Source organism: Microvirga sp. 3-52 (assembly GCF_018383585.1).
GTDB lineage: Bacteria > Pseudomonadota > Alphaproteobacteria > Rhizobiales > Beijerinckiaceae > Microvirga.
Genome location: NZ_JAHAMK010000018.1, coordinates 56,369 through 100,104, shown reverse-complemented (window position 1 = coordinate 100,104; position 43,736 = coordinate 56,369). Strand labels below are relative to the sequence as shown.

40 protein-coding genes (1 of these 40 cut by a window edge) are annotated in these 43,736 nt (G+C 64.1%); 17 read left to right on the top strand and 23 right to left on the bottom strand.

Annotated features, from left to right (window positions below; translation table 11 throughout):
- Window positions 1-358 precede the first annotated feature (358 nt).
- Both KHP60_RS15155 and KHP60_RS15150 read right to left on the bottom strand, forming a co-directional pair.
- The gene (locus tag KHP60_RS15155) at window positions 359-1,240 is read right to left on the bottom strand and encodes an alpha/beta fold hydrolase (RefSeq protein WP_213565160.1); all 882 of its coding nucleotides are present in this window, start codon (window positions 1,238-1,240) and stop codon (window positions 359-361) included.
- 46 nt (window positions 1,241-1,286) lie between these two features.
- On the bottom strand, window positions 1,287-3,329 hold the full coding sequence (locus KHP60_RS15150; RefSeq protein WP_213565159.1) for a lytic transglycosylase domain-containing protein: 2,043 nt from the start codon (window positions 3,327-3,329) through the stop codon (window positions 1,287-1,289).
- A gap of 192 nt (window positions 3,330-3,521) precedes the next feature.
- Here KHP60_RS15150 and dapA point away from each other — a divergent pair, with 192 nt between their 5' ends.
- The 3 genes from dapA to KHP60_RS15135 are packed head-to-tail and all read left to right on the top strand — an operon-like array spanning window position 3,522 to window position 5,467.
- A complete protein-coding gene (gene dapA, locus KHP60_RS15145; RefSeq protein ID WP_213565158.1) occupies window positions 3,522-4,406 on the top strand; it encodes a 4-hydroxy-tetrahydrodipicolinate synthase in 885 nt (294 codons plus the stop codon).
- 6 nt (window positions 4,407-4,412) lie between these two features.
- Complete coding sequence (gene smpB, locus KHP60_RS15140) at window positions 4,413-4,886, top strand: SsrA-binding protein SmpB (protein ID WP_213565157.1); 474 nt, start codon at window positions 4,413-4,415, stop codon at window positions 4,884-4,886.
- A 50-nt stretch (window positions 4,887-4,936) separates the two neighbouring features.
- Window positions 4,937-5,467, top strand: a complete 531-nt coding sequence (locus tag KHP60_RS15135) for a glycine cleavage system protein R (RefSeq protein ID WP_213565156.1) — start codon at window positions 4,937-4,939, stop codon at window positions 5,465-5,467.
- 54 nt (window positions 5,468-5,521) lie between these two features.
- Here KHP60_RS15135 and KHP60_RS15130 read toward each other — a convergent pair whose 3' ends face one another.
- From KHP60_RS15130 to rpoZ, 6 genes are all read right to left on the bottom strand, one after another.
- Window positions 5,522-6,166 (bottom strand): NYN domain-containing protein, encoded by a 645-nt coding sequence (locus KHP60_RS15130; protein WP_213565155.1) that lies wholly within the window; start codon window positions 6,164-6,166, stop codon window positions 5,522-5,524.
- Window positions 6,167-6,408: 242 nt separating this feature from the next.
- Complete coding sequence (pyrE, locus tag KHP60_RS15125; RefSeq protein WP_213565154.1) at window positions 6,409-6,993, bottom strand: orotate phosphoribosyltransferase; 585 nt, start codon at window positions 6,991-6,993, stop codon at window positions 6,409-6,411.
- Window positions 6,994-7,063: 70 nt separating this feature from the next.
- Window positions 7,064-7,771 (bottom strand): HAD family hydrolase, encoded by a 708-nt coding sequence (locus KHP60_RS15120; protein WP_213565153.1) that lies wholly within the window; start codon window positions 7,769-7,771, stop codon window positions 7,064-7,066.
- Window positions 7,772-7,795: 24 nt separating this feature from the next.
- Window positions 7,796-8,497: a gamma-glutamyl-gamma-aminobutyrate hydrolase family protein gene (locus tag KHP60_RS15115; protein ID WP_213565152.1), complete on the bottom strand. Its 702-nt coding sequence runs from the start codon at window positions 8,495-8,497 to the stop codon at window positions 7,796-7,798.
- Window positions 8,498-8,505: 8 nt separating this feature from the next.
- The gene (locus tag KHP60_RS15110; RefSeq protein ID WP_213565151.1) at window positions 8,506-10,677 is read right to left on the bottom strand and encodes a bifunctional (p)ppGpp synthetase/guanosine-3',5'-bis(diphosphate) 3'-pyrophosphohydrolase; all 2,172 of its coding nucleotides are present in this window, start codon (window positions 10,675-10,677) and stop codon (window positions 8,506-8,508) included.
- A 182-nt stretch (window positions 10,678-10,859) separates the two neighbouring features.
- Window positions 10,860-11,267 carry a DNA-directed RNA polymerase subunit omega gene (gene rpoZ, locus KHP60_RS15105; RefSeq protein ID WP_213565150.1) on the bottom strand — a complete coding sequence of 136 codons (408 nt, stop codon included), beginning with the start codon at window positions 11,265-11,267 and terminating at the stop codon, window positions 10,860-10,862.
- 410 nt (window positions 11,268-11,677) lie between these two features.
- Here rpoZ and fabD point away from each other — a divergent pair, with 410 nt between their 5' ends.
- The 7 genes from fabD (at window position 11,678) to gmk (ending at window position 18,400) form a co-directional block, all read left to right on the top strand.
- On the top strand, window positions 11,678-12,625 hold the full coding sequence (fabD, locus tag KHP60_RS15100) for an ACP S-malonyltransferase (RefSeq protein WP_213565149.1): 948 nt from the start codon (window positions 11,678-11,680) through the stop codon (window positions 12,623-12,625).
- Between the two features lie 10 nt (window positions 12,626-12,635).
- Window positions 12,636-13,373, top strand: coding sequence for a 3-oxoacyl-[acyl-carrier-protein] reductase (gene fabG / locus KHP60_RS15095; protein WP_213565148.1), 738 nt, complete (start codon window positions 12,636-12,638; stop codon window positions 13,371-13,373).
- A gap of 234 nt (window positions 13,374-13,607) precedes the next feature.
- Window positions 13,608-13,844: an acyl carrier protein gene (locus KHP60_RS15090; RefSeq protein ID WP_009764365.1), complete on the top strand. Its 237-nt coding sequence runs from the start codon at window positions 13,608-13,610 to the stop codon at window positions 13,842-13,844.
- Window positions 13,845-13,912: 68 nt separating this feature from the next.
- A complete protein-coding gene (gene fabF / locus KHP60_RS15085; protein WP_213565147.1) occupies window positions 13,913-15,175 on the top strand; it encodes a beta-ketoacyl-ACP synthase II in 1,263 nt (420 codons plus the stop codon).
- A gap of 225 nt (window positions 15,176-15,400) precedes the next feature.
- Entirely contained in the window at window positions 15,401-16,765 is a 1,365-nt protein-coding gene (gene mltG, locus KHP60_RS15080; protein WP_213565146.1) for an endolytic transglycosylase MltG, read from the top strand.
- Window positions 16,766-16,857: 92 nt separating this feature from the next.
- Window positions 16,858-17,745 (top strand): YicC/YloC family endoribonuclease, encoded by an 888-nt coding sequence (locus KHP60_RS15075; protein ID WP_213565145.1) that lies wholly within the window; start codon window positions 16,858-16,860, stop codon window positions 17,743-17,745.
- Between the two features lie 4 nt (window positions 17,746-17,749).
- Complete coding sequence (gene gmk, locus KHP60_RS15070) at window positions 17,750-18,400, top strand: guanylate kinase (protein ID WP_213565144.1); 651 nt, start codon at window positions 17,750-17,752, stop codon at window positions 18,398-18,400.
- 12 nt (window positions 18,401-18,412) lie between these two features.
- Here gmk and KHP60_RS15065 read toward each other — a convergent pair whose 3' ends face one another.
- From KHP60_RS15065 to lptF, 6 genes are all read right to left on the bottom strand, one after another.
- Window positions 18,413-19,525, bottom strand: a complete 1,113-nt coding sequence (locus KHP60_RS15065) for a D-alanine--D-alanine ligase family protein (protein WP_213565143.1) — start codon at window positions 19,523-19,525, stop codon at window positions 18,413-18,415.
- 319 nt (window positions 19,526-19,844) lie between these two features.
- On the bottom strand, window positions 19,845-20,699 hold the full coding sequence (rsmA, locus tag KHP60_RS15060) for a 16S rRNA (adenine(1518)-N(6)/adenine(1519)-N(6))-dimethyltransferase RsmA (RefSeq protein ID WP_213565142.1): 855 nt from the start codon (window positions 20,697-20,699) through the stop codon (window positions 19,845-19,847).
- Window positions 20,696-21,706 (bottom strand): 4-hydroxythreonine-4-phosphate dehydrogenase PdxA, encoded by a 1,011-nt coding sequence (pdxA, locus tag KHP60_RS15055; protein ID WP_213565141.1) that lies wholly within the window; start codon window positions 21,704-21,706, stop codon window positions 20,696-20,698. The genes rsmA and pdxA overlap by 4 nt, the downstream gene beginning before the upstream one ends.
- A 15-nt stretch (window positions 21,707-21,721) precedes the next feature.
- Window positions 21,722-24,217 (bottom strand): LPS-assembly protein LptD, encoded by a 2,496-nt coding sequence (locus KHP60_RS15050; protein ID WP_249688806.1) that lies wholly within the window; start codon window positions 24,215-24,217, stop codon window positions 21,722-21,724.
- A 62-nt stretch (window positions 24,218-24,279) separates the two neighbouring features.
- Window positions 24,280-25,365, bottom strand: coding sequence for an LPS export ABC transporter permease LptG (lptG, locus tag KHP60_RS15045; RefSeq protein ID WP_213565139.1), 1,086 nt, complete (start codon window positions 25,363-25,365; stop codon window positions 24,280-24,282).
- A 2-nt stretch (window positions 25,366-25,367) separates the two neighbouring features.
- The gene (lptF, locus tag KHP60_RS15040) at window positions 25,368-26,528 is read right to left on the bottom strand and encodes an LPS export ABC transporter permease LptF (RefSeq protein ID WP_213565138.1); all 1,161 of its coding nucleotides are present in this window, start codon (window positions 26,526-26,528) and stop codon (window positions 25,368-25,370) included.
- Window positions 26,529-26,844: 316 nt separating this feature from the next.
- On the opposite strand from lptF, the gene KHP60_RS15035 reads away from it, so the two are divergent.
- The 4 genes from KHP60_RS15035 (at window position 26,845) to KHP60_RS15020 (ending at window position 31,037) form a co-directional block, all read left to right on the top strand.
- On the top strand, window positions 26,845-28,335 hold the full coding sequence (locus tag KHP60_RS15035) for a leucyl aminopeptidase (protein ID WP_213565137.1): 1,491 nt from the start codon (window positions 26,845-26,847) through the stop codon (window positions 28,333-28,335).
- Window positions 28,336-28,402: 67 nt separating this feature from the next.
- Complete coding sequence (locus KHP60_RS15030) at window positions 28,403-28,855, top strand: DNA polymerase III subunit chi (RefSeq protein WP_213565136.1); 453 nt, start codon at window positions 28,403-28,405, stop codon at window positions 28,853-28,855.
- A 228-nt stretch (window positions 28,856-29,083) separates the two neighbouring features.
- On the top strand, window positions 29,084-30,655 hold the full coding sequence (locus KHP60_RS15025; RefSeq protein WP_213565135.1) for a S10 family peptidase: 1,572 nt from the start codon (window positions 29,084-29,086) through the stop codon (window positions 30,653-30,655).
- Between the two features lie 4 nt (window positions 30,656-30,659).
- Window positions 30,660-31,037 carry a hypothetical protein gene (locus KHP60_RS15020; RefSeq protein ID WP_213565134.1) on the top strand — a complete coding sequence of 126 codons (378 nt, stop codon included), beginning with the start codon at window positions 30,660-30,662 and terminating at the stop codon, window positions 31,035-31,037.
- Between the two features lie 61 nt (window positions 31,038-31,098).
- Here KHP60_RS15020 and KHP60_RS15015 read toward each other — a convergent pair whose 3' ends face one another.
- The 5 genes from KHP60_RS15015 to KHP60_RS14995 form a co-directional block, all read right to left on the bottom strand.
- Window positions 31,099-31,311, bottom strand: coding sequence for a hypothetical protein (locus KHP60_RS15015; RefSeq protein ID WP_213565133.1), 213 nt, complete (start codon window positions 31,309-31,311; stop codon window positions 31,099-31,101).
- A 473-nt stretch (window positions 31,312-31,784) separates the two neighbouring features.
- Window positions 31,785-32,060: a hypothetical protein gene (locus KHP60_RS15010; protein ID WP_249688805.1), complete on the bottom strand. Its 276-nt coding sequence runs from the start codon at window positions 32,058-32,060 to the stop codon at window positions 31,785-31,787.
- A 359-nt stretch (window positions 32,061-32,419) separates the two neighbouring features.
- The gene (locus KHP60_RS15005; RefSeq protein ID WP_213565131.1) at window positions 32,420-32,602 is read right to left on the bottom strand and encodes a hypothetical protein; all 183 of its coding nucleotides are present in this window, start codon (window positions 32,600-32,602) and stop codon (window positions 32,420-32,422) included.
- 175 nt (window positions 32,603-32,777) lie between these two features.
- Window positions 32,778-33,167 (bottom strand): hypothetical protein, encoded by a 390-nt coding sequence (locus KHP60_RS15000; RefSeq protein WP_213565130.1) that lies wholly within the window; start codon window positions 33,165-33,167, stop codon window positions 32,778-32,780.
- 139 nt (window positions 33,168-33,306) lie between these two features.
- The gene (locus KHP60_RS14995; RefSeq protein ID WP_213565129.1) at window positions 33,307-35,184 is read right to left on the bottom strand and encodes an ABC-F family ATP-binding cassette domain-containing protein; all 1,878 of its coding nucleotides are present in this window, start codon (window positions 35,182-35,184) and stop codon (window positions 33,307-33,309) included.
- A gap of 625 nt (window positions 35,185-35,809) precedes the next feature.
- Between KHP60_RS14995 and KHP60_RS14990 the strand changes: the two genes are divergently transcribed.
- A complete protein-coding gene (locus tag KHP60_RS14990) occupies window positions 35,810-36,496 on the top strand; it encodes a Crp/Fnr family transcriptional regulator (protein WP_213565128.1) in 687 nt (228 codons plus the stop codon).
- Here the strand turns inward: KHP60_RS14990 and KHP60_RS14985 are convergent.
- Entirely contained in the window at window positions 36,456-37,157 is a 702-nt protein-coding gene (locus tag KHP60_RS14985; RefSeq protein WP_213565127.1) for a TetR/AcrR family transcriptional regulator, read from the bottom strand. The two genes, KHP60_RS14990 and KHP60_RS14985, sit on opposite strands and share 41 nt — an antisense overlap.
- A 149-nt stretch (window positions 37,158-37,306) precedes the next feature.
- Between KHP60_RS14985 and KHP60_RS14980 the strand changes: the two genes are divergently transcribed.
- The gene (locus tag KHP60_RS14980) at window positions 37,307-38,491 is read left to right on the top strand and encodes an HlyD family secretion protein (RefSeq protein WP_213565126.1); all 1,185 of its coding nucleotides are present in this window, start codon (window positions 37,307-37,309) and stop codon (window positions 38,489-38,491) included.
- Window positions 38,492-38,497: 6 nt separating this feature from the next.
- Complete coding sequence (locus KHP60_RS14975; RefSeq protein ID WP_213565125.1) at window positions 38,498-40,090, top strand: DHA2 family efflux MFS transporter permease subunit; 1,593 nt, start codon at window positions 38,498-38,500, stop codon at window positions 40,088-40,090.
- A 527-nt stretch (window positions 40,091-40,617) separates the two neighbouring features.
- Here KHP60_RS14975 and KHP60_RS14970 read toward each other — a convergent pair.
- The 3 genes from KHP60_RS14970 to KHP60_RS14960 all read right to left on the bottom strand — a co-directional run.
- Entirely contained in the window at window positions 40,618-41,664 is a 1,047-nt protein-coding gene (locus tag KHP60_RS14970) for an HlyD family secretion protein (RefSeq protein ID WP_213565124.1), read from the bottom strand.
- A 7-nt stretch (window positions 41,665-41,671) separates the two neighbouring features.
- The gene (locus KHP60_RS14965; protein WP_249688804.1) at window positions 41,672-43,213 is read right to left on the bottom strand and encodes an MFS transporter; all 1,542 of its coding nucleotides are present in this window, start codon (window positions 43,211-43,213) and stop codon (window positions 41,672-41,674) included.
- Between the two features lie 163 nt (window positions 43,214-43,376).
- Window positions 43,377-43,736: the 3' portion of a MarR family winged helix-turn-helix transcriptional regulator gene (locus KHP60_RS14960; protein WP_249688803.1), read on the bottom strand. It continues 75 nt past the right edge of the window; only the last 360 of its 435 coding nucleotides appear in the window; its start codon lies beyond the right edge, outside the window; it ends in the stop codon at window positions 43,377-43,379.

Sequence of the window (43,736 nt, the reverse complement as noted above, 5' to 3'; positions counted from 1 at the left end):
GCCTGGACCTCGGTGTTGAGGTTCTCTACGCCAACATTGACCCGCGTGGTCCGGATCCGGTCAACCTGAAGAACGACGTTTGGGAAGGCCGCCTGCGCGTTCAGCGCGACTTCTAATCGGCTCATCCTGATTGGATCGGAAAACCCCGGTGGCAACACCGGGGTTTTTCATTTTGGCGTGTCGGACAACCGTCGAACAGGTCCGCTCAGGCATTTGAAAAGCTTGGATTTTGAAAGGCTCGGATGAAGTCGACGTCGTGAGCCGTCAGAGAGGCGCAGATCAAAGAGCGGGATCGGATCCCGCCGGTAGAATAGAGCTGCAAGCCACTCCACTAAACCGAGGGAGAGGGCGCTGCCTTTCAACCCCGAGGATCGACTCCAGCGATGAAATCTCTGACGATGTGAATGAGATCGCCATCGAGGGAGGGGGCGTGGCCCTGGTCCGCCACCGTGATGGCCGTGAGGCGCGGATGCCGTTCCTGCATCATCCGCAAGGTCTCAGCCGTCAGCAGATCGGAATAGCCGCCCCGGATGGCGAGAACGGGGAACGGCTTCATGGCCGCGAAGAGGGGCCACAGATCCGGCAGGGGCGCTTCGAGATCGAGACCTTCGAGGGTTTTTGCCAGATCGGGATCGTAATCCAGAACGAGCCCATCTTCGGCCTCACGCCAGGTCCCTCGTGCCATCTTCTCCCATTGCTCGTCGGTGTAGCCGGGAAACTGGGTCTCCGACCTCTGACGCAGGATGTCAGCGGCCTCGCTCATGGTCCGAGGTTTGGGGAGTTTGCCGACATAGCCCCGGATCCGCATCAGCCCCTGGGCTTCAAGGACCGGGCCGACATCGTTCAGAACCGCGCCGGCGACGAGTTCGGGTCGCGCCGCGCTCAAGGCCATCGTGATCAGGCCTCCGCGAGAGGTGCCGATGAAGATCGCCTTCCCGATTCCGGCGGTTGTTAGAACCTGCAGGGTATCGCCCAGTTCGACCTTGAGGTCGTAGTTGCGCCAGTCGCGGTCCCATTCGGAGCGCCCACGCCCGCGATAGTCCAGAGACAGCACCCGGCGAGGGCGCGCGGGATCGTGGCTCAGGGCTTCCGCGAGATCGTGGAAATCCTCGGACGTTCTGGCAAGCCCGGGAAGGCATATGACCGGCAGCCCGTCGCCCGTCTGCGGGCGATAATCACGGGCGTAGAGCCGCAGCCCGTCAGCGGCCGATACGAAAAGATCGCGGTAGGAGCGGCTCATCTCTGTCCGCTTTCGACCGATCTTTGACGAGCCGCATCCTGCATCATCAGTTGGTACTCGTCGCATCCGCCGTCGCCGGGATGAGCGGCGCGGGCTTGTCGTTCAGGCGCTGCCGGTAGACTCTCAGGTTCTCGAGCACGCGCTGGACGTAGTTGCGCGTTTCATAGAACGGAATCCGCTCGACCCAGTCGACCTCGTCAACGTCCGGCTTGCGAGGGTCGCCATAGCTTCTGATCCACTTGATCACGTTGCCGCCGCCCGCGTTGTAGGACGCGAAGGCGAGAATGTAGGAGCCCTTCCAGTCCTCCATCAGCTCGCCGAGATGCGCCGAGCCGATCTTCGCATTGTAGGACGGGTCCTCGATCAGCCGCTTCAGATCGAATCCGACGCCGAAACGCTGCGCCGTTCTCTTCGCTGTGGCGGGCATGAGCTGCATGAGTCCGCGGGCTCCGGCGCTCGAGATGGCGCGCGGGTTGAAAGCACTCTCCTGCCGGGCGATGGCATAGACCATGGCTGACTCCACCTCGTCGCCGACGGGCACGAAATTGGGAATGGCCGCAAGCGGATAGGCATGCTGATCGAGCGGGAAGCCGCGCTGCAGGGCCATCTTGCCGATGGAGAGCACCGCGCGAGGATTCTGCTGCGACGTGGCCAGACTGGCCAGAGCGTCGAGCTGCCCCGGATCGCTCAGGGACTGGGCGAGGTCGGTGTAGAGGCCGAGGGCGAGATCCTGCTCGCCGCTCTGCTGCAGCAGTTTCACCGCCTGAACGGGAACGAGAGCATCGAACGCCTTGCGCTCCTCCTCCGATAAGGGATCGACTTTTCGCAACGAGATGGACTGCCCCAGCTTCGCCTGGGCCAACTGCCCGTAATAGGTCGTCGGCTGCTCGGCGGCTCGTTCGTAGAAGAGTCTGGCGTTCTGTGCTTCGCCGGCGGCCTCCGCCGCGCGCCCCTGCCAATAGGCGACGCGGGAAACGGAGATCGGCGTGGAGGCCGTTTTGGCGACTGTCGCGAAGTGTCTCGAGGCCGTTGCCGGATCGCTCAGGAAGCGGAGTGCGATCCACCCTGCATGAAACTCCGCCTCGATCTGCTGGGCAGGCGATTCGGCCGCATGATGGCTTGCCACCTCATAGGCCGTCTTGGAATTGTCCTTGTCGAGCAGGGCACGGGTGATCAGGCGCTGTTCGGCCCACCATTCGTCGCCGTCGACCCGCAGCTCGGGGTCTCGCGGCGCCTGCATGATGATTGCGGCCGCTTCCACCAGGTTGTTGCTCCGGCGCTGGAGGAGCGCCTTGGAGAACAGGTAGGAGGGGTCGCTCCGCAGGGAGGCCGGAACGGCGGCAAAGGCTTTCTCGGCCTTCTTCTTGCCCTGGAAGACAGCCATCCGGGCCTTCACGAGCAGCTCGTATTCCTTGCCCGCATGGCCGGCGGCGCGCTGGGCTCCGCCCCAGTTCTCCTTCAGAAGAAGCCGCTCCATGCGGAAGCGATGGTCGGCCTTCGTCAGAACATCCGGAAAGCGGTCGAGGATGCGGCGCTCCGCGTCCGCGCCGAAGGTATCCTCCCGCCAGATATGGCGGATCTTCTCGTTCGCATCCTGCGCGAGGCCTTCCGCCTGCAGAGCGAAGGCGAGAGCGATCCGCCCGGCGGGGGTTCCAGGAGGCTGCTTTGCGAAAAAGGCGCGAATCTGGGACGGAGGCCTGCGCTCGGCCAGCAGCGCATCCTCACTCCGTCTCCGAAGCTGGCTGGTCACCGGCCAGTCCGGGTACTCCCTCTGAAAGGAGAGGATGCGATCGAGACCCGCGGTGAGCCCGCTGCGGATGGCAAACCATTCGACGGCGGCGTGGGCGGCGGGCTGGGTGAGCTTGGTCTTGAGGATCTGAGCCTCGGTCAGATCGTTGTCCCGATAGGCCTTGAAGATCCCGGCCAAGTGATCCAGGTCTCCCGGCACCGGCGCTGTGGGCACGAAGCTTTCCAGGGCGGTGGGTTGTGCCGGTACCGGCGGGCCGGGAGGAGTTTCGATCGCTTGAGCGGTGAGAACGGAGAATTGGACAAGCGCGACGGATGTCACAAGACCTATGAGAGGACGCATGTTGAGGCTCACCCGCTAACCCCTTTGCTGCCGCCTTTTATCTCATTGTGACGACGTTTCTCTTGAGGAAACACTAAGAGCCGAGCTAGGACAACTCCCCGAACGAATGTTTGCGCGCATGCGCCGCACCCCCTATGTGTAAAACCCTTGTGGCCCAAGAGAAGGCCCGGCGGGACTATCGAGGATAACCCCATGACTCAATTCAAAGGCTCCATCACGGCTCTTGTGACCCCCTTCAAGGATGGAGCTGTGGATGAGGCTGCGTTCCGGTCCTTCATCAACTGGCAGATCCAGGAAGGGACGAACGGCCTGGTCCCGGTCGGAACGACGGGTGAGAGCCCCACGCTGAGCCATAAGGAACATGAGCGGGTCGTGGAGATCTGCGTCGAGGAGGCGAAGGGCAGGGTACCGGTGATTGCGGGTGCCGGCTCCAACAGCACGGCGGAGGCGGTCGCCTTCGCCAAGCATGCGGAAAAGGTGGGCGCCGACGCGGTGCTGATCGTGACGCCCTATTACAACAAGCCGACCCAGGAAGGCCTCTATCAGCACTTCAAGGCCATCAACGATGCCGTCGGGATCCCGATCATCATCTACAACATCCCCGGCCGTTCGGTCATCGACATGTCGGTGGAGACGATGGCGCGGCTCTATGAGCTCAAGAACATCGCCGGCGTGAAGGATGCGACCGCCAACATGGCGCGCGCGAGCCTGCAGCGGCAGGTTCTGGGGCCCGATTTCATCCAGCTCTCCGGCGAGGACGCGACCGCACTCGGCTTCATGGCCCACGGCGGACATGGCTGCATTTCCGTCACCTCGAACGTGGCGCCCCGGCTCTGCGCGGAGATGCAGAACGCCTGCCTGAACGGCGACTACGCCTCGGCGCTGAAGGTGCAGGACCGCCTCATGCCCCTGCACACCAACCTGTTCCTCGAAACCAACCCGACACCCGTGAAATATGCCGCGTCCCTGCTCGGCCTCATGGAGGACACGGTGCGCCTGCCGTTGGTGCCCGCCTCCGACGGCGCGAAGCAGGCCGTTCGTTCGGCCATGGTCCATGCGGGCCTGATCAACGCATAAGAGCTCATGTCAAAAGATCCAAAAAGTGCCAACCGCGTCGTCGCCGACAACAGGAAGGCGCGGTTCAATTACGAGATCCTCGATACTTACGAGGCGGGGATCGCGCTGACCGGCACGGAAGTGAAATCCCTGCGCCAGGGGAAGGCAACCATCGGCGAGGCTTATGCCGGGCCGTCGGGCGAGGAGTTCTTCCTCTTCAACGCCTATATCCCGGAATACCTTCAGGCGAACCGCTTCAATCACGAGACGAAGCGTCCGCGCCGTCTGCTCTTGCACAAGCGCCAGATCGACAAGCTGATCGGCGCCACGCAACGCGAGGGTTTCACCGTGGTGCCGCTCAAGATCTATTTCAACGATCGCGGGCGGGCGAAGGTGGAACTCGGCCTCGGCCGTGGCAAGAAGCTGCACGACAAGCGCGAGACGGAAAAAGAGCGCACCTGGAATCGGGAGAAGGCGCGCCTCATGCGTGAGAAGGGCTGACGGAAGCTTCTTCCGCGCTAGATTTCTCATCTCGGCTTGGGAGGGAAGACATGGCGTCCGTTGCTCTGGTCTCGGTTCTTGGCCCCGATCGGGTCGGTCTCGTCGCGGCGATCGCGGAGCACCTCTTCAACGTGGGCGTGAACCTGAGGGACACGACCTTCGCCGCGCTGGGCTCGGGCGCTGAATTCGTCGCCCTCTGCGAGCTTCCCGCGGATCTGACGGCCGCTGACATCGAGGCAGGCCTGATGCGGCTTCCCGAGCTCGCCGGGGCCGAGATCCGGGCCGTTCCCTATGCCTTCGACCCGAGCCCCGGACCTGCGGGAAGTGTCACCCACCGCATCACCATCAGCGGCGGCGATCAGCTCGGCCTCGTGGCCCGCCTCTCGGAGGTCTTCAAGCAATACGAGGCCAATATCGTGCGCCTCGAGGCGCGCAAGCTCCCGGACAGCGAGGGCGGCCTCTACGTGACCCGGTTCGCGGTTTCCATCCCGGCCGGCCGGACCGATCTCTGTCTGGCGACGGTCAGCAACACGGCCGGGTCCCTCAGCCTCAGCTGTCAGGTCGAAGAAAGTTCGCTCTGAAATGCGGATGGCCGGGGCAGGCCCGGCCATGAAGGCATCGCACTGCCGTCGATGTCAGATCTCCAGGTCGTCGTCCTGCGGCTGCCGGATGCCGTAGCGGCTCTCCAGGGCGCCGTTGCGCGGCTGCGGGCGCGAGCGCTCGCCGTTCTCGTTCCCGACACGCTGCGGACGGTCCGAAGGATCGCGTCCGATGCGGGACATCAGTTGCGACAGGTCGAGGAACTCGTCGGCCTGGCGGCGCAGCTCGTCGGCGACCATCGGCGGCTGGGTCGTAACCGTCGAGGCGACCGAAACCCGAACGCCGCGGCGCTGCATGGCCTCGACCAGGGAGCGGAAATCACCGTCGCCCGAAAACAGGACCATGTGGTCGATGTAAGGGGAGAGCTCGAGCGCATCGATGGCGAGCTCGATGTCCATATTGCCCTTCACCTTGCGGCGGCCGGCGGAATCGACGAATTCCTTGGTCGGCTTCGTCACCACCCGATAGCCGTTGTAATCGAGCCAGTCGATCAGCGGGCGGATGGAAGAATATTCCTGATCTTCTACAAGCGCCGTGTAGTAAAAAGCCCGGACCAGAGTGCCCCGACCTTGAAACTCCTTCAGGAGCCGCTTGTAATCGATATCGAAGCCGAGAGTTTTCGTGGTAGCGTAAAGGTTGGCGCCGTCAATGAAAAGCGCAATCCGCTGCTGGCCTGACATAAGTATTCTCTGTTCGTGTCTGCCGGAGCGGCATAACAACCTTCATTATTCAAGCGACATCTATTATTTACGCAGGCAATAAAATTGCGCGGAAAAATCATGACGCGCCTTCAATCAGGCTGCTACTAACCCTTCGGACGAGTAAAAATGACAATGGTAATTACTTAATGGCGTGTAAGTTCCAAGAGTCAAGTTGTCAGAACCAAGGCAGTCAAGCCGGTGTGGGGCAAATAAACAGTTTTTTATGATTTAAGACTGCGGCTGCCCGGCTTGATGGCCGGAAGAGCAGCCAGTTCAGGCGGCAACTGGTCAGGTGCATAGGCCGGAATGTCGAGCTGAATCAAGGACACCAGGGGAACGCCGAGATCGGCTTTGCCACCGGAGCGGTCGATGAGGCAGGCGGCGCCGAGGATCGTGCCGGGATGCTCCCGCAGGGCCGCCAGGCATTCCCGAGAGGAAAGGCCGGTCGTGACGATGTCCTCCACCATGACGACTCGGGCTCCTTCCGGAATCGTGAAGCCGCGACGCAGGACGAACACCCCGTTCTCACGCTCGACGAAGATCGCCTTGCATCCCAGATGCCGAGCCGTCTCGTAGCCTGGAACGATTCCGCCGACTGCCGGCGACACCACGTAATCGACGGGCCCGAAGGTCTCCCCGATCTTCTCCGCCAGCGCCCGGCAGACCCGCTCCGTGCGCGCCGGATCCTGGAACACGAACATCTTCTGCAGGAAGACCGGGCTGTGCAGCCCCGACGACAGGATGAAGTGTCCCTCCAGCAACGCGCCTGCGGAGCGGAATTCGTCGAGAACTTCGTTCGGGGTCATGGCTTCGAGTCTCCTGCGTCGGGGCTCTTTGGCAGGCGGACCGGTGCGAAGCAAGGGGAAACAGGATGCCTTACCGTGAAGAATCGGTAACCTCGGCTAGCCATCCCGGCAGGCCTGCGAGCGACGGCAGCTCCGCGAAGCGGGGATGCTCCGTCGGGAGCGGGGCGTCCTCGTGGGCCCAGACGAGATGGTAGGGAATTAGAGCGGCGTAGCTGCCGGCCTCGAGGGCGGGCAGGACGTCCGAGCGCACGGAGTTTCCGGCCATCGCGGCCTGTTCCGGGCCTGCACCGTGACGCGAGAAGATCCGCGTATGGGTCTCCGCCTTCTTTTCGCTGACAATCTCGACCCCTGAGAAGAAGTGACCGAGACCCGACGCGGCGAGCTTCGATTCCTTGTGGAAGAGGTCGCCCTTGGTGATCAGGATCAGCTTGTACTGAGCGGCGAGGTCTTCCAGAGCCTCGTGAACGCCTGGGAAGGGCTCGACCGGATGCCTCATCATCTCCCGTCCGACCGCCAGGATTTCGGTGATGACGTGAGTGGGCACCTGGCCCCTGCTGATCGCGAGCGCCGTCTCCAGCATGGACAGCGTAAAGCCCTTTGCACCATAGCCGTAGAGGCCGAGATTGCGCTTCTCCGTTGCCTCGATCTCGGCTTCGAGCATCTCTGCATCGGCGAAATCGGCGAGGAGCTCGTTGAAGCGCTGACGAGTCATCCGATAGAAGGTTTCATTGTGCCAGAGGGTGTCGTCGGCATCGAGGCCTAGAACGGAGATGGGCATCCAGTGTCCCTGCCGTGACCTGTTTCAGTGGCTGCGTTGCGTCGCCTGCACGAAGGCGCCGAACAGGCTGTTGCAGGGATGGTCTTGCATGGCGAAGGCCTCCGGGTGCCACTGGACGCCGATGGCGAAGCGCCGCCCCGGAATCTCGATGGCTTCGATCACGCCGTCATCTGCTCTGGCAGACGTGACGGCTTGATCGGACGTCTCGACAACCGCCTCCTGATGACGGCTGTTCACGTCGAGGCGAGTCGTGCCCAGGATGCGCGCCAGCATCGTGCCCGGCACGATCTCGACGGCGTGTATGGCGTTCCGATTGTCATGATCGAGGATATGCGCGCCGGCCTTTCGCACCTCATGCACCATGCGCCCGCCGTGAAGGCAGGCGAGCATCTGCATGCCGTTGCAGATGCCGAGCACTGGCTTGTCGCGCTCGAGAAAGCCGCGCATCAGCGCCTGCTCGACCTCAAGGCGCTCCGACGACGGATACCGTGATCCGTCCCCCGGGACGTACCATTCATGAGGAAACCGGATGCGACCGCCCACGCTGATGAATCCGTCGAATTCCGCGATGACGCTTTCGACCATATCGGGAAGATAGGGAATCCCGAACGGCATCCCGCCCGCGCGGTGCACGGCCGTGAAATAGGTCTTGGGCATCTCGTACCCACTGCCGCCCGCGGTGGTGTTTTCATCCATGATGACGGCGATGCGCGGCTTGCGTGACATTGGCGGTCCTATCCGGTGACGCGGTCGACGCGGCTCACCACGCGCTTGGCGCGCAGTTCCGCGATGATCGCGTTGAGGTGCTTCAGGTCCCACACCGTCAGGTCGATGGTCATGTCGGTGAAGTCCTGGGTGCGCCGCTTCATGGAGACATTGTCGATATTGCCGTCATGATCGGCGATCACCTGGGTGATCTGGGCAAGCGATCCGGGTTCGTTGATCGATTGCAGCTTGATCCTCGCCGGGAAGCGCTGCGTGGAGCCGGATTCGAGATCCCAGCGCACATCGATCCAGCGATCGGGCTCGTTGTCGAACGCCGCCAGCGACGGGGATTGAATCGGATAGATCGTGACACCCTCACCAGGGGTGAGAATGCCGACGATGCGGTCTCCCGGCACGGCGCCGCCTTCGGACGCGAAGCGGATCGGCATGTCCTTGTTGAGCCCGCGGACCGGAATGCCGTCCGAATGCTCGCTTGCCGTTTTCTTGCCCGCGCCGTCAGGCTGGCCGCTCCCCTTGCCGTCGGAGCTGGCTCGCCGCTCGTCCAGATAATCGGGATAGACAGCCCGCACCACGTCGCCGGAGAACATCTCGCCCCGGCCCACGGCCGCCAGCACGTCTTCGACGGATACCCGCGCCAGGCGGGGCAGGGCGCCTTTCAGCTTCTCGTCGGAGAAGGGGCGGCTGGCCCGCTCGAAGGCGCGCTCCAGGATCTGATGGCCGAGGCCCGTATATTGCCGGCGCACGGCGGCACGGGTCGCGCGGCGGATCGAGGCGCGCGCCTTGCCGGTGACCACGAGGGATTCCCAGGCCGCCGGCGGCGTCTGACCCTCGGCGCGGACGATCTCCACCTCATCGCCGTTCTGCAGTTCAGTCAGAAGCGGCGACATCCGGCCGTTGATCTTGCAGCCCACGGCCGTGTTGCCGACATCCGTGTGCACCGCATAGGCGAAGTCGATGGGCGTCGCGCCGCGGGGCAGGGCGATGAGGCGCCCCTTGGGGGTGAAGCAGAACACCTGATCGTGGAAGAGTTCGAGCTTCGTGTGCTCGAGGAACTCCTCCGGATTGTCGCCCTCGGCCAGGAGGTCGATGGTACGCCGCAGCCATTGATAGGCGCGGCTTTCCGTAGCGAGGCGCGAGTTGTCGTTCACGCCTTCCTTGTAGAGGGCATGGGCGGCGATGCCGTACTCCGCGACCTCTTCCATGTCCTCGGTGCGGATCTGCAGCTCCACGCGCTGGCTGCCCGGGCCGATCACCGTGGTGTGGATCGAGCGGTAATCGTTCTGCTTCGGCGTCGAGACGTAGTCCTTGTAGCGCCCCGGCACCATCGGCCAGCTGGTATGGACGACACCGAGGGCCCGGTAGCACTCGTCGATGGTGTTCACGATGATCCGGAAGGCGAAGATATCGGACAATTGCTCGAAGGAGACGGATTTCCGCTCCATCTTGCGCCAGATGGAATAGGGCCGCTTCTGGCGTCCCGACACCGTTGCGTCGATTCCTTGGGCGCGCAGCTTGGTCGTCAGGGTCCGCTCGATCTCGTCGACGAGCTTCTCGCTCTTGGCGGAGAGTTCGTGCAGGTGACGCTTGATGGCCTCGTAGGCTTCCGGATCGAGGTTCTGGAACGACAGCTCCTCCAATTCCTCGCGCATCTCCTGGATACCCATGCGTCCCGCGAGCGGAGCATAGATGTCGAGGGTCTCCTCGGCGATGCGCTTGCGCTTGTCTGGCGGCATGAACTGGAGGGTGCGCATGTTGTGCAGGCGGTCGGCGAGCTTGACCAGGAGCACCCGCACGTCATCCGCAACCGCGAGAAGGAGCTTGCGAAAGTTCTCCCCTTGAGCCGCCCGCTTCGAGACGAGGTCGAGCCGCTTGATCTTTGTCAGGCCGTCGACGAGAGCCCCGATCTGGGAACCGAAGGTCTTGTTGATCTCCTCCAGCGTCGCCTGCGTGTCTTCCACGGTGTCATGGAGAACCGCCGCCGCGATGGTCGCGTCGTCGAGCTTGAGGTCGGTCAGGATGGCGGCCACTTCGAGGGGGTGGCCGAAGAACAGGTCGCCGGAAGCGCGCTTCTGGTTGCCATGGGCCATCATGGCATACACATAAGCGCGGTTGAGAAGCGCCTCATCGGTCGAGGGGTTGTAGCGCTTGACCCGCTCGACGAGTTCGTACTGGCGCATCATGCGGGCGCATTCTCCTTCTGGTCCGTTATCTGGCTGAAATCACGAAGCTATCGAAGATATTGTACAACATCTTCCAACCGCAAGCTGAATACCTTGCCGCAGGATGCCGATGCGAGGCGCGGTTAAGCCGGCCAACAAAAAAGCCCGGCATGGAGCCGGGCTTTTGAAATCGGTGCGAGCGCTTATTCGCGCTCGTCGTCGTCGGCGCTGCTGCTCGGGGGCACGAGGCCTTCGAGCCCGCGGAGCAGGTCATCTTCGCTCATGCGGTCGAACTGGACGTCCGCGTCGTTGTCGCTGCCGGTCGAGGGCGCGGCCGCCGTGTTGCTGAGCATGGGAACGGCTTCGGCCTCCGGCTCGTCCACCTCGACATATTTCTGCATCGAGTGGATGAGCTGCTCCTTCAGATCGTCGGGAGCGATCGTCTCGTCCGCGATCTCGCGGAGAGCCACGACCGGGTTTTTGTCGCGGTCGCGGTCGATCGTTAGCGGCGAGCCCGACGAAATGAGGCGGGCCCGGTGGCTGGCCAGCAGAACGAGCTCAAACCGGTTGTCGACCTTGTCGATGCAGTCTTCGACGGTCACGCGAGCCATGCGGGGCTCCTTCTTGAGTCATTGAGAATATCGGAAGAGGGACCGGATACACCGGTTGATCGGAGAAGACAAGAGGAAGCGTTCTCCAGCAGGGACTTAACCTGACTTGCGTCCGTACATTGCAGTGTCGGCCAGCCAAGCAGAAGTTATGGTGTATCGTATCGTAAGGTCAGTAGGTGCGTGCCGATAAGCTTACGCACAGGTTCTTGCACCCCAGGACACTCCGCCGGATGGCTCCTGGCGAGGTTGGGCTTCCAGCCGAGCGGTGCCGGTCGAAATCTCCTCGCCGTTCAGCGGCGTCTCATCCGATAAACAGGTCAAGTGCGGGGCTGCATGGTCTGCGCCTTGACTCCTCGGCGTCCCGATGCGAGTCCCGCGCGGATTCGATCAATTTAAGGGTTCCGTTCCTGATGAAGCGCGCATTCATTTTCCCCGGTCAGGGGAGCCAGGCGGTTGGAATGGGCAAAGCCCTTGCCGATGCCTTTCCGCAGGCCCGGGCCATTTTCGACGAGGTGGACGAGGCTCTCTCCCAGAAACTTTCCACCATCATGTGGGAAGGACCGGCGGAGGAGCTGACCCTGACGGCCAACACGCAGCCGGCCCTCATGGCCGTGAGCCTGGCGGCGATCCGGGTCCTGGAGGCCGAGGCCGGCCTCGATCTCAGGAAACATGCCGCCTTTGTCGCCGGCCACTCGCTGGGCGAATATTCGGCGCTCGCCGCCGCCGGCAGCCTCTCCATCTCCGATACGGCCCGCCTGCTGCGGATTCGCGGCAATGCCATGCAGAGCGCCGTTCCAGTGGGGCAGGGCGCCATGGCGGCGCTTCTCGGGCTTGAGTACGAGGCCGCCCTCGAGGTCGCCCGCGAGGCGGCGCAAGGCGAGGTCTGCGATGGGGCCAACGACAATGGCGGTGCCCAGGTGGTCGTTTCGGGCCATAAGTCTGCCGTGGAACGGGCCGTGGCGCTTGCCCAGACCAAAGGCGCCAAGCGTGCCGTGATGCTGGCCGTGTCCGCTCCCTTCCATTGCGCCCTCATGCAGCCTGCGGCGGATGCCATGCGCGAGGCCTTGGGCAATGTGACCGTCAATGCTCCCGCCGTCCCGGTGGTGGCCAATGTGGAAGCGGCTCCCATCACCGACCCTGTTGCGATCCGTGATGCCCTCGTCCGCCAGGTCACCGGAACCGTCCGCTGGCGCGAGAGCGTGGCCTATATGGCCGCCCAGGGTGTTGAATCGTTTTATGAGGTCGGCTCGGGTAAGGTCCTGACCGGCCTCGTGAAACGCATCGCGGCCGGCGCCTCGGCCACGGCCATCGGCACCCCTGATGATGCCGCCGCCTTCAAAGCCTCCCTGAACGGATAAGGAGCCCTGCATGTTCGATCTCACCGGCCGCAAGGCTCTCGTCACCGGAGCCACGGGCGGCATCGGCGGCGCCATTGCCCGCGCGCTTCACGCCCAGGGCGCCACCGTCACCCTGTCGGGAACCCGGCGGGCGGCCCTCGACGAACTGGCTTCGTCCCTGGGCGAGCGGGTCCATGTGGTCGAGGCGAATCTCTCGGACAAGGATTCGGTCGAGGCCCTCGTTCCGGCGGCCGAGGCCGCCATGGAAGGGCTCGACATCCTGGTCAATAACGCGGGCGTGACCAAGGACAACCTGTTCATGCGCATGAAGGACGAGGAGTGGGAGACGGTGATTGCCGTGAACCTGACCGCCTCCTTCCGCCTGTCGCGGGCCGCCGTGAAGGGCATGATGCGCCGCCGCTACGGTCGCATCGTCAATATCGGCTCGGTCGTGGGCTCGACCGGCAATCCGGGTCAGGGCAACTATGCCGCCTCCAAGGCGGGCCTGATCGGCATGACCAAGGCGCTCGCCGCCGAGGTCGCGAGCCGCAATATCACGGTGAACTGCGTCGCTCCGGGTTTCATCGCCTCGCCCATGACGGATGCTCTGAACGAAAAGCAGCGTGAGGGAATTCTGGGCACGATCCCCATGGGGCGGCTCGGTCAGGGCGATGAAATCGCCTCGTCCGTCGTTTATCTTGCGTCCACCGAGGCCGCCTATGTGACGGGCCATACCCTGCACGTAAACGGCGGAATGGCCATGTTCTAAAGGAACTTATCGGCCTTTCCGGAATCTGTTTGCAGGTGCCGTTCACCCCTCGCCAGACAGGATAAGCTTGTGTTAAGCATGATCCCGATCAGGTCAAAGGGGTTGACCGGCGCTTAAAAATGCGGCTTTGCACGGCGCAGGGTAGCCGTTTCAGCGTTGTCAGCTGAACAGCTGATCTAAATTGATTTCTTAACCCGCCCAATTCCTGAGGCGGCAGCCACTGAGGAAAATACGATGAGTGACGTCGCTGATCGCGTGAAGAAGATTGTTGTCGAGCACCTCGGCGTCGAAGCCGACAAGGTGACCGACAATGCTAACTTCATCGACGACCTGGGCGCCGACAGCCTGGATACGGTCGAGCTGGTGATGGCGTTCGAGGAAGAGTTCAACGTTGAGATCCCGGACGACGCGGCTGAGACCATCGTGACGGTCGGCGACGCGATCCGCTTCCTCGAGAAGAACGCAGCCTAAAGAGCTGAAAAGGGCGTCGGATGACTCATTCGACGCCCGAATTTTATTGATCGATAGGGCAGGAATTCATGCGCCGGGTAGTTGTTACAGGTCTTGGCATGGTCACCCCGCTGGGCAGCGGGGTCGATGCCACATGGTCCCGCCTCGTCGAGGGAAAGAGCGGCGCGAACAGGATCACGGATTTCCAGGCCGATGACCTGGCCTGCCAGATCGCCTGTCAGATCCCGCGCGGCGACGGCTCCGACGGCACCTTCAATGCTGATGAATGGATGGAGCCCAAGGAGCAGCGCAAGGTCGATCCCTTCATCGTCTATGCGATGGCGGCCTCCACTATGGCGCTGCGGGATTCCGGCTGGGAGCCGAAATCCTATGAGGACCAGTGCGCGACCGGCGTGCTGATCGGCTCCGGCATCGGCGGCATCGGCGGCATCTACGAGGCCTCCGCGACCCTGATCGAGCGCGGCCCGCGCCGGATTTCGCCCTTCTTCATCCCCGGCCGCCTCATCAACCTGGCCGGCGGCTACGTGTCCATCGAGCACGGCCTGAAGGGTCCCAACCACGCCGTGGTGACCGCCTGCTCCACCGGTTCGCATGCCATCGGCGACGCGGCCCGTCTCATCGCGTTCGGCGATGCGGACGTGATGGTCGCGGGCGGAACGGAATCGCCGATCAACCGGCTGTCCATCGCGGGCTTCGCGGCCTGCCGCGCCCTGTCGACGAATTTCAACGACGATCCGACGCGTGCCTCGCGCCCCTACGACAAGGACCGTGACGGCTTCGTCATGGGCGAGGGCGCCGGTGTCGTCGTGCTGGAAGAATACGAGCACGCCAAGGCACGCGGCGCCAAGATCTATGCCGAGGTCATCGGCTACGGCCTGTCGGGCGATGCCTATCACATCACGTCGCCGTCCGAGGATGGCGACGGCGCCTATCGCTGCATGGCCGCGGCCCTCAAGCGCGCCGGCATCGACGTGTCCGAGATCGACTATGTCAACGCTCACGGAACCTCGACGCCGCTCGGCGACGAGCTTGAGCTGAAGGCCGTCGAGCGCATCATGGGCAATGCGGCGGGCAAGCTCTCCATGTCCTCCACCAAGTCGGCGATCGGCCACCTTCTGGGTGCCGCGGGCGCCGTCGAGGCGATCTTCTCGATCCTGGCCATGCGTGACGGCATCATTCCGCCGACCATCAACCTCGACAATCCGTCGGTGGATACGGCCATCGATCTCGTGCCCAAACAGGCCAAGCGCAAGGAGATCAACGTGGCTCTGTCGAACTCCTTCGGGTTCGGCGGCACTAACGCTTCGCTCATTCTTCGTCGCGTATCATAGCCCCTCGTGCGGAGCCGGAGGTCCGCGCCAGCGCAGGATGGCCCTGGTTCTCCGTTCGAACGATGCGCCGTTCAAAGAGGGGCATCGGACCGATCCCGGGAGTGGGGTCCACTTTCGGGCTTGATGCTTCGATTGGCGACGGCGCGTTACGGCTTTTCGCCATAATCCCTGTTAGGGTGTCGGCGGACCGGCAGGACCGCCGGCCGATACCAGAAAAGCGGCGTGATGTTCGGACGAAAGAAAAAAATCCTTCTCCCTCCTGCAGACGAATCCGACTACGGATCGGCGCAGCCCCGCTTGGCACCCAGATCTCCCAACGAGGCCATCAAGCCGTCGATGGCACCGCCGCCGCCGCCTAAGCTCCGCCGTCGCCGCAGGGGCATGCTGTCGCTTCTGAGCGGCCTGCTGACGCTGTTCGTCGCCCTGGCGATTGCCGGGATCTTCGGGTTCTCCATGGTGCAGCAGGAGGTGACGGCCCAGGGTCCACTGCAGAGCGACAAGGTCGTGGTCATCCCGCGCAATACCGGCACGGGCGAGATTGCCCGAATCCTCAAGGACGAAGGCGTCATCGATCAGCCGTTGCTGTTCCAGGCCTACGCCCACGTCAACCGGCAGCGCGGCCAGCTGAAGGCCGGCGAGTTCCAGTTCAAGGCCGGCACCAGCATCGAGGACGCCATCGACACCCTCATCCAGGGCAAGGCCATCCTGCATACGGTGACGGTCCCCGAGGGGCTGACCAGCGAACAGATCATTGCCCGCCTTTATGAGCACGAGATCCTTACGGGCGATGTGACCGAGACCCCGCGTGAGGGCTCCCTCCTGCCCGACACCTATAAATTCGAGCGCGGAACGACCCGCCAGCAGATCATCGCCACCATGCAGGCGGCCCAGCGCCAGGCCATCGAGCAGATCTGGCAGCGCCGCTCCAGCGAGCTGCCGATCAAGTCGCCGCAGGAACTCGTGATCCTGGCCTCCATCGTGGAGAAGGAGACGGGCCGGGCGGACGAGCGCACCCGTGTGGCAGGCGTCTTCATCAACCGCCTGATGAAGCGGATGAAGCTCCAGTCCGATCCCACCATCGTTTACGGGCTGGTCGGCGGCAAAGGCACCCTGGGCCGCGGCATCCTGCGCAGCGAGATCGAGGCTGCAACGCCCTACAATACCTATGTGGTCGAAGGCCTGCCGCCGGGCCCTATCGCCAATCCGGGCCGTGCTGCCCTCGAGGCGGTGGCCAACCCCTCGCGCACCAAGGATCTCTACTTCGTCGCCGACGGCTCGGGAGGCCATGCCTTCGCCGAGACCTACGAACAGCATCAGCGCAACGTGACCCGCTGGCGGCAGATCGAGAAGAGCCGTCCGGCTCCCGATGCCACCGACGTGGACCGGGTGATGCCCGATGCCGAGGATGTCCGCGGGCAGAATGGAACGACCATGCCATCGGGATTGAGAGGGACTGCCAATGCGCTCCCTCCCGGAGGACGCCCGGGGCGCGGCTTCGATGCGAGCGAGGGGACCGACAAGGACCCGCTCAAGAACAAGACCTTCGACCTGAACAATCCGAAGAGCGTTCCGAGCCTGCGGCAGCCTTGAGCCGCGGGACCCAATTCCAAATCCTTGTAATCGACTCTTGGATCGGCGCGCATTATGGTCGCGCCGATTTTCATTCCGTTTGAGGTTAGCGCATGTCCATTGCGAGCATGACCGGCTTTGCCCGCGAAGCCGGCGTCACCGGTTCCTATCAATGGGCCTGGGAGCTCAAGACGGTGAACGGACGCGGGCTCGAGGTACGCGTCCGCACGCCCTCCGGCCTCGATGCCATCGGCGAAGAGGCGCGAGGACAGATCCTCAAGGCGCTGACCCGTGGCCAGGGCCAGCTCAACCTGTCGCTCAGCAAGGCTTCCGCCGCTCCCAAGCTGCGGGTGAACCAGGATGTGCTGCAATCGCTGATCTCGGCCATCGGCGGCCTGGCCCTCCCGGACAACGTGAAGCCGGCGTCGCTCGATGGTCTTTTGTCGGTGCGCGGCGTGGTCGAGCTCGACGACGATGCCGCCGATCCGTCACAGGACGAGGAACTCGTGGCGGCTCTGAGAGCGGGGATCGGCATGCTGATCGAGTCTCTCAAGGCGGCACGGCTGAAGGAAGGAAACGCGCTCTCCGTCGTTCTCGGACAGCAGCTCGATCTCGTCTCCCGCCTTGTCGATGAAGCCGAAGCGGCACCGGCCCGTCAGCCCGATGCCATCCGTACCCGGCTGGAAGCGCAGATCGCCGAGCTGCTCGACGGCAAGGCCAATCTTGACCCGGCCCGCCTGCATCAGGAGGCGGTGCTCATTGCGGCCCGGGCGGACATCCGCGAAGAGCTCGACCGGCTGCGTGCCCATGTGGACGCTGCTCGCACTCTCCTGCAGGAGGGCGGATCCGTCGGGCGGCGTCTCGATTTCCTGGCCCAGGAATTCGGCCGCGAGGCGAATACCCTGTGTGCAAAGGCCAATGACGTATCCCTGTCGCGGATCGGACTTGAATTGAAGGCCGTGATCGAGCAATTCCGCGAGCAGGTTCAGAACGTGGAGTGATGCGGTGAGTCAAGATTCGAAGCCAGCGGTCGGCCGTCGCGGCCTCATCCTCATCCTGTCCTCGCCGTCCGGCGCAGGAAAGACCACGCTCACACGCAGCCTCGTGGATGAGCGGGCCGGCGCGTTGTCGGTTTCCGTCACGACGCGTCCGAAGCGCCCGTCCGAGATCGAAGGCAGGCACTATCACTTCATCGACGTGGAAGAGTTCAAGGCGATGCGCGATCGCGACGAACTCCTGGAATGGGCCGAGGTGCACGGCAATTTCTACGGCACGCCGCGCAAGCCCGTGGAGAGGACGCTCGCCGGCGGCCAGGACATGATCTTCGACATCGATTATCAGGGCACCCGTCAGGTACGACAGAAGCTGCCCGACGATGTGGTGACGGTGTTCGTTCTGCCGCCCAGCTTCAAGGAGCTGAAGGCGCGCCTGGAGCGTCGTGCGGAGGATGCGCCCGATGTCATCGCCAAGCGTCTCGCCAATGCCCGCATCGAGATGGAGCGCTGGGTCGAGTACGATTACGTGATCGTCAACGAAGACCTCGACCGATCCTTCCAGAGCCTCAAGGCCATCCAGGCCGCCGAGCGCCTGAAGCGCGAACGCCTCGTGGGCCTGTCCGACTTCGTCGAGGGATTGCTGGCGGAAAAGATCGACTGAGCCTTTCGTCGCTCACACCAGGGCCAATGCATTCCGGCGCTGGTGGCGGGCTATGGCGTGACCGATCAGCACTTCCATCAGTTCGCCCTGAGGCAGGCCGCCGGCCTCCCAGAGCTTGGGATACATGCTGATGGCTGTGAAACCCGGCAGGGTGTTCACCTCGTTGACGAACAGGCTGCTCTCGTTCGTCGGATCGACGAAGAAGTCGACGCGGGCCAGTCCTTCGCAGGTGAGAATCTTGAAAGTCTCGACGGCAAGCTCCTGGATGCGGCGTGCCTGGGCCGGCGCAAGGTCCGCCGGGATGCGCAGGAGCGCGCCGTCCGCGTCGATATATTTGGCGTCATAGCTGTAAAAGCCGTGACTGCCGGCGGGCACGATCTCGCCCAGCGGTGACGAGCGTACCTCGCCGGCGGCATCCTCCAGCACCGAGCATTCGATCTCGCGAGCGCCCGTGACGCTGCGCTCCACGAGCACTTTGGCGTCATAACGGAAGGCGCGCTCGCACGCCTTGTCGAACTCTTCTGCGGACGAGGCGCGGGATACACCGACGGACGAGCCCATATTGGCGGGCTTCACGAAGAGATCGGGCGTGCCGAGGGCGTCCACGGCCGCCCGGTAGTCCACGCGAGTGCGCGGCGTGAGCGTCAGGAACGGAACCACCGGCAGGCCGCCGTCACGCAGCAGGCGCTTGGCGACGTCCTTGTCCATGCCGGCGGCAGAGCCCATCACGCCCGAGCCGACATAGGGAACATTGGCAAGTTCGAGAAAGCCCTGGACCGTCCCGTCCTCGCCGTTCGGTCCATGGAGCACCGGGACCACCGCGTCGAGGCGCAGGGAACGCGACGGCACGCTGCCGTTCAGCACGATCGTTTCGCCCGCGCCTCCGGGAAGCAGGGCCACCTGAGGGGCCTCCACCGGGATTTCCAGGGACTGAGCGCCTCTTCCGCTGCCATTGCCGTTGTCGCAGAGGAGCCAGCGTCCGTCCCGGCCGATGCCAATGGGGACGACATCGTAACGGTCCGGATCGAGAGCGCGCAGAATATTGGCCGCCGACAGCTTCGAGACCTCATGCTCCGCAGAGCGCCCTCCGAACAGAAGCCCAATCGTCTTGCGCGGCTGCGACATGCCCGCTTCCTCCCCTCAGAGCCGCTCGAGGCCGCCCATACCGATCCGATCATGGAAGAGGCGCGGTTAAGGTCTCATGAAGAGGGGCCGCCCGCGCCGGTCCAGCGGCTTGATATGGCGCAGACCGTCGGCATGACGAGTATCATTGATGCCGCCCTCCCGCGTCATTGCCGGCCTTGTGCCGGTGATGGCGGCGAGCGACGCGCGTTCTCTCCGCAAGGGGGAGAATATGCCTGCGTTCCAGAGCAAATGGCCGAGGCTTTACGAGCCAACCTCTCAGGGTGAGAGACGCGGTAAAAGACCCCTAACGAAGATGTTTTCAACGGTCGCGCGTCGCATCCCAGGCATTGGCAAGCGCCACGTAGCCTTCCACAGGGATGTTCTCCGCGCGGATGGTTTCCTCGAGCCCGGCCGCGCCGATGATCGCGGCCGGGTCCGGAGCGATGGATTTCAGGCTTTGGCGGAGCATCTTGCGGCGCTGCCCGAAAGCCGCGCGAGTCACGGCTTCCAGGGCGCCGATGCGGCAGGGCAGCGGGTTGGCGCGGGGGGTGAGGTGAACCACGCTCGAGGTGATCTTCGGCGGCGGCACGAAGGCGGAAGGCGGCACGTCGAAGAGGATGCGCGCCTCCGTCCGCCAGCCGCAGAGAACACCCAGGCGCCCATAATTCTTGGGGTCGCTCTCGTCCGCCACGATGCGCTCGGCCACCTCGCGCTGGAACATGAGGGTGAGCGAAGCCCACCAGGGCGGCCACGCGTCGCCGGTGAGCCAGCCGGTCAGGAGGGCGGTGCCGACATTGTAGGGCAAGTTCGCGATGATGCGGACGATCCCGTCGCCGACCAGAGGGCGCGGGTCGAATTGCAGGGCGTCGGCCTCGATCACGTCGAGGCGGCCCGGATATCGTGCGGCGATTTCGGCGAGCGCCGGCATGCAGCGGGTGTCGCGCTCGATGGCGATGATCCTTTTAGCCCCGGCTGCGAGGATCGCCCGGGTCAGGCCGCCCGGTCCGGGGCCGACTTCGATCACTGTCGCGTCTTCGAGAGATCCCGCGGAGCGGGCGATACGGCTGGTGAGATTGAGGTCGAACAGGAAATTCTGGCCGAGCGACTTCTTGGCCATCAGTCCATAGACGCGCACCACCTCGCGCAAAGGGGGAAGGTCGTCGATCCGGCTCATGGGCACCCCAGGCGGGCGGCGAGCCTCAGGGCCGCCATGAGGCTGTCGGGGCGGGCGACGCCCTTGCCGGCGATGTCGAAGGCCGTGCCATGGTCGGGCGAGGTCCGCACGAAAGGAAGCCCGAGAGTGACGTTGACCGCCTCGTCGAAGGCGATGGTCTTGATCGGGATCAGGGCCTGATCGTGATACATGGCAAGGGCCGCATCGTAGCGGCTTCGGGCGCGGGCATGGAACATGGTGTCGGCCGGCAGGGGACCTGCCACCTCGATGCCGTCTCCGCGCAGGATCCCGATGGCCGGGAGGATGACACGTCGGTCCTCCGCACCCATCGTGCCGTTTTCGCCGGCATGCGGATTGAGGCCTGCGAGGGCGAGCCTGGGATCGGCGATGCCGAACCGCTCCCGCAGCTCTCGGGCGACGATCCGCCCGGTGAGGACGATCAGGTCCGTGGTCAGGGCCGAGGGTACGTCCGCGAGGGGAATGTGGACCGTGACGGGAACGACGGCGAGTTCCTCGCTCCAGAGCATCATCACCGGATGATAGCTCTCCGTTCCACCTTCCGCAGCGAGAGCCGCGAGGAACTCCGTATGGCCCGGATGCCGGAAGCCGGCCTCATAGAGCACGTGCTTGGCGATGGGGTTCGTCACGACAGCGGCCGCCGCGCCCTCTCGGACGAGGCGTACGGCCGTCTCGATGGATTCGATGACGGACGGGGCATTGGCTGGATCGGGCCGCCCCGGCTCGGCGGAAACCGGGACATTCAGCGGAACCACCGGGAGCGCGTCCGGAAAGGCGGATTGGATCTGCCTCGGCTCGACTGGTGCGATCGGGATCGTCCATCCGAACGTCTTGGCCACCCGGGCGAGATGGTCGGGATCGCCGAGGACGGCAAAAGGCGGGAGAGCCGATTGATCCCGCTCGAGCCAAGCCCTCAGGCCGAGTTCCGGCCCGATTCCTGCCGGATCACCTTGGGTAAGCAGGAGAGGGCGTTGGTTTAAACCTGCCACCGGGCCACTGCCCCATCATTCATCGTCAGTGCCGCTAAGATTCTGAGAGTAGCCCACTTCACCAAGAGACCGGAACTCGAGGCTGAAGGCGATGGTGTGGTTCTGGTTCTTCTCACCCGAGTTCCGCACCACCTCGCGCGGGGTCACGCTGTAGCTGATCGAGAAGGTCGTGCACTCGTCCATATAGCCCAGGCCCAGGGACATGCCGCCGACATAGACGACATTCTCGCGGTCGTAGACTGCGTCGGGATTGGTCACGAGTTGGGTGAGATAGGTCTCACGCGCCAGGAGATAGCGGTCGAGATCGAGGAGAACCGAGCCGGTCACGTACCAGTTCGGCGAGATGTCCCACCGGGCGGAGCCGAGCAGGCCTTCGCGGCGGAGCGGGAAACCGATGGCGGGCTGAGCCTCGTAGCGGGCATAGGTCAGCGAGGTCGACACCGGCAGGTACGGATTGAAATTCGCCCGGAAGCCGGCTTCGATCCGGTTGATGCCGAAATCTTCCTGGTCGAAGCGCGCACGGGTCACGAGGGCGAAGCTCGAATTCGGGGAGATCTGGAAGCGGCCGACATAATCGGATGCCCGCGAGTCGAGGCCCGAATCGAGCCCCACATTGGCGAGATCGCCCTGCCGGAACGAATTGCGCCCGGCGAGCTGATAGGACTGTCCGAACAGCACATTGGCATAGAAATCGTCGGCGCCGGTCACGGTGTACTGGACACCGAGATTGGCGCGCACGCCGCCTTCGGCCCGGTCGTAGCCGGAGAATTTATCCCAATCGAACAGGGACGTGTCGTCGAACACGAGGCTCTGGGCGTCCTCGTTGGGGAGGCTGCCGATCCCGGTCTCGTTCGGACGGGCGATCACCTGCGCGATCGGCTCGAGGATCTGCTGGCCCGAGGTCCCGAGGCTGGCGATGAAGGGATAGCGATACTCGAGACCGACGGCCGGCATGGCGCGGAAGAGATAATCGTCGTCCGCGTCGGTGAAGTTGCCGAGTTGGGCGTTCTGGTACCCGTTGAAATCCGGAGAAATCCAGAACTGGTCGGCCCTGACATAGGCGAACGGCGTCCAGACCTGGCCGATCGGGTCGATGAACTCACGGCGCCAGGACGCGGTGACCGACGCGCGGGAGGTCGAACCGCTGATGCCGCGAACGAGGCAGGATGCGGGATCGAAGACGATGCAGGTCTGAGCCACGCCGTAATAGGTGGTGTTGGTGACCGATAACGGATCGTACTGAGCGGCCTGGCGCGAGAGGCTCGTCACGTTCACGTCGAGGGCGAACTCGCCGCCGATGGTCGGGGGCGTGAAGCGTTTGTTGTAGTCCAGGACCGGAGCGACGATGGGCTGCTGCTTCTGCCATTCGTTGCTGGACAGGGTCTGGAAATAGTAGCCCCGCACGTCGAAGAAGGAGCGGTCGCCCTGGCCCTGGAGATACAGGGTCGAGATCGATTCCTTGATGTAGTACGCGCTGAGGCTTTCGCTGCGGATCTTGTAGTTCGACAGGAACCACTTGTCCGAGAGCAGGGCGATGTCCCAGCCCCAACGCCAGTTCTGGTTGATGTGGAAAAGGCCGGTCGTCTCGAGCGAACCGCGGAAGTCGCGATCTCCAGCCCCATAGGGAGGCTGGAGGAAGGCGTCGGGCTCCTGCTGCGAGATGCCGGCGGCCCGAACGGTGTAGACGCCGTTCTCGAGCCGGTGGCGCCACTCGGCCTGGGCCAGAAGGCCCTGCCGGCTCAGGAAGGTCGGGCTGATCGTCAGGTCGTAATTCGGTGCGATCGCCCAGAAGAACGGAACGGTAGCCCCGTAGCCGATCGAACTGGAATAGATGTAACGTGGTGACAGGAATCCCGTCTTGCGCTTGACCGTCGGATCGGGCGTCCAGAAATAGGGCAGGTAGGCGACCGGAATGCCGAGGAGTTCGAGGGTCGCATCCTCGTAATAGATCGTCCGCTCGCTGTTGTTGTGGATGATCTTCGCGGCCTTCACCTGCCAGAGCGGCGGGCGTTCCGGATTGTCCTTGCAGGGTTCGCAGGCGGTATAGGTGCCGCGCTCGAAGACCGTCGTCTCGCCCTCGGCACGCTCGGCGCGTGGGGCGGAGAAACGGGTCGTGAGGGGACGGCCCTGCTCGACGGTGGTTTGAACCACCCGCAGAGAATCGATGAAGCCGTTCTTGAAGTCGTCCGTCAGCTCGAATCGGTCACCCGTGGCGACGGTTCCGGTGGCATCGGTCAGGCGGGCATTGCCTTCGGCGAAGACGCGGCCGGTATTCCGGTCGTAGGTGACCCGGTCGGCCTGGAGCGTCCGGCCCTGATAGTTCATCTGGACGTCGCCGGAGGCGGCAATGGTGTTCCGGTCGTTGTCGTAAATGATTTCCTTGGCGTCGACGAGAAGCCGGTCCTCGCCGGATCCGGACTGGGCGCGCGCGCCAATGGCCTCGTTCAGGGTGGCCTGGGCAAGCGCAGGCACAGACCCAGCAGCCAACAGAGCCGCTGCGACCGCAGACATTGCGATCGTTGTCTTAAGCCGCCGCATCCCCACTCCTTCGCAAACCTTCTTGTCGAGGCCGGTCAGCCGTCCTCTTGGTGCAATAACGCCAAGGTCCCTAACAGACTGCCTACTACAGCCGGGAACCAGGCCGCAACAAGGGAACTGATGATTCCAGAGGCGCCAAGCTCCGCCATAAGCTCCGTGGCGACATAAAGCATGAACCCGGCCGCGACGCCACCCAGAACCATCATGGCTACACCGCCAAATCGAAAGAATCTTAACGAGACGGATGCGGCCACGAAAACCATGGCGATGAAGAGCAGGGGACGGGCCAGAAGCAGGTCGTAATGGAGCTCGTAGGTGGTGGTGTTGATATCCGCCTGCTCCATGCGGTCGATCGTCTCCTTGAGGTCCCAGAACGGGACCGCGTCGGGATCGATGAAGCTCTGTCGAACCTGCGAGGGCTGGAGGCTCGAGGCGATCAGGTAACGGTCATGGGACTGGGGCTCCTCCGTAGCCGAGAGGATCCGGGCCTCCTTCAGCTCCCAGAAGCCCTCATGCAGGGTCGCCTCCTTGGCTTCTACCCGATGGGTGAAGGTCCCTGCCTGATCGAAGGCGTAGACCGTGACCCCATAGAGGGTCGCCGTGTCGGTGGCCGAGCCGTCGCCGCGGAAGATGGCCTGACCGTCCTGGCTCCTCTGGCGGATCCAGATCGGCTTCTCCCGGGTCTGAACGGCGCGGGAAAAAGTCTGTGTTTCCAGGGCGGAAGCCCGCTGCTTGAGGACGGCCGAGACCGGGTTGTAGACGGTCACCGACACGATGCCGATCAGGAGGGCGATCAGGAGCCCGGGCTGCAGGAACTGCCATGCGGAGATGCCGGCCGCCCGTGCCACAACCAGTTCCAGCTTGCGGCTGAGCTGGAGGAGCGCTGCCATGCTGCCGAACAGCACGGCGAACGGCATGACCTGCTCGGCGATGGCCGGAGTGCGGAACAGGGCGAGCTGGGCAATCACCGCGGGCGTTGCGGCAGGCGCGTCGCCCGCCCGGCGCATGAGTTCCACGAAGTCCAAGGTATAGACGAGGGTGAAGACAGTCGCGAAAACCAGGAAAATAGTCTTGATGAACTGGCGCGAGAAATAGAGCCCGAGGGTGCGGCCGATCAGCATGGTCAGGCCTTCTGAGGTGCGGGGGAGCGCGACGGAAGCAGATTGCGGATGGCCGCCTGAAACTTCGCCTGTGCGGATCGCATGGCCGGTCCCTTGAAGATGAACAGCAGGCCGACGAGGATGCCCGCCAGAGGCACGCCATAGACGGCGATCACGGCCGCCGGTGTCCGGGCAACGGCGCTTGATGCGGCAAAGCCGAGGATTCTCAGGAGCACGATTGCAACGACCGCGCCGGCAATGGCAAGGCCGCGGCCCTGACGGGTCGTCCGGGCTTCGCCGAGGGCCGCGAAGGCGATGACCATCATGGCCAGCGGATAGAGCCAGGACGACAAGCGATCGTGCAGCTCGGCTCTGAAACGCCCCTGCTGCTCCTGGTAGAGGAGCTCGTTCTTGTCAGGGTACAGGAGCTGGGTGGTGCTTCGCTCGCGCGGCTTGTAGATCACCTCTCCGCCTTCCTTGTTGAAGGCGGAGAGGTCGACCGCATAGCGCTCGAAGGCGACGATCGACGAATCGCGGCTGTTGGGCTCCTTCCGCTGAACGCTGCCCTTCTGGAGCAGGAGATAGGCGTTTCCGCTCTGCTCGACGGTCTGGCCGCGCTCGGCAAGGTAGACGATGGCTTTGTCCTTCTCCCGCAGATCTTCCATGAAGATCCCCAGAAGGGCGTCTCCCGCGCGTTCCCGGTAATGGAACGTGATGCCGTTCTCCAGGGTGATGAACTGCCCTTCCTTGGCCATGGTGCCCACGAAATCCGCCCTGATCTTGGTGAACAGCTGGCGCATTTCCTGAAAGCTCGCGGGCATGAGATAGACCGAGATGATGGCCACGACCGCGCAGACGAAGGCGGTCAGGGCCATGAAGGGCCGCAGGAGGCGCTGCGGCGGCATGCCGCCGGCGCTCATGACGATCAGCTCGGAATCGCCGTTCAGCTTGTTCAGGGTATAGAGGGTGGCGAGGAACAGGGCCACGGGCGCGATGACACTGATCAGAGCCGGCAGGGACAGGCCCGTCACCGTGAGGAAGATCATGAGGGTCTGACCCTTGCCGGTCAGCAGGTCGAGTTCGCGCAGGGCCTGGGTGATCCAGATCACGCCCGTCAGGGCGACGAGGCATGCGGCGAAGGCGTTGAAAGTGTTTTTCAGGATGTAGCGTTCGAGAAGTGTCATAGAGCCCTTCGCCCCCGGGCGGTGGAGCCCTGGGTATCGTGTCACATGATCTCAGGCAAGGCGGCTGTTTTCAACAGCGCGAGATTGCGCCGATTTCACGGCGGCTTCCCGGTGCCTTAGAACATCGGACCCGAAAGTGGAATCCACTTTTGGAACCCATTCGATGTTCCTCGCCTTGACGGGCCATCGTTCGGGCGGAGAGCCGGACCCGCTTTTTCCGCACGATGCGCCGGCCCGCCATATGATATATGTCCCAACCGTCAGCGTCGCAGCCGGCCTGAAGACCGGCGATCTGCACCGAAACAAAGAGGATTTCATGGCCGCCAGCTTCAAGATCGACTTCCAGGCCCACGGCAAGGTCGAATCCGGCGATCTCATCGTCTTCGTCGGGAATAATCTCAAACCCACGGCTGCCGTTGCCAAGCAGCTGGGCCAGAAGGCCGTCGACCTGATCGCCAAGGCCGCGGCGGCCGAGAATTTCAAGGGCAAGGCGAAATCCGCCATGTCCATCGTGGTTCCCGCCGGCCTGTCGGTCGACCGGCTGGTCGTGATCGGAACGGGCGGCGAGAAGGACCGAGCCAATGTCGACTTCGTCCAGCTGGGGGGCCTGATCGCCGGCAAGGTGAACGGCAAGCTGGCCACGGTGGTGCTGGACCTGCCCGGGATCGACGTCGCGCCGGACGCGGTCGCCGATATCGCGCTCGGCATCCAGCTGCGCCGCTACAGCTTCGACCGCTACAAGACCAAGAAGGACGACAACGATTCCAGGAATGGCGGCCGTCTCGTCCTCAGCGTGGCGGATCCCGCCGCGGTCAAGAAGATCTACAAGGCCCGCGAGGGCGTCCAGCAGGGCGTCGTCATCGCCCGCGACCTCGTCAACGAGCCGCCGAATGTCCTCGGCCCCCAGGAGTTCGCTGCTCGCGCCCAAGCCCTCACCAAACTCGGCGTCGAGGTCGAGATCCTCGATGACAAGGCCATGAGGAAGCTCGGCATGCATGCGCTTCTCGGCGTGGCGCAGGGCTCCGTGCGCGGCGGCCGGGTCGCCATCATGCGCTGGAACGGGGCCAAGGCCAGCGACAGGCCCATCGCCTTCGTCGGCAAGGGCGTGGTGTTCGATTCCGGCGGCATCTCCATCAAGCCGGGCGCCGGCATGGAGGACATGAAGGGCGACATGGCGGGCGCGGCCTGCGTCGTCGGCCTCATGCATGCGCTCGCGAGCCGCAAGGCCAAGGCCAATGTGGTCGGCGCCATCGGCCTCGTCGAGAACATGCCGGACGGCAACGCCCAGCGTCCCGGCGACATCGTCACCACCATGTCCGGACAGACCATCGAGATCATCAACACGGATGCCGAAGGGCGCCTCGTGCTGGCCGACGTGCTCTGGTACGTGCAGGACCGCTTCAAGCCGAAGTTCATGATCGATCTCGCGACCCTGACCGGTGCGATCCTCGTCGCCCTGGCGCAGGAATATGCGGGCCTGTTCTCGAACAACGACGAACTCGCGGACCGCCTCACCGCGGCCGGCAAGGCGACGGGCGAACGCGTGTGGCGCATGCCGCTGGGGCCGGAATTCGACAAGATGATCGAATCCAAGTTCGCCGACATGAAGAACTCGGCTGGCCGCTTCGGCGGTTCGAGCACTGCCGCGGCGCTGCTCCAGCGCTTCGTGAACGACGTGCCCTGGGCGCATCTCGACATCGCCGGCACCGCCATGGGCTCGCCGGCGACCGAGATCAACAAGGGCTGGAGCTCCGGCTGGGGCGTGCGCCTCCTCGATCGTCTCGTGCGCGACCATTACGAGGCTTGAGGATGGGAGCGGAAAGGACCTCGCACGCAGTGCAACCCTTTGCGGCGGCAAGGGATTGTGATCACCGATGACCGAGATCCTTTTCTATCACCTCCAGCATCAGCCGCTCGAGGCCGTGCTGCCCACGCTCCTGCAGAAGACCCTGGAGCGGGACTGGCGTGCCGTCGTGCAGGTGACGACCGAAGAGCGCATGTCGGCGCTCGACGATCACCTATGGACTTTTACTGACGAAAGCTTCCTGCCGCATGGCACCGATCGCGAGGCCCATGCGGCGGACCAGCCGATCCTCATCACCCTGTCCGGCGACAACCCCAACGGCGCCTCGATCCGCTTTCTCGTGGAAGGTGCGGATCTGCCCGGTGACATCACCGCCTACGAGCGCCTCGCAATCCTGTTCGACGGCAACGACATCCAGGCGCTGGCCTTCGCCCGTGACCAATGGCGCGCGGTGAAGGAAGGCGGCCACGACGCGACCTACTGGCAGCAGGACGAGCGGGGACGCTGGCAGCGGAAGGCGTGATGGCGTTGACAGAAGGACATGCTCGATAGCCCTTTCCTTATGGGTTGGCCGCCACCTTCGTCATCACCGGCACAAGGCCGGTGATGACGAAGGTGCTGAATGTCCGGCCAGACTCTCGGGATGAGGCTGAGATCGATACAACGCACCCGGACACGAACTCTTCATCGCGCCGGAGCTTGCAACGGGAGGGATACTCTCCAGTTTCAGGAAGGCCACAAGGATGTCCCGATGAAACGAGCGATGCGCCTTCCTCTCTATGCTGTTCTTGCCCTGTCTCTGGCGATGCCCCTTGGGGCCGGAGCACAGGAGCAGGCAGGCAATCGGGAACAGCCACCTCAAGGTCAGCAGGAAGCGCGCCGGTCGCGGGCTGAAGCCAGGGATGCGCAGGCCCTGCCGCCGGAATCGGTGACACGCCACAGCCTGCAGCTTCCGGGACGGACCCTGTCCTTCACCGCAACCGCGGGTCATCTGGCGCTGACGGATCAGCAGGGCACGCCACAGGCCGAGATCGGGTTCGTCGCCTATACGCTGGACGATGCGGATCCGGCGACCAGGCCCGTGACATTCGCCGTGAACGGCGGTCCGGGTGCATCCTCCGCCTATCTTCACCTTCTCGCCGTCGGTCCCTGGCTGCTGCAGCTGGACGGCTCGACGATCAGCCCCTCGGCGCCGCCCGCCCTCGTGCCCAATGCGGAAACCTGGCTCGACTTCACCGATCTCGTCTTCATCGATCCACCCGGGACCGGCTACAGCCGCGTGGTCGGGGGCGATCAGGTGAGGGAACGGTTCTATTCCGTCGGTGGAGATATCGACGGGCTCGCCGCCTTCGTCATGCGCTGGCTGAAGGAGAAGAACCGGCTCACCTCGCCGAAGTTCTTCGTCGGCGAGAGCTATGGCGGTTTCCGCGGGCCCCTGTTGGCGCAGAAGCTGCAGAGCGACCAGGGCGTCGGCTTCAGCGGTCTGGTTCTCGTCTCGCCGGTGTTCGATTTCGACTGGCTCGAGCAGGGAACCGCAGGGGCTCCCTGGACCAACGCGGCGCTCCTGCCGTCCCTTGCGGCGGCAAGACTCTCCCGCACGGGGCCGGTGTCGCGGGATGCGCTCAGGGAGGCGGAGGCTTACGCGTCGGGCGAGTATCTCGTCGATCTCATGCGGGGTTTGCAGGACAAGCAGGCCGTTGACCGGATCAGCCGCAGGGTCGCGGACCTGAGCGGGCTCGATCCGGAACTGACGCGCCGCCTTGCCGGGCGCATCGACATGCGCACCGTTCAAAGAGAGTTGCGGCGCGGATCGTCCGAGATTGTCAGCGCCTACGATACCAGTGTGGCCATCGCCGACCCCAATCCGACATCCCAGTCATCGCGCTTCGAGGATCCGGTGCTCGATGCGATGACGGCGCCCCTGTCGAGCGCGATCATCCATCACCTGACGCATACCCTGAACTACAAGGCTGAAGGGCGCTACAACCTGCTGAACGGATCGGTCAACGGCGCATGGCGCTGGGGCGGCGGGCGCAACGGCCCGGAAAACCTCGACGAGCTGCGGCAGGCCCTCTCTCTCGACGGCCGGATGCGTGTGCTCGTCACCCACGGCTTCACCGATCTGGTGACGCCGTACTACGCCTCGCAGCTCCTCCTGAACCAGCTTCCCGAGCTCGGTCCCCAGAAGCGTGTGGCTTTGAGTGTTTACGAGGGCGGCCACATGTTCTATTCGCGGCAGGCGTCACGGCAGGCCTTCAAGGCCGATGTGCAGCGGCTTTTCGAAGAAGCCCTGCAGGCGAGGGCGGCCGATAACAAGGATTGATGGGATGCGTGTAAAGGTTCTCTCGAGTGTTGCTTTCGCGGCGTCGGTTCTGGCGGCCTGCACCAGCACGAGCCGCGCGCCGACTGCTTCGGCCGTGGCGACGGCTCCTGCGCCGGCCGCCCCATCGGGTCCCGTCATCGACGGGCCCATGCTCGGTCCGGATGGTCGCTGCACCGTAACGGGCTTCGGGACCGCGACCACGATCGAACCGGGCATCACCGAATGCGATCTCGTGCGCCTGAAGGGCAAGCCCGCGACGGACGTGCTCGTCGGGGAGAGCGGTAAGGGACAGCGCGAAGTGCAGGTGCTCTATTCCGAGCCGGGCGGCCGCGAGCTGTACTTCTTCGTGAACAACAGACTCGACCGGGTGGTGAAGCCCTAGTCGAAGCGCGCGATGCCCGGCCCCGTGCCGGGATCCGCGTCTTTCGGAAGGCTTGCGGTCGTTACGGCAGCCAGGCGTCGACGACGGGCAGACCGTCCAGCCGCAACTTCGGCCAGCCGAAGTGCTGCGCGCCGAGACCGTAGAGGCCGCCGCCGATGAACAAGGTCGCTACCCAGGCGACGGCGGCGACAGGCCAGCCGCCAAAGGCTCCCGCAATGCAGGCCGGGATCAGCGACAGCACAAGAATCCCGAAACTGATGTATCCGTACTTCACGATTGATTCCCGTTGATGATGTCGTTGATCGATACGTCCGAGACCGTCATGACTGCATATCATCATGCTGCGGGACGATGCCAGTGCAGACGGTGGCTTTCGACGCTTCATCCGTTTGTGTCGATCATCTGAGAAGGACGACGCTCCACCCGAGCATCGCAATGCCGCAGAATAGGCCGATCCATCGGAATACACGGGCCAGATTATCGTTGGCCGGGCTGGTGAGAGCGGATTCGGAAATGTCGTCGTGTTCGTCCATGGCGTGTCTTTGGTTCCTCCAGATTTTTGTGGGCAGCAAAACTCAAGCTCGAACAAGAGTCGAGCATCACCGGTTGCATGGCTCTGCCGATCCGACGCATAGCTCACGCGCGTCGCCGCGGGTGCGCATGAGGCGCATGCTTTAGACACGGCGAGCTCATGAGAGCAGCGGACCTTGCGAATGGAAACGGCACGTGAGGATTTCAGGGATTGCCTTAGCCTGCCCGCGTGCCGCAGCATCCGGTGCCGGCAGTTGCGCAATCGTAGAGATGCTTGATGTCGTCGAGGCTGCGGATGGCCGGTCCTGATCGTCTTTGAATGATCGCGCTCAATTGCCTGAACTTGTCGTCGGACCAATCTTCTATCACCAGGGCAACCGCCTTCTTGAGAGGAAGGGTCGCGATCTTCACCGGCATGAGGTCGGGGTTCCTGGATGGCCTGCCGATGGCGAACAGGTCGACGATCTCTTCAAGATCATGAGTATCGGTCAAAGTCCCCTCCATCCAGGCTCCAGGCGGGCGCAGTCACTGGCAGAGGAATGTCGCAGTCTACGGTGCGAGCGTTCAAATGACCATAGGAGGTAAGCGACAGCCATCATGGGCGAGCGCGCTTGCGGCTTTCGAAATCGGACAATCTCCTTATCGCCACACGCACGGGAACGGGGCCAACGGATCGTTATCGTTGCCAGGATCGACCGCACTGGCCCTGAGCGGGGCGAGCGGCACGAATGCATGCGTGAAGAACCGTGCAGTGCAATAGGACAGAACCTGATTCATCGTGGCCTCCATCAGTGGCAGCAGGAGGCTACCTCACGGATGGTCGGCCAGATGTGCTGTCCCGCACCATCTATTTACCTAACGGCATGTTGCGGGAAGCAGGTCACGCGTTTCCAATGCAGGCGAATTTTTCCTTTGGCCTGTGAACGGGCCGTATTGTCGTTGACGGCAAACGCCGAACTCTCCGTCAGATAGGCCATTGGCAAGAGGCCGTCCGAAAAGACTTTGTCGGTGCAGGCGGAAATCTGGATCCTCATCTGTCAGCCTCCCCCAAAAGGCTCTTACGAGAATACGTTCCTGCTCCGATTCTGCGTGGACCCCGAGTAGGTAACCCAAGCTCCCTGGGGGAGTAGGCAGGAGGGAGTATGGGTCGGAACCGTGCGCTCGCAGCATCGATTGCGCGGCTGCGAGCGCACGGTTCCGGGTCTCCTGTCAGTAGACGTCGTAGCGTCGGACTGGACGTTCATAGCCGCCGTCGTCGTCCCTGAAGCCGCGGTCGTAACCCCGCCGAGGAGGGGGGGCACGGTAGCCGTCGTCGCGCCACCGGTCGCCCCGGTCGTAGCGGCGGGCCACATAGGCGCAGCGCTTGGGCACGCCCGGAGCCGGATCGCCGAAGACCCGGTTCGAGCAAGGAGTGCCGTCGCGGACGAAGACTTCCGCGCTGCGTCCGGGAACGCCGTAGATGACGCGGGTGGGATAGGGGACGCGGCAGAACCCGTGTTCCCGCGCACAGGGCACCAGGCTCTGGGCCTGGGCCTCCGGCAGCGCCCCGAATAACGCACCGCTGGCCAGCACCGTCGTGGCCAATACCGCACGAAGCATGTTCGTTCTCCATGGTAAGAACGCCACTATACGGCTTCGAGGATGAACGATGTTATAACGGCGGAAGATCCGGTGCTCCTTCCCGGGAAAAGCTCATCGTTGGACGCCGAAAACCAAGCCCACCCTTCCGCACGACGCGCTAAGCGCTCGCTTCCTCGATCTCGCTGCTGAGCATCAGCCATTCCTCCTCCAGGGAGGCCAGGGTCGTGGCCGCCTCGCCGCGCATCCTGGACAGCTCCGCGGCCTTGGCTGGATCCTTCTGGAACGCGGTGCCGTCGGCGAGGGCAGTATCGATCTTGCCCATCGCGTCCGTGAGTTTCGCCATCCGGCTCTCGAGCGCCTCCAGCTTCTTGCGCAGAGGCGCCAGCGCCACCCGGCGTTCGGCGGCGGCGCGGCGCTCGTCGACCTTCGAGGCGGTGGGCGCCTGCGGCCTGTCGGGGCGCTTCTGCGGATCGAGATCGCCGGAGAGCACGAGCTGGCGGTAATCGTCCATGTCGCCGTCGAAGGGCTTCACGCTGCCGTTGCCGACGATCCAGAGCCGGTCGGCACAGGCCTCGATCAGGAAGCGGTCGTGGCTCACCAGGATGACAGCGCCCGTATAGTCGTTGATCGCCTCCATCAGGGCCGTGCGGCTGTCGATGTCGAGGTGGTTCGTCGGCTCGTCGAGGATGAGAAGGTGAGGGCCGTTGAAGGCCGCCAGCCCCATCAGCAGGCGCGCCTTCTCGCCGCCCGACAGGGCGGAGACCGGCGTGTCCGCCTTCGCGCCCGGAAAGCCGATCTGCGCCGTGCGGGCGCGGATCCTGGCGATCGGCGTGTCGGGCATCCGCTCGGCGACGTGGTCGTATGCGGTTGCCTTGGGATTCAGTTCGTCGAGCTGGTGCTGGGCGAAATAGGCCACGTCCATGCGGGTGGGCGTGCGCATCTCACCCTTCATGGGCGCGAGCCTGCCGCCGATGAGCTTGCAGAAGGTGGACTTGCCGTTGCCGTTCGAGCCGAGGAGAGCGATCCGGTCGTCGGGCGCGATCGTCAGGTTGAGGCGGTCGAGCACGATCCGCTCGCCGTAACCGACGGCTCCGCTCTCGACCGTGATCAGCGGCGGTGCGGCGGGACGCTCCGGACCCGGCAGGTTGAAGGGCAGCACGTCGTCTTCCACGATGGTCGTGATCGCCTCCATCTTCTCCAGCCGCTTGACGCGTGACTGCGCCTGCCGGGCCTTCGAGGCCTTGGCCTTGAAGCGGTCGACGAAGGCCTGGAGGTGCTTGCGCTCGGCCTCCTGCTTGGCCGCCATCTTGGCGGTGAGTTCGCGCTTCTCGGCATATTGCTTGGCGAACGACGTGTAGCCGCCGCGATAGATCGCGAGCTTGCCCCGGTCGAGATGGAGGATGTGGTTGACGCAGGCGTCGAGGAGCTCCCGGTCGTGGCTGATGACCAGCACCGTATGCGGGTAGCGCCCGAGATAATCGTAGAGCCAGAGCGTGCCTTCGAGGTCGAGATAGTTGGTCGGCTCGTCGAGGAGGAGCAGGTCCGGCTCGGTGAACAGCACGGCGGCGAGCGCCACGCGCATGCGCCAGCCGCCCGAAAAGTCCGAGCAGGGCCGGTTCTGCGCCTGTGAATCGAAGCCGAGGCCGTGCAGGATCGCGGCCGCCCGGGCCGGCGCGGAATGGGCCCCGATATCGGTGAGCCTGGTCTCGATCTCGGCCCGGCGGATGCCGTCCGCCGTCTCGGCCTCGGCCAGGAGCGCGCTACGCTCCCTGTCGGCGGCGAGCACCACGTCGATGAGGGATTCAGGTCCGCCCGGCGCCTCCTGGGCCACGGCGCCGATTTTCATGCCGCGGGGAAGGGTGACGCTGCCGCTCTCGGTGGCAAGCTCCCCCTGGATGATCTTGAACAAGGTTGTCTTGCCCGCGCCGTTGCGCCCGACGAGCCCCACCTTCGCGCCGGTGGGCAGGTTGAAGGAGGCGTGGTCGAGGATCAGCCGGTCGCCGATGCGGTAGGTCAGGTCGTTTATGTGAAGCATGCCGCCTTTTGGCGTGGGATGGCGGCGCTGGCAAGGTCCCAGGCGGTCTCAGGGGGCTGGTCCATGAACGCTGCCTCGTCGGGAGGAGCCTGCGGAGCCGGCGTCTCGAAGGAGGATCCGGAGTGCGCCGGAAGCACCCGATCCTTCGGGACACCGCCTGCGGCGGGCCGGACATTCACCTCGCGCCTCGGCCGTCGTCATCGGCCTTGTGTCGGTGATCCTGGATGATTGAAGCGCTGAGCCTCTCAGCATCGGGATGGCCGGGACAGGCCCGGCCATGACGGTAGGAGTACTGATGCGACTGGATGATGGAACCCGCTGGAAGAGCCGCGGCCTCTCACTCGCGCCTCCACGTCATCACCTCCGCCGTCATCACCTCCTCCACGTCATCACCGGGCTCGTCCCGGTGATCCCGATCCTGTGAGGCGTATGACGGCCATGCTCACGGAAGGATCAGAGGGCGCCGGCACGCTCCAGACACACTGCCTGCGCAGCCCATGGCCTCCTAGCCTAAATCGCCAGTGACAAAATCGTCGAGGACTGAGAAAGGGATAGGCGACATGACCGTACTGGCTATGGAAAATATGTGCTATAGCCAAGGATAGCATTCAGGGGGAGGAGACCGATGGCGCGGCTCGCCGGGATTAAGCTGTTCAAGGGACTGGACATCGACCTTGAGCGTTTCGAGTCGCGGGCCAATTGGCGCCGCTTCGATCCCGAAGAGGTCCTGGTCGACTTCGACGAGCCCTCCACGGACGTCTATTTCCTCCTCTCGGGCGAGGTCCGGGTCCTCATGCGCACGCCCTCCGGCAAGGAGGTCATCCTCTATGAGATGAAGCCCGGCGACCTCTTCGGCGAGCTTGCCGCCCTCGACGGCGTGCCGCGTTCCGCCAACGTCACGGCGCTGACCCGCGGCGAGGCCTGCGTGATGCCCGCTTCCGTCTTCAAGGAGCTTCTCTTCTCGCATCAGTCCGTGGCGGAGCGCCTCTTCTGCCTAATGGCCTCCCGCATCCGGGAGCTGAACGCCCGCTTCATGGAGCAGACCGTCCTCGACCTTCGGCACCGGCTCTATTCGGAACTCCTGCGCCTGTCGTCCCCACGGCAGGACCGGTCCGGGGAGCGTGTCATCACGCCGCCGCCTTTCCATCACATCGTCGCAGCCCGCATCGGCTGCCGCCGCGAGCAGATCACGCGGGAATTCACCATGCTGACCCAGGAGGGGCTGATCGAGCGCACGCGCGGCGCCCTGATCCTGCGGCAGCCGGACGTGCTTAAAGCCCGCGTAGCCGAGGCCCTGCAGACGGATCATTAGACGGGTCTTTCGGGCCGTAGGCCGCGAAAAACACCCGGAGCGCGTTCTCAACGTTCTTCTGGATCTCGGCCTCTGTCGGGGGCTCGCCCACGGAAAAGAGCAGGCGGCGCAGCATGCCTGAGACGCAAAGGTCGAGGAGATGCTGCGCGGCGACGCTCGTATCCTCGATGGACAATCGCCCGGCCGCGACCTGGTGATCGAAATAGGCGCTCAGACGGGCAATGCCCTGGCACGGGCCGGCCTCATAAAAGGCCTGTCCCAGACGGGGAAACTTCTCGGCCGCGCCCATGACCATTCGAATCGAGGAGATGTGCTCGGGCTTGCCCATGCGGCGCAGATAGTTGATGCCAAGCGTCTCCAGGGCGCCGCGGACATCGGGATCGTCGGCGTCGAGCTTGAACAGAACCTCGGCCAGCCCCCGCTTCTCTTCCGTGGTCAGAGCCGCGAAGAGGCTCTCCTTGCTGTCGAAGTAGACGTAGAGGGTGCCTTTGGAAACACCCGCGACCTTGGCGATCTCGCCCATGCTCGCGCCGTCGAACCCCTCTGCCAGGAAGACCTTGCGGGCACCCTCCAGGATCTGGCGCCTCTTGGCGCTTTCGGTGCTTTCTTCCCCGTGGGCAGAAAGGTTCTGATCGTGAGTACGGTGATGGACGGCGCTCATGGCCAATCTTGTTTCCTTTTGTGTTTCAGCTATTGACCGAACGGTTCGGTCAACTCATATATGGCAGGCATTCAATAGAGATCAAGGCTGCAACGATAAGCCCGAACCTTTTCGGCTCAAGGGCTTTTAGTTGGCTTGCAGAGGTTCATATGGTTTATCGGGACGAGTTTGAGCAGGGCGCCAAGGACGACCGCCCGGAGACGGCTAGGGAAGGACAGCCTGTCCAGGCGGCCGCTCCCGTCGTGACATCGCCGAAGGCCGACAGGAAGGGATGGGGCAAGAAGCCGGTCATCCTGGCCATTCTGGCGGCCGCCCTCGCGTTCGGCGGCTATGAGGGTTTCCACTGGTGGACCGATGGGCGCTTCATGGTTTCGACCGATGACGCCTATGTGCAGGCCGACATCACGATCCTGTCGGCCAAGATCTCCGGCTACGTATCCTCCGTCGCGATCACGAACAACCAGAGCGTCAAGGCAGGCGACCTGATCGCCAAGATCGACGACGGCGATTACCGCCTCGCTCTTCAATCCGCCAAGGACAAGCTTGCGACCCAGCAGAGCGCCATCACGCGCATCGGACGCCAGATCGAGTCGGGCCGGGCCTCTGCGGCACAGGCCGAGGCGCAGATCGCCAGCGCGCAGGCCGAGGCCGAACGGGCCGAGAGCGACTATGCCCGCCAGCAGCAGCTCGCCCGGTCCGACTACACCAGCCGCGCCGCGCTCGAGAACGCCAAGGCCGCCCGTGACCGTGCCAATGCTGAGGTCAAAAGCGCCCAGGCGGCGCTGGCCGCCGCTCAAGCGAATGTCCAGGTTCTGGCCGCTCAGCAGAACGAGGGCGAGCGCCTTGCCGCCGAGTACCGGACATCCGTCGAGAAGGCTGAACGTGATCTCTCCTTCACCGAGATCCGTGCGCCGGTCGATGGCGTCATCGGCAACAAGGCCATGGAGGTCGGCACCTATGTGCAGCCCGGCGCCCGTCTCGCGGCCCTCGTCCCGCTGACCAGCGTCCATGTGGATGCCAACTTCAAGGAGACGCAGCTCGTCTCCCTGAAGCCTGGTCAGAAGGTGCATGTGAAGGTCGATGCCTTCCCCGATTCCGACATTGTCGGCACGGTGGAGAGCGTTTCGCCTGCGTCCGGTGCGGTGTTCAGCCTGCTGCCGCCGGAGAATGCCACCGGCAATTTCACCAAGATCGTCCAGCGCGTGCCCGTCCGCGTCACCGTCAGCCCCGAGATCGCCCAGCAGGGTCTCCTGCGCCCGGGCCTGTCGGTGGTCGTCGACGTGGATACGCGCACTTCGGCCGAGCCTGCCAAGACGGCCAGCGTCAAAGAGTAAGACACAATGGCCGCATCGGCTGCCATCCAAGCCAAGCCTCAAGGCATGCCTGCCGCGAAGCCGGCGCCGCTCGACCGGCGCCGGACCTTCGCGTTCTTCTGCATGGTCTTCGGCATGTTCATGGCGATCCTGGATATCCAGATCGTCTCGGCCTCGCTCGCCGAGATCCAGGCTGGTTTGTCTGCCTCGTCGGAAGAAATCTCCTGGGTGCAAACGAGCTATCTGATCGCGGAAGTGATCATGATCCCGCTCTCGGGCACGCTGTCGCGCGTGCTGTCGACCCGCTGGATGTTCGTCATCGCGTCCGGCGGCTTCACGTTCATGAGCTTCATGTGCGCGACGGCGACGAACATCGAGCAGATGATCGTCTACCGTGCGCTGCAGGGCTTCATCGGCGGCGGCATGATCCCGACGGTCTTCGCCTCGGCCTTCACGATCTTCCCGCCGGAAAAGCGGCCGGTCATCTCGCCGATCATCGGCCTCGTGGCGACGCTCGCGCCCACCATCGGCCCGACGCTCGGCGGCTACCTGACGGATCTTTTCTCCTGGCACTGGCTGTTCCTCGTCAACATCGTGCCGGGCATCCTCGTCACGGTATCGACCTATCTGCTCGTCGATTTCGACGAGCCGGATTTCAGCCTGTTCAAGTCCTTTGACTGGGCCGGCCTCGGCTTCATGGCGGCTTTCCTCGGCAGCCTTGAATACGTGCTGGAGGAGGGGCCCAGCAACGAGTGGTTCCAGGACGAAGCGGTGCTGATCCTCTTTATCGTCTGCGTCATCGGGGCGGCCGGCTTCTTCTACCGGGCGTTCACGGCCAAGCAGCCGATCGTGGACCTGCGCGCCTTCGCCGACCGGAACTTCCTGGCGGGCTCGTCCTTCAGCTTCGTCATGGGCATCGGCCTCTACGGCCTGACTTATCTCTACCCGGTCTATCTGGCACGGGTGAGGGGCTATTCGTCCCTGCAGATCGGCGAGACCATGTTCGTGACCGGCGCCACCATGTTCCTCATGGCGCCGGTGGCGGGAATGCTGTCGCGCAAGATGGATCCGAGGCTCATGATGGCCATCGGCTTTGGTGCCTTCGCTCTCGGCACCTGGCAGATCACGGGCCTGACCAAGGACTGGGATTTCTGGGAGCTGTTCGTGCCGCAGATCCTCCGCGGCGTCGGCCTCATGATCTGCATGGTGCCGATCAACAACATCGCCCTCGGAACGCTGCCGCCGGACCGGATCAAGAATGCGTCGGGTCTTTACAATCTCACCCGCAATCTCGGCGGCGCGGTGGGTCTGGCGGTCATCAACACGCTCCTGAACGACCGAACCGACCTGCATCTCCAGCGCCTGCGCGAGAGCGTCACCTGGGACAGCTCCACCGCGATGGAGACCCTCAACGCCCTGACCATGAGGTTCCAGGGGCTCGGCATGGATGCCAACGCCGCGGCGATCAAGACCATGTCGAACATGGTCAGGCGGGAGGCTCTGGTGATGTCGTTCGCCGACGTGTTCCTGCTCCTGACCGTGCTGTTCCTGGGACTGGTCTGCGCCTTGCCCTTCATCGAGAAGCCACGCGCGTCTCCCGCAGGAGGCGGGGGACATTAAGGCGCCGGTCGGGTGCCCGTTCAGCGTCATCGCCGGCCGGCATCTGCGAGGATAGAGGGATCTACGCCACATGAAGCGTGCGGATGGATCCCTTCTCCATGGTGCGTCCCTCCGAGAGTAGCGCTGTCCCTGGTCATACGCTCCTTCGTCATGGCCGGCCTTGTGCCGGCCATCCCGACCCTATTAGGCGCTGTGCTCTTCGCGTCGGGTTCACCGGCACAAGGCCGGTGATGACGGGGGAGGATCCGAGGGCCGGTGATGACCGGGCGGGAACGGTGATGACCGAAGCGGGGTATGCCACTGTCCTGGGTCACACCCTCTCCCGTCATGGCCGGGCTTGACCCGGCCATCCCGATCGGAAGACTGCGGCGCCTCTCGCTATCGGGGTCACCGGGACAAGCCCGGTGATGACGTGGAGGAAGTGACGACGCGGAGGGACGAGCGAAAGGCTGCGGCTCATCCGGCGTCGTGCCGGCCATCCCGAACCTGTGGAGCGCCGCGCTACAGAGCGCATTTTCCTCAGTTGCTCAGGAGCGCTTTGCCCGCGTGTCCACGCTGACGATCACCGACATGCCGGGCGCAAGACGCTCCGTCAGCGCTTGTCCGGGATCGATGGCGATGCGCACCGGGACCCGCTGTGCAACCTTCGTGAAATTGCCGGTGGCGTTGTCGGTCCGGATCACGCTGAATTCCGAGCCTGCAGCCGGCGAGAAGCGCTCGATATGGCCTTTCAGTTCGGCATGCTGGAGTGCATCGACGGTGAAAGTGACGCTCTGGCCGACTTCCATGCCTGACAACTGGGTTTCCTTGAAGTTCGCGATCACCCAGATCCGTTCCGGCACGAGGGAGAGCAGCTGCGTGCCGGCAGAGACATACTGGCCGAGCCGTGCGCCGACTTCGCCGAGTTGCCCGTCCTCGGGCGCCACGATGCGCGTGTTCTGCAGGTCGATCTCGGCCAGCCGGACGGCGGCCTGCGCGCCTTCGACCGCCGCTCCGAGAGACTGGCGGTTGACGAGCGTGGAGGCGAGATCCTGGCGGGAGACGGTCAGCGCCGCCTCCGCTTGGTGCAGCGAGGCGGTCGCCTGATCCAAGGAGGCGCGGGCCTGGTCCGCCTGGCTCTGCGTTGCGACGCCGCGTTCCAGGAGTGGCGCGATCCTGTTCCAGCTTGATTCTGCTGCACTCAGAACCGCCCTGGCGCTGTCGACCTGGGCTTGGCTCGATTCGATGCGCGCCCGATCCGAGCGCTCCTTCTGCTCGGAATTGGTGAGGGCCGCCTGCTGGCTCGCCAGCGTGGCTTTCGCCTGCTGCAGCTTCTGCTCGAAGATCCGGTCGTCGATCTTTACCAGGAGCTGTCCGGCCTTGACGTGCTGGAAGTCTTGTACCGCCACCTCGGCGACATAACCGGCGAGCTGCGGGGCGATGACCGTGATCTGACCCCGCACATAGGCGTTGTCGGTGGTCTGGATCGAACTGGTGAAGGGCGGCAGCCGCCATGCGTAGAGCACGAGGGCGACGCCCGCGATGCCGATGATCGCGGCGATGATGGTGGCGGAGGAACGAAAGAATTTGGTCATGACGATGTTAGCTGACGGCCGGTTGCGGTTCAGGTGAGAGGCTTTTGCGGATCGCCCGGATCGCAAGGTGAAGGATCATCACTGCAATCGTGCAGGCGGCGAAGAGGGCGATGGCCAGGAAGGCGTCGTTATAGGCTAGCACGGTAGCCTCGCGGGTGACCTGCTGGCCGAGGAGCGCCACGCCTTCCGCGTTGAGCAGGGATCGGTCCGTGATCACCCGGCCAAAGGTCGTCGCAAGCTGCGCGATGCGCTGAGAGACGAGCGGGTCCGTCGACGCGAGATGGTCGGCCAGCGCCTGGAGATGGAACCTCGTGCGCCAGGTGATGAAGGTGCCGACAAGCGCTGATCCGATCACACCGCCAAGGCTCTGCGTCGTCAGGAAGACGACGATGAAATTCAGAATGAAGGTCGGTCCCCGCTTCAGCGCCAGCGTCAGCCCCGCCGCCATGGCGGGCGGCAGGAAGAGAACGCCGGCCGCAGCGATCAGGGCCTGGCTCACATACATCTGCTCGGGCCTCGTCAGGCTCGTCGCGTTGCTGTCCATGAGGGCGCCGACCAGGAGCAGGCCCAGGGCGACCATCTGGGCCGCATTCTCCCGGCCAGGCTTGACCAGGGTGATATAGGCCAGGCCCGCGGCGACGGAGGATCCGATGACCACCAGGGACAGGGTCGTCATCTGGTCGTTCTGCAGCCCCAGGACCTGGAAGAACGCGTAGGACCCGGCAGTCTGCTCCGACATGAGAAGACGGAAGATCAGGAGGATGCCGGCGAGATGCAGGATTTCCTTGCTGGTGAGCCAGCGGATATCCAGAAAGGGATTTTCGCGATTGAGCTCGATCACGATCGCGCAGGTGAGCGATGCCAGTCCGACGGCGAGCATGACGCCGAGCCAGGGCGCTTCGAACCACCAGTAGACCCGCCCCAGCGCGAACACCATGGCGATGAGGCCGAATCCGACGGCGATGAAGAGATAGCTGACGACATCGAGCCAGTGGATGACCTTGGCCCGGGGCGGCGGTGTGAGAGGCAGGAGATACACGGCCGCGAAGGCCATCATGGCAAGGGCGATCTCGAACAGATACAGGCCGTGCCAGTCTCCGACCATCAGAAGTTCGGGCGAGATCAGGCGGGCCAGGGGCGCGCCGATCGCGATGTTCGTGAGAACGAGCGGTTGCCCGATGCTCAGCTTCTTGGCCGGTGGAAGCGGTTCCAGCATGTACAGAAAGGCGAGCGTGGAAATGGGCGCCGCCGCGATGCCGCTGAAGAAGCGCACGATGAGAGCCGATTGCAGGTCCCGCACGAAGATGTGCAGCAGCATCACGAGTACGAACCCGAGAATGCTCAGCTCCGCGAAGTTGCGCAGGCCGAACTGGGCTCTGACCTTCACGAGAATCAGCGAGAGACTGACGTTCGGCGCCATGTAGGCGGCGATCAGCCATGTGACCTCGTTGGTGGTGGCACCGAGCGGCCCCTGAAGCTGGGGCAGGTTCGCCGCGGCCAGGTTCATTCCCAGCCCCTGGGTCAGGGACAGGAGGAGGGAGGCCAGCATATACAGGGCCGCCCGAGGCCGAGGCATGGGAGCAGGCGCCGCCGGAGGGGCGGGCGGCGCCTGCGGCTCCAACGGCTTCGAAGGGCTCTTGATCTCAGAGCCGTGAGCGTTGGCAGTACCGGTCGGATTATCGGACGCTGCTGTCACCGGAAGCACACCATCATCAGCTTGCGGCCTCGATGTTCCGGCCCATGGCGTGGAAAACGCGGATGGCGGCCTTTAGATCGTCTTCGCTGACATCTTTCAGGACATCGCTGCGGAATTCCTTGACGAGTGCGTCGACGTAAGCAGCCTGCTCCTGTCCTGCCGCCGTAAGGGCGATCTGCTTGGCGCGCCTGTCGCCGTCCACTGGCTGGCGCTCGATCAGGCCCTGCTTCTCCAGGCCATCGAGGAGCGGGACCAGGGTCGGACCCTCGATCTCGAGCGCATCTGCAAGTTCCGTCTGAGTCACGCAGTCCTTTTTGCCGAGAAGGATCAGGGCGCGTGCCCGTGCCAAAGTCAGCCCTTTGGCCCGAACGCGGGC

Bases quoted from the DNA above. Each gene is read 5' to 3' on its own strand.
- KHP60_RS15090 (WP_009764365.1), top strand. From the start codon at position 13,608: ATGAGTGACGTCGCTGATCGCGTGAAGAAGATTGTTGTCGAGCACCTC.
- rsmA (WP_213565142.1), bottom strand. From the start codon at position 20,699: ATGAGCCGGATCGACGACCTTCCCCCTTTGCGCGAGGTGGTGCGCGTC.
- KHP60_RS14970 (WP_213565124.1), bottom strand. From the start codon at position 41,664: ATGACCAAATTCTTTCGTTCCTCCGCCACCATCATCGCCGCGATCATC.
- KHP60_RS15135 (WP_213565156.1), top strand. From the start codon at position 4,937: ATGGCGTCCGTTGCTCTGGTCTCGGTTCTTGGCCCCGATCGGGTCGGT.
- KHP60_RS15050 (WP_249688806.1), bottom strand. From the start codon at position 24,217: ATGTCTGCGGTCGCAGCGGCTCTGTTGGCTGCTGGGTCTGTGCCTGCG.
- KHP60_RS14985 (WP_213565127.1), bottom strand. From the start codon at position 37,157: ATGAGCGCCGTCCATCACCGTACTCACGATCAGAACCTTTCTGCCCAC.
- mltG (WP_213565146.1), top strand. From the start codon at position 15,401: ATGTTCGGACGAAAGAAAAAAATCCTTCTCCCTCCTGCAGACGAATCC.
- KHP60_RS15005 (WP_213565131.1), bottom strand. From the start codon at position 32,602: ATGAGGATCCAGATTTCCGCCTGCACCGACAAAGTCTTTTCGGACGGC.
- KHP60_RS15075 (WP_213565145.1), top strand. From the start codon at position 16,858: ATGTCCATTGCGAGCATGACCGGCTTTGCCCGCGAAGCCGGCGTCACC.
- rpoZ (WP_213565150.1), bottom strand. From the start codon at position 11,267: ATGGCTCGCGTGACCGTCGAAGACTGCATCGACAAGGTCGACAACCGG.
- dapA (WP_213565158.1), top strand. From the start codon at position 3,522: ATGACTCAATTCAAAGGCTCCATCACGGCTCTTGTGACCCCCTTCAAG.
- KHP60_RS15150 (WP_213565159.1), bottom strand. From the start codon at position 3,329: ATGCGTCCTCTCATAGGTCTTGTGACATCCGTCGCGCTTGTCCAATTC.
- pyrE (WP_213565154.1), bottom strand. From the start codon at position 6,993: ATGACCCCGAACGAAGTTCTCGACGAATTCCGCTCCGCAGGCGCGTTG.
- KHP60_RS15025 (WP_213565135.1), top strand. From the start codon at position 29,084: ATGAAACGAGCGATGCGCCTTCCTCTCTATGCTGTTCTTGCCCTGTCT.
- KHP60_RS15000 (WP_213565130.1), bottom strand. From the start codon at position 33,167: ATGCTTCGTGCGGTATTGGCCACGACGGTGCTGGCCAGCGGTGCGTTA.
- KHP60_RS15030 (WP_213565136.1), top strand. From the start codon at position 28,403: ATGACCGAGATCCTTTTCTATCACCTCCAGCATCAGCCGCTCGAGGCC.
- KHP60_RS15155 (WP_213565160.1), bottom strand. From the start codon at position 1,240: ATGAGCCGCTCCTACCGCGATCTTTTCGTATCGGCCGCTGACGGGCTG.
- KHP60_RS15065 (WP_213565143.1), bottom strand. From the start codon at position 19,525: ATGTCGCAGCCGCGCAAGACGATTGGGCTTCTGTTCGGAGGGCGCTCT.
- KHP60_RS15035 (WP_213565137.1), top strand. From the start codon at position 26,845: ATGGCCGCCAGCTTCAAGATCGACTTCCAGGCCCACGGCAAGGTCGAA.
- KHP60_RS14975 (WP_213565125.1), top strand. From the start codon at position 38,498: ATGGCCGCATCGGCTGCCATCCAAGCCAAGCCTCAAGGCATGCCTGCC.
- smpB (WP_213565157.1), top strand. From the start codon at position 4,413: ATGTCAAAAGATCCAAAAAGTGCCAACCGCGTCGTCGCCGACAACAGG.
- fabD (WP_213565149.1), top strand. From the start codon at position 11,678: ATGAAGCGCGCATTCATTTTCCCCGGTCAGGGGAGCCAGGCGGTTGGA.
- fabF (WP_213565147.1), top strand. From the start codon at position 13,913: ATGCGCCGGGTAGTTGTTACAGGTCTTGGCATGGTCACCCCGCTGGGC.
- KHP60_RS15020 (WP_213565134.1), top strand. From the start codon at position 30,660: ATGCGTGTAAAGGTTCTCTCGAGTGTTGCTTTCGCGGCGTCGGTTCTG.
- fabG (WP_213565148.1), top strand. From the start codon at position 12,636: ATGTTCGATCTCACCGGCCGCAAGGCTCTCGTCACCGGAGCCACGGGC.
- KHP60_RS14965 (WP_249688804.1), bottom strand. From the start codon at position 43,213: ATGCTGGCCTCCCTCCTCCTGTCCCTGACCCAGGGGCTGGGAATGAAC.
- KHP60_RS14995 (WP_213565129.1), bottom strand. From the start codon at position 35,184: ATGCTTCACATAAACGACCTGACCTACCGCATCGGCGACCGGCTGATC.
- KHP60_RS15130 (WP_213565155.1), bottom strand. From the start codon at position 6,166: ATGTCAGGCCAGCAGCGGATTGCGCTTTTCATTGACGGCGCCAACCTT.
- KHP60_RS14980 (WP_213565126.1), top strand. From the start codon at position 37,307: ATGGTTTATCGGGACGAGTTTGAGCAGGGCGCCAAGGACGACCGCCCG.
- KHP60_RS14990 (WP_213565128.1), top strand. From the start codon at position 35,810: ATGGCGCGGCTCGCCGGGATTAAGCTGTTCAAGGGACTGGACATCGAC.
- lptF (WP_213565138.1), bottom strand. From the start codon at position 26,528: ATGACACTTCTCGAACGCTACATCCTGAAAAACACTTTCAACGCCTTC.
- KHP60_RS15120 (WP_213565153.1), bottom strand. From the start codon at position 7,771: ATGCCCATCTCCGTTCTAGGCCTCGATGCCGACGACACCCTCTGGCAC.
- lptG (WP_213565139.1), bottom strand. From the start codon at position 25,365: ATGCTGATCGGCCGCACCCTCGGGCTCTATTTCTCGCGCCAGTTCATC.
- KHP60_RS15115 (WP_213565152.1), bottom strand. From the start codon at position 8,497: ATGTCACGCAAGCCGCGCATCGCCGTCATCATGGATGAAAACACCACC.
- KHP60_RS15110 (WP_213565151.1), bottom strand. From the start codon at position 10,677: ATGATGCGCCAGTACGAACTCGTCGAGCGGGTCAAGCGCTACAACCCC.